The following is a 56,477-nucleotide window of genomic DNA, read 5'->3' on the forward strand; positions in this document are numbered from 1 at the left end:
CGCAAACTCGATTTCTTCATACCGGGAGGAGCCGATGTGGACGGAATACAGCTTTCCTTCCTCCTGCTTATAAAAAGAGGTGTGCCCCGCCGCGATCCACTCCTTCACCCAGGCCGGAACGGAAACGCCTTCCGCCTCCATCCGTTCCACCGACCGGACGAGTCCGATCGCATCCCAGGTTTCGAACGGTCCGAGCTCCCATGAAAATCCCCATTTCATCGCGTCGTCGATTTCCTGCACGGAGTCCGCGATTTCGCCGACCTTTTCCGCGGAATAAACCAGCACTTGCTTCAGAATGTTCCAGGCCAGATCGGAATAGCGGTCTTTGGCCGACAGCAGCGCTTTGGTCTTCTCCTTGGCGCCCTTCGCGAGCTTGGCGGCTTCCAGCGAGGCTCCTTTCGGTTTCGTCTGCGGAGCGTATTCCATCGTCTTCAGATCCAGGGCGAGAATTTCGCTGCCGCCGGCCCCTTTTTTCTTCAAATAAAAGCCCTGCCCGGATTTTTCGCCGAGCCAGCCCTTTTCGACCAGGCTCTTCATGACGGCGGGGACGCCAAAGATTTCTTTTTCCTTTTCGTCCGTCACGTTGTCATAGACGTTGTTCGCGACATGCACGAAAGTGTCCAGACCGACCAGATCCAGCGTGCGGAAGGTAGCGCTCTTCGGACGTCCCATCGCCGGGCCGGTGACGGCATCGACCTCTTCCACGGTAAAACCGTTGTCGGTCATTTCCCTCAGCGTCACGAGCAGTCCATAAGTTCCGATGCGGTTGGCGATAAAGTTCGGCGTATCTTTGGCGAGCACGACGCCTTTGCCGAGCGCCTTTTCGCAAAATCCCTTCATAAAGTCCACAAGCGCCGGATCCGTTTGCTCGCCGGGGATGATTTCCAGCAGCTTCATGTATCTTGGCGGGTTGAAGAAGTGCGTTCCCATAAAATGCTTTTTGAACGCTTCGTTCCGGTCCGCCGCCATTGCGTTGATCGAGATGCCGGAAGTATTGGAGCTGACGATGATGCCCGGCTTCCACACGCTTTCGATTTTTTCAAGCAATCCCTTTTTCACTTCCAGATTTTCGACCACGACCTCGATGATCCAATCGACCTCGGCAAGCCGGGACAGATGGTCGTCCAGGTTGCCAGGCGTGATGCGTTCGGCGAACGCAGGGTCGTAAAGGGGAGCCGGCTTCGTCTTGGCCAGCTTCGCGATCGCCGAAGCCGCCAGCCGGTTTCGTACCGACGGATGTTCCAGGGTCAATCCTCTGGCCGCCTCTTCTTCGGTCAACTGCCGCGGAACGATATCCAGCAATAAGCACGGGATGCCGACGTTGGCCAGATGTGCCGCGATGCCGGAACCCATGATTCCCGAGCCGATGACGGCTGCTTTGCGAATGGCTTTGTTCATTGTGCGCTTGCCTCCATTTCTAGTCCTTTATTGTGAGCGGGATGGCCGCCGAATACGGAAAGCTCCAATATTTCCGCGACATCCTTCGCTTTCACACGCTCTTCGACTTCCTTCGCTTTGGTCCCGTCCTCCATCATCGTCAGGCAGTAAGGGCACGCGCTGCTGATGATGCCCGGGTTCGTTTCGAGCGCCTGCTCCGTCCGCGCCAGGTTGACGCGTTTGCCGGAGGTCTCCTCCATCCACATCATCCCGCCGCCGGCGCCGCAGCACATCGCGTTTTCGCGGGTGCGCTTCATTTCGACGAGCTCGACGCCCGGAATCGCCCGGAGCACGTCGCGGGGCTGGTCGTAAACGTCGTTGTAGCGCCCGAGGTAACAGGAGTCGTGATACACGATGCGCTCCTTGACCTCATGTTTCGGCTTCAGCTTGCCTTGGCGGATCAATTGATCCAGAAGCTGCGTATGGTGAAGCACCTCCACGCCTTCCAGCCCGAATTCCGGGTATTCGTTTTTGAAGGTGTTGAAGGTGTGCGGGCACGCGGTCACGATTTTTTGGACGCCGTATTTTTCGAACGTCGCGATATTTTCCATGCAAAGCTGCTGAAAAAGCATTTCATTGCCCATGCGGCGCGGCGTGTCGCCCGAATTTTTCTCCTCGTTGCCGAGGATGGCGTAATTGACGCCCGCTTCATTCAGCAGCCGGACGAAAGCTCTGGACACTTTTCGGCTGCGGAGATCATAAGACCCCATGGAACCGACGAAAAACAAATATTCGAAACCGGGGTTATCCTTGACGGTCGGCACCTTTATGCCTTCCACTTCCCCGCTCCAGTTGGCGCGGTCGTTGCGATTGAGCCCCCACGGATTGCTTTGCCTCTCGATATTCTGCAGCGCGCGTTGGCCTTCGGTCGGCATGCTGCCTTCCATGAGCACCAGATGTCTGCGCAAATCGATGATTTTGTCCACATGCTCGTTGCCGACGGGGCATTGGTCTTCGCAGTTGCGGCACGTCGTGCACGACCAGATTTCTTCTTCCGTCATGACGTCGCCGATCAGGTTCAAGTCCTTCGGATCTTTGGCTTGATGCGTCCAAGTCGATTTTTGCCAGGCCAGGGTCGGACGGATATCCGTGATCTCGACGCCGTCAAACTCGGGTTCCCCGCAAGAGGCAGACAACGCGTGGGCACCGATGTTCGAAAAAGCGAATTCCGGCACGTAAGGCGATTTTCCGGTAACGGCGGTCCCTTTTTCCGTTAAATGGTCGCGCAGCTTGACGATCAGATGCATCGGGGACAGCGCTTTGCCGGTATTGGATGCCGGGCAGACGCTCGTGCAGCGGCCGCATTCAACGCAAGCGTAAAAGTCGATCATCTGCTTTTGCGTGAAATCTTCGATTTTGCCGACGCCGAAGCTTTCCGCTTCTTCGTCTTCCAGATCGAGCTTGCTGAGTTTGCCGACCGGCTCGGAGCGGCCGAGATAGATGTTGACCGGTGCGGACATCAAATGAAAATGTTTGGATTGCGGCACATAAACAAGGAATGCGAGCAAAATGAGCAGATGCGCCCACCAGCATGCGTAGAATAGGATTTGGGCAGCCGACGTGGATAGTCCGCCGAAAAGCGCTGCCAGCAGCGAAGAAATGGGCGCGTATCCCGAGGGCTCCTGTTCGAGCCATACTCTTTCGAAACCCAGGGAAAAAACGACCGACAACATGAGGAAGAAAATAAAGAAGATGACGATGCTCGGCTTCCAGCCTTTTTTCAGTCGCGGCAGCTTCTCGCCGTACCGGCGGTATGCCGCGTAACCGATGGCCGCCAAAATGAGGATGACGGTTATCTCCTGCAGCAGCCCGAATACGTCGTAAGCCGGCAGCGGCAGATGGCCTCCGCCTGTCAAACCTTTGACGATCAAATCCAGGGCGCCGAATTGAAGAATGATGAAGCCGTAAAAGACGACGACGTGCATGATGCCGCTTTTCATGTCTTTAAACAGCTTCTTCTGCCCGAATACCTGCGATAGGAATTCGCCCCATTTTCCTTCGCGCTGCTTGCGAAAGTCGGACGGCTTGCCGAGCTTCACGTACAGGATCCGGTGGTATACCGCTTTGTAAAAGAGGTAGATGCCGTAACCTGCCGCAGCGAGAAACAAGATCAAATTGACCATTTGCCACATCATTCGCGGTTCCTCCCTTTATTGATATAAAAGGCATTAAATAACTTATTTACTATAGATAGCGGTTACAAAATGCGACATTGCCGAAACATGGCAGCAACGGTTGCGCCGTAAATGAAGGCCTTCCCTTAACCAACCCGCCGCAAAACCTTTCCAACAAATCTTGTCTTAAACGATTGACAACTGGCATCCTTTACCATTAAGATTAAGAAAAATGAATGAGCATTCATTCAGTTAATTGAATTCTATCACTGGGGTGGCCTGATGACAAGTAGAAAATTGGAAAAATATGAGTTAATTTTGGATGCGGCTTTAAAGGTCATTGCGGAGAACGGTTTTCACGGCTCCCAAATTTCCAAGATCGCAAAGGAGGCTGGTGTCGCGGACGGTACGATATATCTATATTTTAAAAACAAGGAAGATATCCTTATTTCCCTGTTTCAGGAACGCCTCGGCAACCTGGTCGCGATGTTCCACAGCAGCATCAAGGAATCGACTACGGCGGAGGACGCGCTGCGCAAGGTGTGCGAAATCCATTTTAACGAACTCGAAAATAACGTGAACCTCGCCTATGTCACCCAAATCGAGCTGAGACAAAGCTCCCTTGAGCTGCGCAAGGCCATCGGACTTGTCGTCAAGCCCTATATTCAGCTCATCGAGCATATTGTGGAAAGAGGCATGGCGGAGGGGGCTTTCCGCAAGGACCTCGACGCGAAGCTGACCCGGCTGCTGATCTTCGGCGCCATGGACGAAGTCGTCACCTCCTGGCTGATCTCGGGACGGAAATACTCCCTCTCCGCCCAGGTCGACAAGACGGTTGAATTTTTTCTGAGAGGACTAAAATCATTCGGCGGCGTTTAGCGCCTGCCAATATAAAATGAGAGGAGTTTGCCGCATGAATATCTTTGTACTGCTGAAACAGACCTTCGATACGGAGGAACGGATCGTGATTCAAAATGGGGAAATTTCCGACGACGGCGTGAAGTACGTCATCAATCCTTACGACGAATATGCCGTTGAGGAAGCGCTGCTGCAAAGGGATCAACACGGCGGAACGGTAACCGTGGTCGGCGTCGGACCCGAACGGACGGCCGAGGCGCTGCGAACGGCGCTGGCGATGGGAGCGGACGAGGCGGTATTGATCGGAAACGACGGCTTGGAGTCGGATGAATATACGGTTTCCCGCCTCCTTGCGGCTTACCTGGAAAAGCAGTCTGTGGACCTGATACTTGGAGGCAACTTCTCGGTCGACAGCGGCGGCGGACAGGTCGCGGTCCGGCTGGCGGAGCTGCTTGGCCTTCCGCATACCTCCTCCGTCACCAAATTGGCCATCGACGGGCAGAAGGCGGCCGTGGAGCGCGATGCCGAAGGCGACACGGAAACGCTGGAAGTCGCTCTTCCCGCCGTGTTTACGGCCCAGCAAGGGCTCAATGATCCCCGTTACCCTTCCCTGCCGGGCATCATGAAAGCCAAAAAGAAGCCATTCCATCATATCGCGCCTGCCGAGCTGGGGATCACGGACGAGGCGGCGGCAAAAACGAAACGCGTCTCCCTTTCCCTGCCGCCGCAGCGCCAAGCCGGACGGATTCTCCAAGGCGATTACGCCCAGCAGGCGGCCGAACTGGTCAATCTGCTGCGCACCGAAGCCAAGCTGATCTAAGGCTGTTGGCTAGCAAAAAAACTGCCCAATTGGGGCAATAAGCAGTTGCAGTATGGTTTTAACCGTTAAAGGAGGAATCTGATATGGGTAAAACGTATATCGTGGTAGCCGAGGTTCGCGGGGGCAGCCTGCGCCAAGTTTCGCTGGAAGCGCTTCAAGCCGTATCCGCCGCCAAGCAGGAAGGGGACGACGTCGCGTCCGTCCTCATCGGATCGCAAATCACGACGCTTGCGTCGGAGCTGGCAAACTACGTGGAAGGTCATGTCTTTTCCGTCGATCATCCCGATCTTGAAATTTATAATCCGGAAAGTTATCTGGACGTGATGAAGACCGTTTTTGAACGCGCGAAGCCGGATGCGGTCGTTTTAGGGCATACCGCGCTCGGACGCGATCTGGCTCCCGCCATTGCGGCGCATCTGGGCGCAGGGCAAATCTCCGACGTGACCGCCATCGAAAAAAACGGCGACGACGTCTTGTTCACCCGGCCGATTTACGCAGGCAAAGCTTTCGAGCAGCGGCAATTTACGGGCGGTCCCCAGGTCGTTACGATCCGTCCGAACAATTTCAGCCCGGCCGCGCCCGCGTCCTCGCCCGCTGAAATCGTCGAATTGGATTATGCACCGTCCGGCTCCCTCCGCTCCATCGTCAAGGACATCGTCCGCAAAACCTCGGGCAAAGTCGATCTGACCGAAGCCAAAATCGTCGTTTCCGGCGGCCGCGGCGTCAAAAGCGCGGAAGGCTTCAAGCCGCTGGAAGAGCTGGCCGAGGTATTGCACGGCGCCGTCGGCGCCTCCCGTGCCGCGTGCGATGCCGGATACTGCGACTATTCGATGCAAATCGGCCAGACCGGCAAAGTGGTGACGCCCGAGATCTACATCGCCTGCGGCATCAGCGGCGCGATTCAGCATTTGGCCGGCATGAGCCAGTCCCGGATCATCATCGCGATCAACAAAGATCCGGAGGCGCCGATCTTCAAGATCGCGGATTACGGCATCGTCGGCGATCTGTTCGAGGTCGTGCCGCTGCTTACCCAAGAGTTCCGCAAGGTGCTGGTTTAATCCGAATGTTCGCGAAAAAGCATGGATACGGGTTCGTTGAAAGGCGGACCGTTCCCATGCTTTTTTACTGCCCGTCTATGACGATCCCGCAGCAACAAAATCAGCCTCCCCTACGTCTACGGATAGAGAGAAGCAGGCGTAAAGCGAGGTGAAAAAACCATGAAAAACGCGTCTCTGCTCCTTTTGTCAATCATCATCGCTTCGGCCGTGCTGGCAAGCTGCCATGAGATTTCAAAAGGAACCGCCCTCCCTACCGCCGCCTCGACGCCCAAACAGGAGATGCCGTCCTCCAATGGGTTACCGTCTTCCCATGGCATCGCCGCAGGCCGTTTGGAAGGAAAGATCAAGATCGAAGCGGCAGGATCAAGCGTCAAAGCGACGTACACCTTCCACAACCAAACGGAACGTCGCTTGCACATCGTAGGCGGCGCAAAATATACGCTTTGGAAAGACGACGCCCTCGTGGAAAAAGGCGCGGTTCCGATCAAGGACTACATCGATCTCGCGCAAGGAGAAGCTTATACGGACGCCAAAACGTTCAAAAATCTAAAATCCGGAACATATTCGCTTCGGGTCGAATGGAGTGACGCGGCCGCCGCCGCAACGTTCACTTTGAAAACCGCTTGAACCTAACGAAAAACAACCGGGTTAGCCGTTCGGCCAACACCGGTTGTTTGTTTTTAAACCTCTTGATAGGCAAATACGAATTTTTCGATCACCTTCGCCACGCCGTCGTCCATGTTGGAGTCCGTCACGTAATCGGCGGCTTCCTTGATCTCATCCCGGGCATTGCCCATGGCAACCCCAAGGCCGGCAAAACGGATCATCGGCAGATCGTTCGAGCTGTCGCCCATGGCGATCACTTCCTCCTGCTTGATTCCCAGGCGGCCGATCAGTTGATGCAGGCTCGTCCCCTTATCGACGCCCGCTTCGGTGAATTCCAGGAAAAACGGCTTCGAGCGCATGACGCTGAGTTCGCCGGCCAATTGCCGCTGCAATTTTTTCTCCGCTTCCGCCACCTTGTCGGGATCTCCGACCATCAACGTTTTGACGACCGGCTCCTGAACGGTTTCGACGAAGCTTGCCGATTCTTGAATGCGCATCCCGGTCAGGCCGGATTCGATCTCGACGTATTCGTTGCTTTGCTCCGTGATGATATGATCCTTGCCGTAAGTCAAGATGGACAGCCCTTCTTCTTGGCTGATCCGGTACAGTCTTTGTACCGTTTCTACGGACAATGTGCTGCTGAAGATCTCTTCTTCCGTCCGGCAATCGGTAATTTTTGCGCCGTTAAACGATAAAATGTAGCTCCCGAACTTCTCCAGCTCAAGCTCCTTGGCGATCGGCTTCATCCCGAAAGTCGGACGCCCGGATGCCAGCACCACTTTTACGCCTTCTTTCTGCGCGGCCATCAACGCCTCTTTCGTGCGGGGCGAAATGGTCAGGTCGTCGCGGAGCAGCGTATCGTCCAGGTCCAAAACGATCATTTTGTATTTCATGTTGGCAACATCCTTTTTATATGTGATAGATCGAAAGATTCAAAACCATTCCTCTACTATATCACGATTTATTCGTAAGCATAAGGCGTCGTTTTCGGGTCCTTTTGTGCAAGACCGTGCCGACCGCCCCTACAAAATTGAATATTCTTTGAACTTTTATGGTTCGCGTCTTCAAAAAATCATATTTTGGGGGTTGCAGAATTTTTGAAAGTTGCTTACAATTCAACTATATCAATTCGCTTGATATCAAAAATCACGAACACAAGATATTGTACTGAACCAAGCCCATCTTTGTGTCGACTTTAGGAGGAAGAAACAACATGAACGTATTAGTCGTAAAAGCCAACAACCGTCCGGCGTCCGATGCCGTTTCCAGTAAAATGTACGAAACATTCATGGAAGCCGTCAAAGGCGCAGAGAACCTGAATGTAACGACATACGACGTATATGAAGAAGATACGCCTTACTTTGGACAAGACCTGTTCAATGCCTTCGGCAAAATGCAAAACGGCGGAGCATTGACCGACCTCGAACAACGCCTCGTGGCTGCCAAACAAAAAGCGATGGACGCTTTGACGGCTGCTGACGTCGTCGTGTTCGCATTCCCTCTGTGGAACCTGACGATCCCTGCCAAATTGCAAACATTCATCGATTATGTCTACGCTGCAGGTTTCGCCTTTAAATATGACGCGGAAGGCAACATGATTTCGTTGATGCCGGACAAAAAAGCGATCTTCCTGAACGCTCGCGGCGGCGTTTATTCCACGCCGGAAACCGCGCCGATGGAAATGGCCGTCAACTACATGCGCAACGTTTTCGGCGGCGTATTCGGCATGACCATTCTCGACGAAGTCGTGATCGAAGGCCACAACGCGATGCCGGATAAAGCAAGCGAAATCATCGAAGCCGGCCTGAACAAAGTGAAGGAAGTTGCCAATAAATTGGTGCTTCAACACGCTTAATCGGGCATCCCGATCGAACCGGCTTTTCAGGAAACACCTTTACGGTCCTCCGTTCGCGGCGCACCTTAAAGGTGTTTCCTTTCTTTTGCCGAAGTCGTGCCGGCAGGCGAAAAATTCTATCGGCGGTTCATGCCGATCAATCAGGACTATCGATATGACGCGGACGTATCCACAAAGCCATAGATTGTGCTATAATACACTGGTGCGATTCAATCGCGCACAAAACAGAAGAAAATCCGGCTGCGGTAATACACCGCCCGGGAGAGGTTCGCGAACTCCCTCTATAAAAAACTAAGGTCGCCCGTCGGGTTTATTTCCGTCTGGGCTTGTTTTTTACGGTCAGTTCAAGAACCCTCTCTCTTCGAAGGTAGAAGCGTTTTATCCGCGCTTGTACGACAAATTTTGAAGATGGAGAGGTTTTTTTATGCTCAAAAACGAAAAAGCGGTCGTCGTCTTCAGCGGCGGCCAAGACAGCACCACTTGCCTGTTTTGGGCCATGAAGCAGTTTGCGGAGGTAGAAACGGTCACGTTCGACTACGGCCAGCGGCATCGCCTGGAGATCGAATGCGCGCAAGAGATCGCCAAAGAACTCGGCGTCAAAAACACCGTTCTGGATATGAGTCTGCTCAATCAGCTCGCCCCGAACGCCCTTACCCGCAGCGATATCGAAATTACCCAGGAGGACGGCGAGCTGCCGAGCACCTTCGTCGAAGGACGAAATCATCTGTTCCTCAGCTTTGCGGCCGTGCTGGCCAAGGTGTCCGGCGCCAGACATCTGGTGACCGGCGTTTGCGAAACGGATTTCAGCGGATATCCGGATTGCCGGGACTCTTTCGTCAAGTCGCTGAACGTGACCTTGAATTTGGCGATGGATTACAATTTCGTCATCCACACGCCGCTGATGTGGCTGGATAAAGCCGAAACGTGGGCCATGGCGGACGATCTCGGCGCATTCGATTTTGTTCGCGAGCGGACGCTGACCTGCTACAACGGCGTCATCGGCGACGGTTGCGGCGAATGCCCTTCATGCCAGCTGCGGCGCAAAGGCCTGGAACAATATCTGGAGCGCCGGACGTTGGAGGCATCCCGATGATGGGCCGAACGCCGGGCGAATTCCGGATCGTCGAGAATCTGCAGCAGCTGGGAACCGACATTCAGCCAAGCGAACTGAAATACCGCCATTACCGCGTCATGGTCAGCAAAGAATTCACTTTTGACGCCGCCCATCACCTGCACGCTTACGAAGGGAAATGCAAAAATCTGCATGGCCATACCTATAAAGCGGTGTTCGGGATCAGCGCCTACCCGAACGAGATCGGAATCGCTGCCGATTTTGGGCTGGTCAAAGAAATATGGAAGCAGCGGATCGAACCTTATCTCGACCATCGTTATCTCAATGAAACGCTGCCTCCGATGAACACGACCGCGGAAAACATGGCGATTTGGCTGTATGAGCAAATGGAAGCCGCGCTTGCCGATAAGCCGTATGCCGATCTGATCGAGCAAGGCCGCACGGAATTCGTGAGATTATACGAAACGCCGACCAGCTACGCCGAATTCCGGAGAGAGTGGGTGGAAGCATGAGCGAAACGCGCAGCACCGTGAAGTCCCCTCCCCCCATTCCGGTATTGGAGATATTCGGTCCAACGGTCCAAGGGGAAGGGATGGTCATCGGCCAAAAAACGATGTTCGTGCGCACCGCCGGCTGCGACTACTCCTGCGCTTGGTGCGACTCCGCATTTACTTGGGACGGAAGCGGCGTGAAGGACATCCGGAAGATGAACGCCGCGGAAATATGGGACGAGCTGAAACGCATCGGAGGAAACCGCTTCTCGCATGTGACGATTTCAGGCGGCAACCCGCTTCTCCTTCCCCAGCTCTCTTCCCTCGTGGAACTGCTTCGATCCGAAGGCATCCGGATCGCCGTAGAAACCCAAGGCTCGAGATGGCAGGATTGGCTGGCGGAGATCGATGAAGTCACGATATCGCCGAAGCCGCCAAGCTCCGGGATGACGACCGATTGGGAGCGCCTGGACGACATCGTGGAGCGGCTTCGCAAACGCCCTGCTCCCTATGCGTACAGCTTGAAGGTCGTCATTTTCGACGACCGCGACCTCGCGTACGCGCAAACCGTGCATGCCCGTTATCCCGGCGCCCCGATGTATTTGCAGGTCGGGAACGCGGACATATCGCGAATGGACAAGGAAAACCATGCCGCCGATCTGCTGCTGCAGTATGAAAGGCTTATCGACAAAGTGACGGCGTCGGAAACCCTGAACGACGTAAGGGTCCTTCCGCAGCTTCACACGCTGGTATGGGGCAACAAACGAGGCGTCTAGCGCGCTGACCGACTAAGGAGGAAACTGAAATGACCGGCAGACAACCTGAAGAAATGAAAGATTTGACGCTTCTTGGCAACCAAGGGACGAAATACGTTTTTAAGTACGCGCCCGAGGTGCTGGAGAGCTTTGACAATAAACATGCTTACCGCGATTATTTCGTGAAATTCAATTTTCCCGAGTTTACGAGTTTATGCCCGATTACGGGCCAGCCGGATTTTGCGACGCTGCATATCAGCTACATTCCGGATCAGAAAATGGTCGAGAGCAAATCGCTTAAGCTGTACCTGTTCAGCTTCCGCAACCATGGCGATTTCCATGAAGACTGCATGAACATCATCATGAACGATCTGATCAAGCTGATGGACCCGCGGTACATCGAAGTGTGGGGCAAATTTACGCCGCGCGGAGGCATTTCAATCGATCCTTATTGCAACTACGGCAAACCCGGCACCAAATATGAAAAAATGGCCGAACAGCGATTAATGAACCATGACCTGTACCCGGAAAAAATAGATAACCGCTAATTCCGCCGAGGAATGCAAAAAAAGCCGCAGAAATGCGGCTTTTTCCTTTGGTTACGGCTGTTTGTTGACATTGATTCTGACGGCCTCCGGCCCGGTTTGCACCCAGCTTCCCCCTTTCGGCTCCAGACTGATCACGATCCGGTCGGGGTTCATGATGCCGAATCCGTAATAATACCCTTTCCCCTGGAGATTGCGGGTCAGCATCATGCCCGCGCTGAAGGACTGCTGCTCATGCTGAAGCCATACCTGGTAATCCTTCTCTTCGGACGGAGTCAGGCCGTCCATGACGATCAGCAGCTCTCCGGAGTCCGGATTGAGCCACACGCCTCCCGGACCGTGAAGCGGCGGCAGCGGCGCAATGGAATATTTATCGTAATCGGCGGATTGCATGAACGCGATTTTGGTGGATACTTGCCGCTCGATCGATTCGGAGGACGGGTCTGCCTGGTGTTTGAACGTAAACAGTCCGACAAACAAGAATATGGCCAACGCGGCCGCGGCAGCGCCCGGAAAAATAAAGCGACGGTTGTGCCAAGCCTTGATTCGCAAAGAGCGCAGCGAAGCTCGGACTTTCAGCCTTCTGCCTAAACGTGCGGGAGGTTCCAAGGTTTCGCGGACCTGACGGGCAGACCGTTGTTCCTGCAAAACGGCGATCCCTTCGTCCATCACTGCCGCATCCTGCCGTGGAAGGCAGAGGGACTGCATTTCGGGCACCTGCATTAACAGCTCCCATTCGCGCAGCTTTTCTGCGCAGCGGGCGCATTGCGCAACATGTCCCGCAACCCGCAACCGGTCCGTTTCCCCCAAACGGTTCATGACGTAATCGACCAGCTTCTCCTCAGGCAGTTCAACGCAGGAACCGAGCCTTTCCTCACTCCCATTTTCCGGATTCCATGAACGCATGCGCCTCACCTCCGTTTGCTGCCTGCTTGGTCTGGTTTTCCTGCAATTGTCCGCGCAAATTCCGGATGCCGTACCGGATCAAGGATTTGACGGTCCCCACCGGCTTCTGCATCCTGTCGGCAAGTTCACGATGCGAGAGCTGCATGATATAGCTCCCGTAGAGGGCCATGCGCTGCAAAGGCGGTATGCCCCTCATGGCATGCCGGATCCGTTCGCGGTCCAGATGACGGAACGCTTCCAGTTCGGCGGATTCGAGATAAAGCGCACGCTCCGACTCGGCCAGATTTGCTTCGCTTTGTTCCATGGCGGCGATACGCTGTTTCTTGCGCAGCCGGTCCATGGCCCTGCTCCGAACCCGAACCGCCAGCCAAGCTTCGACGCTCCCCCGTTCCGGATCGTATTGATCGGCCCTTTGCATCACTTCGATAAAAATTTCCTGGCAGACATCCTCCGCTTCGGCCGCGTCCTTCAGCCAGTGTTCCGCTAGCCGGAAAACCATGGGAGCATACGCATCATAGAAACGGTTAAAGGCTGACGCCGAGCCTCGCGCAATTTCTTTGAGCCACTCGGCAGGATGTTCTTCCATTTTTATGATCCCCCCTTATGTCACTATCCCCTGGTCTCAAGCCTCTGGTCGTGGTGTTTATTCAGCAACATTTTAGCAGATGCGGACGGAAACGGAATTTTCTCTGCGAGAGTTTTATCTCATTTTCAGCAATTTTTTATCTTTTTTTAAGGTTCGGATAAATCCAATGCCGATTTTCGGTTCGTACTTAGGGTGAATAAAAAATATTTTCAATTAGGAGGGTTATGCTTCATGACACGATTCCTTAGGAACATCAAACTGACGGGCCTTATTTTTCTTGTTTTGGCGCTTGGAATCGGTCCACTTCTCGGCGGTATACCCGCTCATGCGGCTGGAGGGTTGACCTTGTATACGACGTATACGTCCATTTCGGTCCCGCCCGGCGAATCTCTCAATTACAACGTCGAGCTGAAAAACGACACCGGCAGCGTCGTCACGGTCCCGCTGTCCATTGAAGGACTGCCTCAAAACTGGACGGCCAAAATGACCGGCGGCGGCTGGGATCTGAACGAAATTTCGGTCATGCCGAATTCGTCGCAATCGATCAACCTTGCCGTTACGGTTCCGATGCAAATCGATAAAGGCACCTATCGCTTTACGCTCAAAGCGGGAACTTTGGCTTCCTTGCCCCTGACGGTGCAAATTACGGAAAAAGGCACTTACCAAACGGAGCTGACCACGGACCAGGCCAACATGGAAGGGCATTCGGACGCGACATTTACGTATTCGGTCAATTTGCAAAACCGGACGGCCGAAAAGCAGACCTATGCGCTGACTTCGCAGGCGGAGGCCGGATGGGACGTGACGTTTAGCGCGGACGGCAAGCAGGTATCTTCCGTCGAAGTCGATCCGGGCGCAAGCAAAGCGATCACCGTCAACGTCAAACCGGCCGAAAACGTAACGAAGGGAACGTTCAAAATCCCGATTCGGGCGCATAACCAATCGACGGACGCCCAGCTTGTGCTGGAAGCGGCCATTTCCGGCAAATACAGCATGGAGTTGACGACGCCGAGCGGATTGCTCAGCACGAGCGTAAAAGCAGGCGGAAGCAAAACGATCGAGCTCGTCGTCAAAAACACCGGAACTGCCGATTTGACCGATATTAACCTGACCTCCTCCACCCCGGCCAACTGGGAGGTGACATTTAATCCGAAAACGATCGACAAGCTGGCTGCGGGCAAATCCACGACGGTCGAAGCCAAGCTCACGTCCAGCGATAAAGCCATCGCGGGCGATTACGTCACGGATATGACGGCTCAGGCATCGGAGGCCTCCTCGACGGCAACCTTCCGGGTCGCGGTCAAAGGCTCCGTCCTGTGGGGATGGATCGGCGTATTGATCATTCTCATCATTCTTGGCGGCATCTATGTGCTCATTCGTAAATATGGGAGGAGATAATGGTGGCGGAAACAGTCATCGACATCGAGCAATTGTCCAAAAGCTACGGCAGCCATCGGGCCGTTGACAGCTTGTCCCTGCAAATCCGCCGCGGTGAAATTTTCGGGCTTCTCGGCCCCAACGGGGCCGGGAAATCCACGACGATATTGATGCTGCTCGGTCTCAGCGAGCCGGACGGCGGAAGGATCAACGTCCTCGGCATGAACCCGACCCGCCGGCCCATCGAAGTGAAGCGGCGGGTCGGCTACCTGCCCGATGATGTCGGCTTCTACGAGGATTGGACCGGCCTGGAGAATCTGCAGCTGACCGCAAGGCTGAACGGAATCGGCGAGAAAGAAGCCCGGGAGCGCGCGATGCGGCTCCTTGGCGAGGTAGGGCTGAAGGATGCCGCCCATAAAAAAGCGGGCACGTACTCGCGCGGGATGCGGCAGCGCCTCGGCCTCGCCGACGTCCTCATCAAGCAGCCGGAGATCATCATCCTGGACGAACCGACGCTGGGGATCGACCCGAAAGGGATCGACGAGCTGCTGGCGCTGATTTACGGGCTTAGCCGGGAGCAAGGGTTAACCGTCCTCCTATCCTCTCACCAGCTGCACCAAGTCCAGCAGATTTGCGACCGGGTCGGCCTTTTCGTTAAAGGCAAACTTCTGGCGGAAGGCAATCTGGAGGCGTTGACCCGGCAGCTGTTGACGGATACGCCGATCGTGATCACCGCGGAAGTGGACCGGGCCGATCAGCAGCTGCTTGATCGACTGGCCGAATTGGAGCAGGTTCGTGACGTACAATCCGGAGCGGAAGATCCGGATGCAGTCCTGCCCTCCAGCAGCCGCGTTTTGCTCCAGATCGGATGCAGCGAGGACTGCAGCGACGCGATTGCCCGCATGATCGTTTCGTCGGGCGTTTCGTTATACAACCTGCAGCGAAAACAATACGGCCTGGATGAAATTTATCGACGTTATTTTGCGGGAGGTGAGGAACATGGAAGCAAGCGTTCTAAAAAGGCGGCTAAATAAATGGCGGAATGCGGTGTCGGAGCGCCTGCCCGACGGGCTTCGCAAATTTGCGGGCTCCTTGTCGGACCGCGACCGCTTCGACAAGTCCAACTCCAATCCGGCGGCGTTTCGGGTGCTCGTTCGCAAGGAAATCGCCGACCATGTCCGAAGCTGGCGGTTCATTTTGCTGCTGGCGATCATTTTCCTGACCTGCGTCGCCTCCCTCTATACCGCTTTGAACAGCCTGCAGGACGCCATCAAATCGGAGGACGGTTACAGCGATTTCGTCATTTTGAAGCTGTTTACCATTTCGGACGGCACCCTGCCTTCCTTCATCGGATTCATCGGGTTTCTCGGTCCGCTGCTCGGCATCGGCCTCGGATTCGACGCCGTGAACAGCGAACGCAACAAAGGAACGTTAAGCAGGATCATGGCGCAGCCCATCCACCGCGACGATTTGCTAAACGCCAAATTCACCGCCTCCTTGTTTATCATCGGGTTTATGTTTTTGGCGCTGGGCTTGCTCGTTTTATCGCTTGGTCTCCTTATTGTGGGACTTCCCCCATCCTTCGAGGAGCTGCTGCGGATATTGGCGTTTTTGGTGGTAACGGTATTTTACATCGGTTTTTGGCTGAATTTATCCATCCTGTTTTCGGTGCGTTTTCGGCAGCCCGCAACGTCGGCCTTGGCCGGCATCGCGGTATGGCTGTTCTTCAGCTTCTTTTACGACATGATCCTCAACCTGTTGTCCTCCGCGCTTGTTCGGAACAATCAAGCTTCGACCGTTGACGATATGTTGAATCATGTCAACCTGATGCTGGGACTCAGCCGGATTTCCCCGTATACCTTGTTCAACGAAGCCACCTCGACGCTATTGATGCCTACCGTGCGAAATTTGGGGCCGCTGACGACCGAGCAGGCTTACGGGGCGATCGACAGCCCGCTTCCTTTCGGGCAAAGCCTGCTGCTCGTATGGCCGCAGGTCACAGGCCTGATCGCGCTGACGCTTGTCTGCTTCGCCATTTCTTACGTGATGTTTTTGCGCCAGGAAATCCGCGGACGCTCTTAATGCCGCGAACGTTGCAGGCATTCGGCCGCGAATCATAGCAGCCCCCCCGATGTATTTTTCGGGGGCTGCTTTTTTTACGGCCGCTTCCGTCGGTTTCCGTGTCACTTGGGCGGATGCTGCATAGACTGGAATGGTAATAGCCGTTTGCGAAAAATGGATTGCTGTACCGGAAAGGATAACGCGGAAATGATCGTTTTTATCGTTTCGAAAGGCAGTTATACGGAGATGATTCAAACCGAAATATCCGTTAAGGAGGCGCTCCCTGAAGCGCGGGTGGAGCGTTTGCCGGAAATGAATCCGGGTAAAGTGCTCAATGAGATCCTCGCGGTTTGCAGGGAGCCGTTTTTTCTTGCTTTATACGGCGGCGACACTTTCACCCCTGCAATCAAAGAGGAGCTTATGAGCCGGATTGCCGACATGCATCCGGAAACGGGTGCGGTCGTACTCCATCCCAAAGGCCGTTCCCGCCCCGGCTCAAAGCAAGGTTTCGACGCCCCCCACGGGATCTTATGGCGGACCGCAGCCGTCACGCCTTCTGCTTATGGCGGATTTTCCGAATCCAGCCATCTCCCCTTCAGTGTCTATCTATGGATCGAAAGATTGTTCCGGCTTCGCCCGGCTTGGACGTGGGAAGCTCTGGAAACCGACTCGTTTGTTCCTTCCAAAGCGGTTCGCCCCGGGCCGCCCTTGCACCAAGCCGCTTACGATGACGTCTTCGCCCTGCTGCGGCAGCCTTTGGAACCGCCCGGCCCGAAACATTCCGAAAACCTGTCCGACCCGGTCATTTCGGTTGTGATCTGCACCTATAACGATGCCGCTTATCTCCCGTGGGCCGTGCGCTCCGTCGTTGCCCAGTCCTATGCGGCCTGGGAGCTGATCATCGTCGATGACGGATCGACCGACGGAACGGACGAATATGTAAAAAAACTGAAAGGTCACGGAAAGATCCGCTGCTTGACCAACGCAAACAATCAAGGGAAGGCGGAATCGCTGAACCAAGCATTGACGATGGCAAAAGGCAAATGGCTCTTGGAACTCGACGCCGATGATTGGCTATCCTCGGACTGCCTGCTGCACCTTGCAAAAACGGCTTTAGCTTTGCGGCATGAAGCAGCCGTGTACGCGGACCATCATGAATGGATCCAGCGTATGCACGGCCAGCTGATGTACCGGGGAGTCAAACAGGCGCCTTCTGCCCTTTCGGCCGGCAAGCTTCTGGCGGAAGGATGGGTGATCGCCCCCCGGATGTACCGCACGAGCTTTTTGAAGAAACACCAAGGGTGGAACGCGTCCGCCCCGTGGGGCGGAAGATTGTTCGAAGACGTGGAATTGTTGGCAAGACTGTCCTTAAAGGAAACTTTGCATTACATCGCTCTCCCTCTCTATCACCGCCGGATTCGAAGCAGCAGCGTCTCCCGGATTCATGCGTCTTTATACGAGCGTTGGAGTTCATGGGTGGCGGATCGAACGTTAAGCAGCCCCGCCGATCTCGATCATTAAGGTAGGATGCGGACGTAAGTAACATTGTTGATAAATGCGGTAACCTGCTGGGATGACGGAATATAATTCGAACTCGACAGCTGAACGGTTATCAAACCTCCCGCGGCGGCGGACAGCTGACCTTGAAGAAACTGTCCGGGTTGAACGATTTCGGTCCTTCTTCCGATGAACGCGTTTAAGGCTTCAATAAAATTCATTCGTATTCCCCCTCTTCCCTGTCAAGCAAGCTTTTTCTCAAAGTACGGAGAGGACGCTGCGCAGCGGAAGCAGCACGATGCTGCCGTCGGCCTCCCTCAGCTGGATGAAATCTTCGCCGATCAATAACAGGGTGCCGAATAACGTGCCCGCCGGCGTCTCGATCGTCACCTTCGAGTTGAGTTTTGAAGCCAAAAATTGAACCGTGCCGGGCTGGTTTGAAGTCAGCGAACCCACCTGTTCCTGAAGGGAGGATACCTGGGCGGAAAGGCCGTTTACCCGGTTCCGGAGCCGTTTCAGTTGCCTGGACAGCCTGGCAAGGCTGACGACGACGAATCTTTTCAGACCATGCAGCTTATGTTTCAGCGCGCTTTTTTTACGGCTGCCGGCATCCGGCTTGTGCCGATGCGCATCCGCCGCGCAATCCGTGTGATGGAATTTTTTTCGATGCAGCTCCACAGCTTTTACCTCCTTCGTTTAGTCATGAGTACAATATGTTTTCATGATGCAGGCGGCTACCGTGGAGATTAAAGTTAATGAATATGCCTAAGGCGGTCAAAGCAGTGGCGCGAACGACGGAAATTGATCGAACATTTAAGGATTGCAATAGTTTTTTACCCAAGCGGATATCCGCCGCCGTACATATTTTGAAGATAGACAATCGTTTAGGGAGGAGAACACCGCTTTGAAGAGACGACATTCAAGGCCACGGAAGCCTAAAATCAAATCCGTATCCCCTACGGTTTCAAAACCTGCCAAACGCAAAACAAAGGCGCCGATCAGACGGATCGATCCGCACCCTCCCGTCATTCCGGCATTCCGGCACGATACGGGCGCATCCGCGGACCCGCTGGCGGCCCCATTGGCTGCAAGCAGCGATCATACGGCAAATCACGCGGCCGATTCGAGAACCACCGAGACTGCCGCAGGCCATGCGGGGATGTACGACGTGTTCCGTTTTCCGGTAATCGATTGGGATTTCAGATGGCAAAGGCCCCAGCAGATGTCGGTCCAGTTCGCGCGGCACGGTCATCGCGTCTTTTATGCGACCACGACGATGTCCGTTCTCCCAAAAGAAGATGCCGCATTCGATGAGGTTGCAAGATACGTCAAGGTGAAGCTCGTCGAACCGAACGTTTGGCTTGTCACGTTATGCGCGAACCGAAACTTGAACCTATATACCGATCAGATGAGCGCAACGGATATTCGGTATTTGAATTGGTCCATCGAGTATATCCGGGAACGGTTCCAAATCGGACATTTGGTATCCATCGTCGACCTCCCTTTCTGGACGCCGCTTGTCTCCTCCATGGAAGACAGCAAGCTGCTGTATGACTGCATGGACGAACATAACGGTTTTTCGACGAACGCCCCGTCGATGATCCGGCTGGAGGAACAGCTTGCCCGCAAAGCGGATCTTGTGTTGGCCTCATCCCAACGGCTGCATGACCGCATGAAATCATACCATTCCTCCCCGCTTTTGCTCCGCAACGCCGCAGATGCTGCCCATTTTGCAGCGCATGCTCCGGTTGCACCCGAGCTCGCTTCCATTCAAGGACCTGTGATCGGCTACTACGGAGCGATATCGGATTGGTTCGACGCCAAGCTCGTGGAACGGATGGCCGAACGAAGACCGGAGTGGACCTTTGCCCTGATCGGCCATACCTTTGGCTGCGATACGGCTGGGCTGGAGAAATTGCCGAACGTGCTTCTTTTGGGCGAAAAACGCTATCACGAGCTTCCGATGTATCTTCATCGGTTCGATGCGGCGATTATTCCGTTTTTGCAAAACGAGCTTACCAAGGCAACGAACCCTGTGAAGCTGTACGAGTATTTGGCGGCAGGAAAGCCCGTCGTGTCAACGGCTTTGCCGGAGCTGGAAACCGTCGCCGCCGGGCTTACCGTCATCGCGCGTACCCCGGAAGCCTTCGAACAAGCGGTGGAACGCTCCCTGCGGCAGAATAACCCTCAGCTTATGGAGGCCAGAAAAAATTTTGCATCAAGCCATACTTGGGAAACACGGTATGAAGAACTGCACCGGACCATTTTGAAACGGCTGTTTCCAAAGGTGAGCATCGTCATGCTGGCGCATAACAACTGGCCCTATACGCGTCAATGCCTCTTCAGCTTGCAGAAGCCCGGACGTTATCCCCATCTGGAAGTGATCGTCATCGACAACGGTTCGACGGACGAAACGTCCCAACGATTGGCGGAGCTGGATCCCGACTGCTTCAAAATCATCCGCTCCGACGTGAATCTCGGTTTCGCCGCGGGGAACTCCCTCGGGTGCCGCAAAGCTGCAGGGGAGTACATCATCCTGCTGAATAACGACACGATCGTGCCCGACGGAAGCTGGATTCGCAGGCTGATCCGCCCTTTGGAGAAACACCCGGGAATCGGCATGTCCGGGCCGATGTCCAATCATGTGGGCAACGACCAGGCGGTGGATTTGTTCGTAGGCAATCCCGTGGAAGGAGCCAATCCCCATTGGTTAAAAGAGTTTTACGGACTCTATAAAGGGCGGAGCCGGTATACCGACTTGTTGGGCTTTTTTTGCGTGGCCATGCGGCGGAGCGTGTTTGAAGAAGTTGGGGGGCTGGACAGCAAATACGGCATCGGGATGTTCGAGGATGATGATTATTGCGAACAGGTCCGGCGGGCCGGGTACAAACTTCTGATCGTCGAAGACGCATTTGTGTACCACCACGGAAGCGCCACGATCAAAAAACTGAAGCAGGAACAATACGATGATTTGTGGAGAAGCAACAAAGCCTATTATGAACGGAAATGGAACAAACCGTGGCGGCAGCCGAAACGGCCGGAAAATATTTTTTATGGAGCGGATACGCCCGAAGGGGTAGCGGGAAAACTCGGCGGTCGCCCCTGCCTGTTGGTTCTCGGCGGCCGCGAATGGTCAAGAACTCCGGCACGCTGGCAGCAGATGGTCCGAGAACTGTCGCAGCGGAATGACTGCATCATCGTCGTGTATTTGTCGGCGTATTTCGGCCATGAGGTCGTCGGCATCCGAAAAGCCGGACCTCGCTTGTATGTAACGAACAGGCCGGATTTGTTCAGCCATGCCGATCTCGAAAGCGTGGTCTACTGCGGCGGAACCGATGTTCTCCCTTATTTTTCTTCCGACCGCTGCGTGGTCGATACCTTCTCGTACCATGCCCATCAGCTGGACGATCTGAAAATAAAGCTGCAAACCCCAAGGGTGCTCGAAACGGAAGACGTGCCGCTCCTCATCTCCCAAATGCGGAGGGCTCCTCAACCGTAATCCCGGATGAAAGGAACTGTCCCTCGTAATAAAGCAAAGACTCCGCAAAAAAAAGCTTTCGTCTACCGAGCCATTTTGGCCCGGCATGGCGAAAGCTTTTCTTTTTAACGATGCTCCGGGTTTGCGGCGATGTACCGCCGGACGACTTCCGGATGGCTTCCCTCGAAAGGTACGGTGGCGATCCGGTATTCCGCATGGTCAAAATGCCAATCCGGTTCCCCTTTGTTGTCGGGGACGTTGACGTCTCCGCGGCGGTTATCGTTAAACTTGATTTTTTTCCCAAGCGCATAATGATAATGATAGATGTTCACGTCCACGCGATCCCGGGGAAGGCTCCAAATGCTCCGTCCGCCCTCGCCCTCGAGCGTGCAATGATGCTTTTCGTCCCGGTAACGGATCCCGATGTTCGCCCGCCACATCCGCGTGATGTCGTTGGACCATCGCTCGTCTCCGGGACTATTGACGCGGAGCGTCCACGGATTTCCCCAAAAATTGACGAACGGAAACTGATAGATGTCCACGTCCATCCGGTTCATGAGCTCGGGCAACACGTCGCGAAACCGGTCATCCATCAGTTCGTCGACGTCCAGGTTCATGATCCAATCTCCGGTCGCCTGGCCGATCAGGAAGTTTCGGACTTGGGACTCGTTCCAGTCGTCGGTGTACGGCATTCCGGTTTGCGGCATGGTGAATAAACGGATCGGCAAATGCGGAAGGTAGGATTCGATGAGAGGTACGGTCCGATCCGTGCTTCCGCCGTCCACGATCACGATTTCGTCCGCATAAGCGGCCGCGCTTTCCAAATATAGGGGAATAAACGTTTCTTCGTTCAACACCGGAACGATGAGGGAAAGTTTCATGCAGTCGTCCTCCCTTCTTGTTTGCCTTGAATCAACCGGCTCATTTCGGCTCGATGACCCAGCGCCTTTCGGTATTCCTGGAACAGCGCATAGTTTTGGCCGTAATGCGGATTGCCTGAAGGACCGACGAACGGATGCCAAAAATGCAGCAAATTGCCTTCGAGCCGGATATGTTTTCCGATGATCGTATCCATCGAATAGGCAAAAGCTTCATCCTCCCCGCCCCATCCGATAAACCGCTCGTCGTATCCGCCGATCGTCTCGAAAGCCGTTCGGGTCACGACGCTGACGCCTCCGACGAAATAACGGGCATCGTCCGGTTTGGTTTCGACGGGAATCTGCAGCGGCCAAACAGCTTCGGATCGATAAGCCGACTGGGAGTTGCTTAGCGTCAAACGCGTAATGCTTGTAAACGGAATGATCCAGTTGTCCTCCCTTAACTGGCGAAGCGCGCCCCTTATGAGCTCAGGATCGTAGATCAAGTCCCCGTCCGCTATGATCCATCGGGAGCCGGTTGCTGCCGAAGCAGCTTTGTTGATGGCTTTGGACCTGCTGAACGTTTCGCCCGTAAGCTCGCCGACGCAGATTTCCGCTTCGGGCAGCACCCGCTTATAAAACGACCTTACGAAACGCAGCGCTTCATCGCGCGGCCCTCCATCCGATTGATAGGGTATGAGTACGGAAATATCTCCTGCTTCCATGCTCCGCCTCCTTTTCCTCTTCGTTGCGGGAGTTACTTTAAAAACACCCCCAGCTCCCTGTGTTTTCCTGTTCCGAATGTATTCGCAAGCTTCTCGTAATAAGCGAAATCGGTATTTTCAAGAATCATCCTTTTTTCGGATTCCGGTTCGTCTCCCGACTCCCAAAACAGCAGGCGCGTAACGGAAGCATTCAATTTGGCTAAAAACGCGCTGCCGCGGTCCTCCTTTTTCATCACATGATAAAAAACGGTTAGCAGAACGCCCATATCAAAACGTCCCGGTTCGATGTCCTCAAAGGAAGCCTGAATCCAGTCGAAATGGGTCTGCTCCAGGTCGTTCAGCTTCTTCAGCAGCTCGCAATGCACGGGATCATGTTCGATGCCGGTCACGATCGCCCCTTCCCTCGCCAAACATCTGGCATGGTACCCGATGTTGCAGCCGATATCCAGCACCCGGGCTCCGCGCAGTTGGTCGGGTCCCAGGTAATGCAGCATATAATCCAGCCTCGTGGGATAGTTCTCGTCCCTTTCGCTTCGCCAGTCGTAAAATGCCGGATTCAGGATCGGGGTATAGATCAGCCGACGCTGCTGTGCCTTGACGATGCGTTTGACGGCAGCCGCTTGTTCGGCATTGACCCACGTTGCATGGTCCTCCGCGCTCATCCGCGCGAACACCCTTCGAACGCCGCAGCAGTACAAAAAAGACGCGCGATGATGACCGTCCTTCATGTTGAAATATCCTGACGGGTGATAGACGACTTCGATCGGATGATCATAAAAAAAGGAGCTGTTATCCGCCAACCCTTTCTTCATGTTCTCAAATTCCCTTTTGCGCTGCCGAAGCAGCTGGCCGGGGCTCATGGGCGGTTCCAGGCCGCGGGTAACATGTATCATTCGGTACCATTCCAAATAAGGCTTCGGGGAGGCGGATTGTCCCAAAAAGTATCGGAATAGCTCCCGGTGCGGCTCGAACCGCATGATCGAAAGGTTGCTGTGCCGAAGATGATGTTCATACCATGCATCCGTAAATGACGAAATGAGGTGCTCCGTGTTTGACGATTTTACATCGATGTCCGAAAAAAGCAGCTCGACAGGCACTTCGCAAACCACGTGCGTTCCGCCTTGAGCGACCGAACCTGCCATAACACGTCAACTCCTCCGTGGTCCGTATTCATATTCAAGAGAGGCATCTTTTTCCTTGCAGCAATACGGTCGCAAAATCGCGCCCGACATAATCCTTAAACATCCGCTTGGCGGCTACGGGATAGACATTGAATTCGTCCTCGCTCCACTCGCTTCGATGCGTTTCATAGACATTGCCGTATTCGCTGCCCTGCGGCCAATCGCTGCCGATCGGAACGTTCAGAAGCACGTACCTGCTGATATCCCAACATGCGCGCAGCAACTGGTTGGCCTCGGGTTTGGCGAAATGCTCCAGCACGTCGCCCAGGATCACCAGGTCGTAATCGTTTAAAGCCTCTTGCTGCACCAGCAGCTCGTAAGCGTCGGCACGATAGATATGATCGTAAAAACAGGCATGATAAACGTCAATGTTGCGTTCAAACACTTCAATGCCTTCAACTCTTGTCGTCCACTGCTCGCGGAACACTTTTCCCTGCCATACGTCGAGAAACTCCCGGCAGATCATTCCCCACCGTCCAAAGCCGACCCCAACGTCAAGAACCTTTGCTGGAGACACCAAGCGGATCAGTTCCACGCAATACGAAATATTTTGCCAATTCGAAGTTCCCATCGTTTCAACCCCCATCTGTTAACAGCAAGCTGATCCAGCGTTCTACGGCTTTGTCGGCGCCCCAATCGCTCACGATCTTTTCCCTGCAGCGCCGGCCGATCGCATCAAGCTCGCTTCTCTTGTGCATCCACTCGCGGATGCTGCGTATAAAATCCTGCGGATCGTCGCTGTCCAAAATGAACGGGTGCGCATCCGGGTGGGCAGCTTCCTTGATATAACCGACATTCGTAGACAACACCGGCTTGCCGCATGCATAAGCCTCCAATGCCGGCGCGCCGCCCCCTTCATTCGCCGAGGTGATCAACAAAAGGTCGATGGATCGGTAGAATAAGGGCATGTCGTCGTATGCGTATTCCCCGGAGGTTTCCGCGAAGCGCACTCTGGGGTGATGCTCAAACGATTTTCGAATGGGGAGATAAAGCGATTCGTAATTTTTCGATCTTTTGCGTTTGTCTCCGGCCCATCCGATGGTAAGCGGCAGCGATGGATCCAAATTGGCGGCCGCCGGCGCGAATTTGGCGGTATCGACGAAATGTCCGATATAATCCACGCGGGCATGGGGAGCCAAACCTTTTAACGTCTCGGCCAGTTTCCGGTTCATGGCTCCGATGACGGGAATCCGCGGAAGAACCAAACGGAGAAAATCGGGGTCGGGCACGATCGGATCCTTCCATTCGCGCAAAGTGTCGTAATTGCGGCTAAAGTAATAATACGATACGGCGGCGGAGGCATCGATCCGGATATTTTTGAAGATGGCCCAGGCAGCAATCCCCAAACATAAAGCGCAGATCCGGGAATACCGCCGGTTGACCTCTGCCGCGCCGACGTTCTGTATGAGTTCTTCCAGCTTCGCGCAGGAGATCACGTCAAGATCGGGACGGTTTTGCTGAATGATCTTGGCTGTTTTGCCCAATATCCACCAATCGACGTCATAAATGATGAGATGTTTTGACAGGTTGATCCCCCCTCCGCATGTAAAGTGTTTCTGATTGGAGTATATTCGTCGGTACAGCCCCCAGTTACGGGCCTCGCAAAAATGATGAATTGGTCTACCAATAGAAAAGAGCGCCCGGGCCCTTTCAGGCCAAAGCGCTCTGTCCGAAAATCCGCCTCTCGGCTTATTGGATCCTGTAGTAAAGCAAGGCGATATCGCCGCGACGTTCCATACGGCTTAGCTCGAACATGCCCGGCACGGTTCCTTCGGGAAACAGGGGAATGCCCCGGCCCAGCACTTTCGGAATGACGGCTATCACGGCTTCCTCCAGCAGCCCCTCATGCATGAATGCTTGGACCAGCTTGCCGCCTCCCGCCAGCCAGACCGATCCGGTCGATTGCTCTTTTGCCCGTCGTACGAGGTCGGACAGCGGTTCGCCGGTGAACTCGACATGAGGCGTGCTTTGATGCGCCGACGGCGTGCGGGTGACGACGAAGCAAGGTTTGCCTGCATACGGAAATTCTTCCGTAAGCGTCAGCACTTCGTCATACGTCTGTCTGCCCATGATAACGCTGCCCACCGTGTCGTAAAATTCGGCATACCCGTTATCTCCTCCGTCGCCTTTGACGTCATGCAGCCAGTCCACGGATCCGTCGGGAAGCGCGATATACCCGTCAAGGCTCATTGCAATATAGAGCACTACTTGATTTCCATTCGCATCGTTCATCCTTCATCGCTCCTTTCTAAATCTTATGTTACAATGGATTTATGACATAAAATGTCGCAGTTATGTTTATATGATGATGATGTTAGGAGCCCATGCGATTATGAACGAACGCAGAGTTGCCTTAATGAGACTGCTCGATTCCCGGAAAAAGTATACCGCTCGCGAGCTTGCCGAGCGATTTCACGTTTCGGTCCGGACGATCCAGCGAGATCTTGATTATTTGCAGCAAATCGGCCTTCCGTTGTATACCGAAACCGGTCCCCACGGAGGATACCGGGCGCTTCCGAACCGGCTGCTCCCTCCGCTCCATCTGTCCCGCGACGAGGCGATCGGGCTGTTCCTGATGCTGAAGCTGCTGGAAGACCTGCCGGACATCCCGTTCGGGTCGGTCCGCAAGCATTTATCCGAGCAGTATTACGCGGAGCTTCCGCAGGACGTGCAGGAGCAGGTCGACCGGTTAAAGGATTATGTTGCCTTTCGGATGACGCCCACCCAGGCGGCGTCGCCTTTTACTTCGCTTATTTTGGAGGCCGCGATGGAGAAACGGCGCGTCCGCATGGAATACGCCTCCGCTTCGGGCAGCAAACGCTTTGACGTCTGCCCCGTCGGTTTATATTTCGAGCACGGCTATTGGTACATGCCTGCATACGGCCGCGAAAAAATCCTCTTATACCGTGCGGACCGGGTCATCGCCATGACGCCTCTGGAGGAAGCCGTCCCCGGCCTTCCTACGCTCAAACAATGGCTGGATTCTTCCGATCCGCGGGAAGGAGTCCCGGCCAAAATCCAGTTTAGTTCCTTCGGCGCACGCATGGCGATGTCCGATCCCATGTTCCGGGGGATGTCCGGACAAGAATGGCTCGGTAACGTGCCCCGCGAAGAGTTTCCTTATGTTTCCCGGTTGTTATTGAGGTATGGGCCGGAGGCGGAAGTCCTTTATCCGGGCGAATTACGGGACATGGTTAAAACTCTCTTTCAAGAAAGCCTAAAAAACTATATGGCATGAAGCATGGCATGAAGCCGCGAGATTCCGGGCGATGTCCATGAGAAAGAGCCTTGTTCGAAAACGAACAAGGCTCTTATGCTTCATGTCATAAATGATTTTCGTCATGAATTCAAAGCATTCGACAGGTTCTCCAATTGTTCTGCGCCTCGAATTTCGAGCTTTTTAGCCCTTTCCAGCAAAGCGATCGCCTGCGGCGCCACTTTCGGATCATTCGGATTGCCGCCTTCGGGATATGGAAACAGGACGTGCAATTCCGCGAATGTTTGCGCAAGCTGACGATAGGTTTCTGCGGCTTCGTTTAATCTTAACGGGACATTTTCCCCGGCATCCTCCGTCTTTTCCAACAAGCGGGCAGCTTCCTCCAAAAAGCCGGCAGCATATTTCCGGCAATCTCCCACGACCGCGACGTTATAGCCGTTGCCGTTCGCTTCCACGACTTGGCTGCGGAACGCTTCGATCCACGCATCGTAAGCCTCCAACCCTTTGACGGCTTCCGCAGGCACGTTCGGCTCCTTGCCGGCATAATGCTCAAGGATCATCTCCAGCGCCCCGCGCAGCCCCTCTTTAAACGATAGGTTCGACGCCGAATCGACAGCCATTACGAATATCTCTTCCATCACGCCCCTGCCCAAATTTTCATAGGACAACGTATCCTTCCGGCAGCATTCATCCATATACAGCAATTTGTGTTCGTCGTCGTAACCGTACAACATGCCGAATTCCGGAATGCTCAGGTCCCATGCCAGCACCGGATATCCGCGGTCCACAGCATGATGGATCAAATCGAGCGCTTCGGGAAGCGCCTGGTGGATGTCCCTTTTCTGCATCGTTTTCAGGCTTGTCGCCGCTTCGCCGAGCAGATTGACGTTATCGCCGATCCCCGGCTTCATCCCGTCCACGATCCTGACCGTCAACCCCAGGTTCCGGAGCCCTCTCCGAAACACCTCGGCAAAATCGAAAGCCGTCGGTCCGGCAATATGCACGCCCGGCAGCACTTGAATCCGGAAGGCCAACCCTGTAAGCCCCATCACCGCCGCCAACGAGTGATCCCGCCCCGCCGCTTTGGCCAGCGCATGAAGCACATTGCCCGCCGTCGACCATGAATGCCCGCCCTCCTGCCATTTTTCCGTACCCAACACCGTTTTTCCCATCGTTCCCCAATCCTTTCGCGTTTGAATATAGGCGTCAACGGTTACGCGGATTCGTTCCTGAATCACTTTTTTGCGGGAGCGGGACAAGATTTGGTACACGTTGGCAGCAGTCAGGCTGAACTCGCGGGCGATTTCCTGAGGCGAAAGCTGGTCGAAAAAATGCGATTCGAAAATTTGCCTCTCCTTTGGTTTCAGGCAAGCGATGATATCCATCAACACCTGCTGGGTTTCCAGCCGCATCAGCCGCGCCTCGGGAACGCCATCCTGCTGCATCTCCCGTTCCATGGCATGGGCGACCCTCTTCAGGACGTAATCCAGACTCCCCCACATTTCCTGCTCTTCCTCGCCTCCGGACACCGCCGCCTCCAGGCCGGAAAACGTCGTTTCCTGCCCTCTTCCGGCTTTTTTCAACCGGGTCAGCGCCTGGTTGCGGACAATCCGATGAACCCAGGGCAAAAAACGCTCGGCATCCACCAGCTTGCCCAGATGCAAAAACGCGCGGATCAACGCGTCCTGTACGATATCTTCGGCCGCATGCGCTTCCTGAACCATGCTTCGGGCATACCCGTAAACCTTGGAACGGTGCCTGCGAACAAGCTCGCCGAAGGCTTCCCGGCTGCCTTCCTTCGCTTTTTTGACCAGCGACGCATCGTCCATTTCTTCCCATTCCACGCTTATTTCCCGCAATTGACTCAAGTGAAAATCCCCTCTCAAAACGTTGACATACGATATAGACTTCAAAAGCAAAGGATTTCTGACAACTTTTCTTAAAATCTTTCGAAAAAAATCCGGACGTATATCACCCTGATTCCATTATCCCTTATTCGCCTGCCCATTCCAATGATTCCTTGAGGAACAGGAGAACGCAAAAAACAAGGCCCGGGATGCCATCCCGAGCCTTGTTCGTTTGTCTATTCAGCGATCCATTCGAGCATTTTTGCCGCCGTGTCCTCCCCGTTTGCGATGCAGTCCGGAATCCCCACCCCGTAATAGGAGCAGCCGGCCAACGCCACGTTCGGGTACAGCTCCGTCATTTTCGCCTCCAGCGATTCGACGATCTGACGATGCGTGATATGATAATTCGGCATGACTTCATGCCATTTGGTTACGTTATAGGTCAGCGGTTTGCTTGCGATTCCCAGGCTGGCCTGAATATCCTCCATGCCGATTTGCAGCAATTCGTTTTCCGTCATGGCCGCAAGCGTATCGTAATGCGGATTCATGCTCTTATAAAAGAGTCGGACCAGCAAACGGCCGTCTCCCGACGTGTGCTCCCATTTTCGGCTCGTCCAAGTGCACGCATTGCATTTGACGTCCTCGCTGCCCGCCGTAATAAAGCCGGTGCCGTCAGCCGGGAGTTCCTCGTCGGGTACGTCAAAAGCCATATAGACGCTGATCAGCGAGCTATGCTTAAATTGGTTGAACTCCTCATCCAACCGTTCATTCCGCAGCAGCTTTTGGGCCGCGACGGATAATGTGGCGATCGATACGACGTCCGCCTCAAGCGCCCGTCCGTCCATCAGGGTTATTTCGTACCGGCCATCCGCGAGGGGGTTCACCGCTTCGGCTGCAACGCCTTTGATGATTTCGGCCTGACCCAGCTTCTGCTCCAACGCGTCGATCAACTGGGACACGCCCTGGCGGAATGAGAGAAACTTTTTCCCGCTTCCGCTTTGAAACTTGGCTTTATTGGCGTTTAAGCCTTTGATGATGCTTCCGTATTCGTTTTTATAATCGATTAAATACGGCAATGTGGAGGCGATGGTGAGTTCGCTCAGCTTGCCGGAATATACGCCGGACAGCACCGGGGCGATCTGCTTTTCCACCAGCTCTTTCCCGAGGAATGCTTCAAGGAAATCCCCTACCGAATCGTCCTTGGTAAAGGTTTCGTTCGGCGTATAAAAGTCTTTTAACGCCTCGACTTTCCCTTCGGCCGACACCAGGCCGGTCGTCGCAAGCGACTCGATGCTCAATGGAATGCCGAACACGGCGTCCTTCGGAATTTGTTTCAGCGTTCCGTCCGTATAGATGTACGAAATCCCCGTCGCGTTATAGACGACTTCGTCTTTCAAGCCTACTTCCTCTATGAGTTCGGCCGCATTGGATTTGCGCGTTACGATCGAATCGGCGCCCGTTTCCATCGTAAACGTCCCGTCATGAACGGTCCTGATTTTGCCGCCTAACCGTTCGCTGGCTTCTACGATCGTAATGCTAACGTCTTGTCCGCTTTCGCGGGCTTTTTTTTGCAAATAATACGCGGCCGACAATCCCGTGATGCCTCCGCCGATGATGACTGCCTTTTTCAAAATGAGGACACCTGCTTCCGTCAATGTTCGATGACTACATTATATCACAGCACGCCGGTCCCGTTTGCGTTCCCTTTTGTGACGTTCCTCTGACATTCGTCATCGGGAGAAGGGTCGTTAAACATTTTAGTTTACATAATATATTTTACGTAGATATGGTTTTGGCGATACGATACATGTGTATCCAACTGCCGGAAGATACTATGACCGTGTCGAAAATTCAGTGAATGAGGGATATGTATGGAACAACGGTATGTCAAAGAATCGAGATGCTATAAAATCGCGCGCGTGTTTCCTACGGACGTCAACAACCATGACACGCTTTTCGGCGGCAAGCTGATGGCTTACATCGACGACATCGCTTCCATTTCGGCCTCCAAACACAGCCGGAACCTGGTCGTGACCGCTTCGACCGATTCGGTCGACTTTTTGCTGCCCATCCACATGACGGATTCGGTCTGCTTGGAGTCGTACGTGACCTGGACTGGCCGCAGCTCGATGGAGGTGTTCGTCAAAGTCATCACGGAAAATCTGAGAACGGGAAAACGCCATATCGCGGCCACCTCGTTTTTGACGTTCGTCGCGATCGGCGAAGACAAAAAGCCCGTCCCCGTACCGAAAGTGATCCCCGAGACGGAAGAAGAAATCCGGCTGCACGAAACGGCGCCCCAAAGAGCGGCGATGCGCAAACACCGCCGAGAGGAAAGCAAAAAATTCGCGGATTATTTGACGATCGATTTTCCGTGGGAATAAGAAGCCGGGATGCCTTGGAAGAGATCGAGCAGATCTGCGCTGGAAGCAAGCCGGTTTCGAAGTCGGATGGGGACGGAACGCGCATCTTTTGCAGGAATCCAACAAAAGCATCCTAGCCCCGGTCAGGATCCGCCTCCGCATCGCTGCCGCCTTGACGTTTTCCGCGGCCGGTGGATTTTGTGCCGCCGTTTCGCTGTATCCTCTCTTCCTCATCTTCCCGCTGGCTGCTTTTTACGACGCCGTAGGCGATGTAACTCATAAGACCCATGAACAGGCCGGTGCCGACGACGATGTACAGCATCGTAAAAATTTTGCCGAACGGGGTTTGCGGAACGAAGGTTGGGTGTCCCGACGTGCTGAGGGTCGCAATGCAAAAATACAACGCGTCCAAAATCGGCAATCCTTCCTCGCGCGTGTAAAAAATCGTCCCCGACAACAGCATGAAGAGGGTCACCACGAACAGAACCCGGAACCTTTTATGGTGAAAAACATGAAACAGGCCGCTTAACAGCCGCTTTAACGTCAGGACAAACGAGATCATGATGTCAGACTCACACTCTTTTGCTGCAGGTTCATTCGGCACCCTTCCTCAGGTTCAATATCGAAAAGTCAGCTTCTCTTTCAAAATGACATTCCCGCTTTTTTTATCGGTCATCTCGATCCACCCATCCCGGCCTTCTCCGAGAATACGGATCTGCAGTTGCGTCCAAAGGACCAGTTTATAGTTGACCGGCACAAAAGTCGTCTCATATTCAACATGCCCAACTTTTACGCTGCTAGTCATATCGCCGAACGTCACGCCATGATTGTCGGGGCCGTGAAACGTGATGCCTACCTGGTCATGATGGACGGCGTGCAAATCGAGCACGATATGGACCGAATGATCGTCGGCGCCGTAGATCACGGAACCTAATTCGTTGCGGATGGTGCCTGCTTCCGCCGTTTGGATCACGTGGTTACGCTGTTCGCGGTCAGGGTCGGCGCTTGAAGCCGGAGCTTCCGCATGCTTTGGAGGCGGGGCTGCCAGGCTATAGGCAAGCAGCAGCAACGCAATGACGGCAGCGCTCCAAAATAAAGGTTTCGGCCTGGAATGGTTCATGTTGTACCTCCGGTTCGTAACAATAGGATGGTTTTGTCAAACGGATAATCCTGTCCGAAGTCAAGCCGCAACGTTTTTCGGATATGTTTTCCTTGTAAAGAGCCCTGCGATATTCCGTGTAAACGGTTCGATCATGGATAAATTCAGCGAAAACAGCATGGCGCAAGCCACGTTTACAAGCGGCGGCATCGCCATGAAAAGCAAATGGAACAGCGTGGCAAACAACAACGCGGGCATTGCGGAAAGGATCATCGTCATCCAGCTGCGCCGTAGAACTGCGGATGGATCCTGCATCCCTTGCAGAAACGCCAGCGCGATGCAGTGGACTAGAAGCGGAATTGCAAACAAATAACATGCGCCAGGCAGCAAAAACGTAACGATCCAAGTCAACATCAAAAATAAACATGCGGCGGCAAGGACCGCCTCCAATTCGCTGCGGCCGCGGCGCAGGATGGAACTCAGCAAAATATGGACCAGCAGCGTAATGGCAAGGAAGCTGAAATGATAGAACGGATTCGGAATTCGGGAGGTCATTGCCGACAGCAGCTCGTAGAAACCCCAGGACAGCAGCGCCGACAATAAGAAGCCGATGAACGCCGCCCCGACGGCTCCGGCTATTTTGCCGGCACGGGCTTTGCGTTTTTTGACGTATATACCGACAAGCATGAACCACGCGGCCGTCAAAACGATGGTTAGCGGCAAATTCACGGATTGCGGGTAATAAAACAGTTTGCCGAACAAATTGAAATATTCCGCATCCGGCTCCTTTAAATCGCCCAAATCCATTGCCCCAAAACGGCTCGCGACCGCAAGCGCGTTCTCTCCATGATGCTGCAGCGTAGCCATGGAGACGTTTTCGATCGTATCTTCCGCCGAGTGGTATTTATCCCAGCTGCCGACGTAAGCGAAATTGAGTCCGGGAATCCCTTCCCGAAGCGAAATCGTCAGGTCCGTGTCATTCGGCATCAGGCGGTAAATATCGGCCAGAAACGAATTGCTTACAGGAACTGGCGCAATAGCGGCAAACTCGCGAATCAACTTGCCGTTTCCGCTGCTCGTCTGGAACATGAGCGAAGGCCCGCTGGCCCCTCTAGCTTCAAAATTTGCGACCAATCCGACCTGGTCTTTAAATTTGGAGGCGCTCCAAAATGCTTTGGCTCCGAGCAGCCCGCCTTCTTCCCCGTCCGTGATGACAAACAAAATGTCGTGCAGCGGTTTTCCTTGGGCCTTTAATGCCCTTGCGGTTTCGATCAGGGAAGCCACGGCTACGCCGTCATCGTTGGCTCCGGGCCCGTGGGCAACCGAGTCGTAATGGGCCGAGAGCATTAACGCTTTCCCCGGCTCGGATCCCTTCAACGTCGCGATGATATTGTTCATGGCGACGGTTTCATAGCCGTTTCCGCGATTCATTTGCGCTTGAAAAGGCTCCACCTCGACTTCGAGACCCAGCTCCGCGAACTGCCCGACGATGTATTTCCTGACGTTCTCGATCTCGGGCATAAACGGCGTATGGGGCGCTTTTGCGATATGGGTCAAATGGTCGAAAGCGCGATCGGCGGAAAAGACGGTTTCCGGCGATGCTTTTCCTTTGCCCGCGGGCGGCTGTTCAAACCAAAGCGAGGAAATGACCGCCAACCCAATGAATAAAGCGGCAGCAAAAACGCCGGACAACCTCCGCAAAATGCTTTCAGCCCTGAAGGTAGCGTTCATGAACAAAGCTTCCATTATGATCATCTTTTAAAAAAATCCGGCTGCAGCAGGCCGCAGCCGGAACCAAAACGTTGCGTCAATATCCCGCCACAGGCGAATCCACCTTCCCTTGGATCTGTGCCAGCAGAACGAGCACTTGGGCAGCCTCGGCCTTGGTGACCGGTCGGGCAGGCTCGAATTTGCCGTCTTTAGCGGACATCAGACCCAGCTGGATCGCCTGTTTCACGGCACCTTTATGTTGGATGGCTTGGGCATCCGCCAACGCCAAAATTTGAGGGTCGGACTCGTAAAAGGCCGACAGTTTATCGTATCGAAGCACGTTCACGATCGTTTCGGCCAGCTTATCCCGGGTCAGCTTTTGCTCCGGATGGAGCTCGCCCGACGTATTGCGCAGCCAGCCCCGATCCGCGAACATCTGCACGGCTTCGGCATAGGGACTGTCGGCAGGAACATCTTTAAACTGTTTGCCGAGACGGCCCGGATCGTAGTAGCTTTGGGTCGGGCTCACTCCCTTCGCGATCATTGCCAGCAGATCGCCGTACGTAATCTCTTTGTCGGGATGCAGAAGCCCGTCGGATTCCGGGGCGATGACGCCGTATTCGAGCAGCGTCGCCAGTTCTTTGCCCGCACCGTGGCCCACCGCATCGGAAGGCAGGTTGGCTGCCGGATCAGCGCCGCCGTTCTGGGTTCCGAAATAACCGTAAAACTCGTTTTTGCCGGTAACGGCGTTAATGAACGGCAGGCGGCGGTCGCCGTTGAAGGTCGGCGCGTAAGCCAACAAAATCCGGGGCTCCGCGAATTTGCTTTCCACGTAATATCCTCCGGTCGAGGCATAGATGAGCTGAGCCCCCAAAGCCTCCCGGTACGTTTTCGCCGCGTCCTCCGGTTTGATCTTGGCCGTCAATGCATCAAGCTTTTGGCGGTCATCCCCCGTGAGCGGCAAATTAGCGTTATACGAAAGGAGTTTGCCGCTGCCGTCAAGAACGAGGCTTACCTGCTGGTTATAAACGGGAAGGTCTTTGTAAAATTGCTGGAATACGAATCTGTGAACCGTTTTTCCGTTTGCTTGATCCGTCGAGGAGTCGTTGGACAGCTTTAATGCCTTGGCCGCTTCGGGGTAGTAACGCCCGGCAAGGTCGAAGGCTTTTTTCTGGGCTTCGGATGCCGACATGCCCGGAGCATTGCTTTTCGCATCGGTAATCGGGCTCGGCTTGGCATTGTCCGCCTCTTTCGCATACGCCGGGAGTTCATTGATATTGTAGCTGATGAGTTGTCCCGTCCCTGCGTCGACCATCATATATACGCTATCCCCGGACATTCCCAACGCGCTTTTTTTGTACCAGTTCAAGGACCATACCTGTTTTCCCGAATCCATCCAATAGTTCGTCAGCGAAGAGGACAGGGAATAATCCTTGCTTGACGGGACAAGATCGGGATATAACTGAAGGACTTCCTTGGAGGTTAGCGTATTGCCCTGATGCGCTTTAAAGGATGCCGACCCGGAGGGCAGCGCCGTGTATTCGAGCGCTTTCGGAACCGTTTGTTCCGAGTTTTGCAACGGATTGAACCTTTTTCCGGTATTGGCGTCCGTCATGGTTATGGAAGGAGCGGGTATGTATGCCAGCCGCCAATCCTTTTTGGAACGGGCAGGGTTGTAATAATCGTTGAATTGAACGTAAGCCAGCCCAAGGGATAAATCCTTTTTGAATGATTCAAGCGCATCGGAAGACGATATTTTCGGATTGGCGGATGGATAGGATTTGGAGGTTGACATGCGATTATAGCTGAAGATCCGCCCCTTGCCGTCGACGCCGATCTGGATGTTTTCGCCATCGGACGGGATTCCGTTGACTTTCGCGCTGTAGCTGAAGTTGTACACCACCTGCCCGAACAGCGATTGGTTCCCGTTATTGACGCCTTCTTGTGGAACCAGGTCATCCGCTTTGATGGAGCTGGCGGCTTGCACGATAAACGCCTTGGCCGCTTTTTCGGCCTGCTCCTGACTGATTTCGGGAGGATAATAGGCCTTGCTTTCGTTGGAAACATACTCCGGCTGGTAGAAATTGAGCACATCGCCGGTCATGCCATCCACGCTCGCCGAGAACGAATACGTGCTGTTTCCTCTCGTTATGGTCCAAGTAAGCATCCAGACCGACTCGTTGAAGGAATTGTCCGTCCCTTCCGTATAGCTGGCATCTTCCAGCTTGGCTTCATTCAAGACGGGAAACAAGGCGACCATTTTTTTCGCAGCTTCTTCTTTGCTTATTTTCGCTTTTTCCCCTGGAGCAGGATTTGCGGCGGCCGAGTTAGCGGCCTTGGCCTCTTTGGCGATCCCCGTACCCGACTCCGAGACGGATGCCGGCGTAGCTCCCGCCCATATCGGAACTTGCAGCAAGCTGAGCCCGATCGTCCCCGCAATGACGGTTTTTGCTACCTTGTTAGCGGAAGCGGGAATCGGGGCTTGTCTCCCGTGATTTTTGCGCTTCATCCTTTCAACCTCCCAATTTCCATAATAAACCAAAATAATTATAGCATACCTTTTTATTTTACGCAGTTGGCTTGTGTTCATGTTTAAAATGTTCTATGCTGAAAACCGTAACCAGCTTTTCAAAGGAGAGATGCGTGATGAAACAACGGACGACGAAGTCCGCGAAATCCGGACAGACGAGACAGGCAGCGCCGGTTATGGGGGGACGGGTCACATGGAGCCGCAAACCGATGACGCAGGTGGTCATGAACAAAAAAGCGGAGCAGCGCCGAACGTGGTGCCGAAAAGGCACGGACGACGGCGCTTTTTTATTTGTGTCTTAAAAGGGAAAAAGGCCCGCTCTCCCGGGATGTCGGGGATTCGGACCTTGAACGCGGTTCATTTGCTTCGGATGACCTGCTCCCTCTTGTCTTAGGGCGATCGCTTAGTATGCCGTCCAGCCGGCATCGGCGGTAATCACCGTACCGTTGATAAAGCTGGAATCATCGGAAGCCAGGAATAATGCGATTTTGGCGATTTCCTCGGGTTTGCCGTTCCGGGGATTGAAGCCGGCTCCGGACATGGCTTTTCTTAACCCGCGCGATTCGGGGTTCATGTCTCCGGCATCCGCCATAATGTTCGTTTCCACGCCGCCCGGAGCGATCGCGTTGCAGCGGATGCCCGCATCGGCGTATTGGAAGCCCACGTTTTTCGTCAAGCCGACCACTGCATGCTTGGAAGCCGTATAAGCGACCCCGGCCCGGGAGCCGTACAACCCGCCGATGGAAGCGGTATTGATGATGACGCCTTTGCCTTGCCCGATCATGATCGGGAGGGCTTTGCGGATCGCACGCATTGGCCCCGTCGCATTGACGGCTATGACGCGTTCCCATAGTTCGTCCGTCAGCTCCGTCACCGGCGTCATTTTGTCCATGATTCCCGCGTTATTCACCAGGATATCCAGCGAACCGTACGTTTTGACAGCGGTTTCAATCATGTTCTGAACGTCCTCTTCCTTGGCAACGTTGGCGCTGACGCCGACCGCTTGACCGCCGTTTTGCTTCACTTCCGCCACGACCTGGTCCAGGGCTGCTTGGGAGATATCCGCAAGCACAAGCTTTGCGCCTTCAAGCCCGAACAGCAAAGCCATTTCCTTTCCCATGCCGGAGCCGGCACCCGTAATTACCGCAACCTTGTCTTGGAGCTTCATCGCATATTCCTCCTATGGCCATTAATTAGACAAACTGTCTATTATCTATTGTAACGCTTGTCCCGGAAAGCTTCAAACGTTTCACATGCGAAAGCATGAATTTTTTATAACTTATCGCGAATTTTTACACTGAATCAATACGGCGCATACGATATGCCTTTACACTCAAATCGAGCATGCCGAAAATATGCCGAAAACGAAACGCCGCAGATCGGCATGGCCGTCTTGGGCAGCGTTGGCTAACGGTCCCGGGCGCCGCTTGGAAACTTGATCCATCCGATTCTTCAGTCGGGGCTTTAATTTTTGCGCATTTGCCCCTTGAACATACATAAATTTACTCATAATCTATTATTAGTAGAATAACAACGGATTTTCACACCCGCTTTTCCTTCCCTTTCAAAAATTTTTCAGCCAACCTGCATGGTTATCTTTTCGCGCATCGTCTAACTACATAGAATAACCCGAACAGGCCTTGTTCCCCCGACCTTGGTCTAGCATGGAAACCAGTCCGCGGTCCGTTTTGGACCCTTTCAATCCGTCATAAACTTATTTCATAAGACGAAGCGATCGAGCATAGAACGGAACCCGCCTGATTTTCAGGGTTGCTTAACGTTAGAACATAAGCTGCCTTCCCGACGAAGGAGCGTCCAATATATTAAGATCGAAGGTGATCATATGCGCAAGAAAAGAGTACTGATATTATCCGAAGGTTTCGGCAGCGGCCATACCCAAGCCGGATACGCGCTGGCCGCAGGCATGAAAAAAATGAATCCCGATATTCAAGCCAAAGTGATTGAACTGGGATCGTTCCTGAATCCTACCGTCGCGCCCTGGATTATTTCGGCATATCGTCTGACCATAAACACCAATCCCGGTCTCGTCGGTTTGCTGTACCGCAAACAGCACGACAAACCGCTGAGCAAACTGGCCATCATGGCGCTTCATCGCATCTTTTATCATCATACGGCTGAGGTCATCGCGCATTTGCGACCGGATCTGATCGTCACCACGCATCCCATCCCGACCAACATCATTTCCAGGCTTAAAGCGGCCGGGCTTAACGTGCCTTTGTTTACCGTCATTACGGACTATGACGCCCATGCCTCCTGGATCAACAAAGAGGTCGACCGCTTCCTCGTCTCCACGGACAACGTCCGCCAGCTTTTGCTGGACCGGGGAGTGTATGCGGAAAACGTCAAAGTCACCGGCATACCGGTTCATCCCGACTTCTGGTCTTCCGAAGACAAAACCTGCGTCAGAAACACGCTCAACATCAAAAACATGCCAACCGTATTGATCATGGGAGGCGGCTGGGGACTGGTTTCGAATCATCAGCTCGTCCAGCAGCTTCAACGGTGGAAAGATCAGGTTCAGCTCGTATTTTGCTGCGGCAGCAATCAGAAGCTGCTCGACAAGCTGAAAAGCGACCCGGGATTCCAGCATGAAAACATCGTGCTTCTCGGGCATACGCGCGAAATCAGCAAATGGATGGACGCATCCGATCTGCTGATTACCAAACCGGGAGGAATGACCTGCACCGAAGCGCTTGCCAAAGGGCTGCCGATGCTGTTCTGCGAATCGCTGCCCGGCCAGGAAGAAATGAACCGGGAATATTTCGTCAAACGCGGTTACGGCGAAGCGCTGCAAAACGAAAACGTCCTCGAAGAATGGCTGCGGAAGCTGGCGCGCGGCGAACAAATCCGCATCGAACGCTTCTCCCGCCCTTCCCTCTTCGGTTCTCCCGCGAAGGATTACTACAGTCCGAGCAAATGTGCCGCAGAAGTAGCCAAAATGCTGGAATACCCGCCGCAGCAGGCTGACGTCGTGGTTACGCACGGAATTCCTGTCGGCATTTGATCCGTATAGCTTCGCATGAAAAAAAGAGAGCGCTCAGGCTCTCTTTTTTGTCAGTTCGTGCATCAGCCGCTCGCCGATGCTAAGCGCCCGGCTGTTCCTGCCGGTTCAAGCGATTCCGTGACGACAGCTTTCGAATGTGCTCTTCGACCAGCGGGACGGCCTGTTCCAGCGTATCGAAAGAAATCGGCTCCAGTTTTTGGAATTCCTCTCCGTAGGAAGATGCGGTGTGGGCGTATCTCGGATCATAATAATAGGCAAGCAATAACTCCACCGCGCGTTCGTAGTTCCCGGACAGCAGGCAAGTTTCGATTTCCTGGGCTACCGGCGTGTGGATGCGCGATTTGATCTGTCGAAATGCCTGCAAGCTTTGTTCGGCATGCTCGGTCGGACCGTAATCGTTAATGATGTTTCTTACGCGCAAATCCGTGGCGGCATCGAGCAGAATATGAGTGCCCTTTTCCTTTTTATCGATCAAAAACTCGGGCAAAATCACTTTGCCGATCCGTTTGCTTTCCGCTTCGATCAGGATAAACGGCTCGTGCCGGTATCGAAGCAGTTCCTCCAGAAGAAGCGCATCAAAGGTTTTTTGGTTATGGCTTCTCAGTCCGATTTCGCCAAAAATCGATCCCCGATGTCCGGCCAGACCTTCCAGGTCGACAACCGGATACCCTTTGTCCTTCAAAGCCCTCAAAATCTCCGTTTTGCCTGTTCCGGTATATCCGTGCAGCACGTAAACCTCCGGCGGAAATTCCATGGTCCCCAGCGTTTCGACCACCCATCTGCGATAAGCCCGGTAACCGCCGTCCAGCCGGTACACATGAATCCCCATCAACGAAAGCACGGTTGCCGTCGTCCGGCTCCGCATGCCGCCCCGCCAACAGAAAACCGCCTTGTTGCCCTGAATTTCGGCAAATTTCTTCACGAAAGCGGGCAGTTTGGCGGACATGATCTCGAGCCCGCGTTCTTTGGCGGTTTGGATGCTGACCTGCTTGTAAAGCGTTCCGATTTCGGCACGTTCCTCATCCGTAAAAAAGGGGATGTTGATGCTGCCCGGGATGGTCGATTCGGCATATTCGGAAGGCGATCGAACGTCGATCACCGTGATTTCGTTTTTCCCGCGAAGCTCATTCAGTTTCTCTATAGAAATGTCCTGGAACATAACAATCTCCTCATTCGATTACGATTTGTCCGCTGCCGCTTGCCGTAACCTCGCCGATGATTTTGGCTTCGACGCCGGCTTGCACGAGCTCCTCATGAAGTTTCTCTGCTTCGCTGCCGCTAACGGAAATCAACAGCCCGCCCGATGTGACGGCATCGCACAAAATCCAGCGGTCGATTTGGTCCATCTGCTCAGGGAACCGAACGCTGTCTTTGACATGCTCGTAGTTGTTTTTGGAACCGCCGGGAACCATTCCTTGTTCCGCCAACTCGCGGACTCGGGGAAGCACGGGCACGTCATCCTTGCGGATGCGGATCTCCACGCCGCTTCCTTTGGCCATCTCCAGCGAATGGCCCATCAGGCCGAAGCCCGTCACGTCGGTGCAGGCATGGACGTCGTAACCTTCCATGACCTCGGCGGCCGTTTTGTTCAAGGTCGACATCACTTGGGTCACCCGGGCGATTTCTTCGGCGGTGAGCTGGTCTTTTTTGATGGAAGTCGTCATGATGCCGACCCCGATCGGTTTGGTCAGGATGAGTTTATCCCCCGGCTTGGCTCCGGCGTTGCTGCGTACTTTATCAGGATGGACCAGACCCGTGACCGCTAAACCGAATTTCGGCTCTTTATCGTCGATGGAGTGGCCGCCTACCAACGTCGCTCCCGCTTCCTTGACTTTATCCCCCGCCCCGCGCAGGATTTCGGACAAAATCCGCTTGTCCAGCGTGGAGATCGGAAATGCGACGATGTTTAATACCGTTAAAGGTTTGGCCCCCATGGCATAGATATCGCTGATGGCGTTCGCTGCGGCAATTTGCCCGAAGGCGTACGGATCGTCCACGATCGGCGTGAAGAAATCCAGCGTTTGCACCAGCGCCAGTTCGTCGTTCAGTTTGTACACGCCGGCGTCATCGCTTGTATCCAGCCCTACGAGCAAATTCGGGTTCGGCTCGGCTGGAGGCAGATTACGGAGCACCTGGCTTAAATCCGCCGGGCCGATTTTGCAGCCGCAGCCGCCTTTGCTAGAGAGGGAAGTCAATTTAACGCTGATATCGGAATCCATTCGTTTACACGACCTTTCGTCATAAATAGAATTATCGGATGAGTTACTTCATGTTCCGTTCAGGATGAAGGCATGCCCCATTTAGATCGTACACATCCCCGGAAAAAAAGGCAAATGAAAGAACAGGACCCCGGGCGCACGCAGTGCATGCAGGAAGTCCTGTTTTTCGAATCCATCCGCGCCACGGGTGACGCGAATTATTTGGATACGGGCACCGCTTGGCCGAAATACTGCTCAAGCGTTATGTGGCGGCTCGTCACTTCATTGGCGATTTTGGCGCCGACGTAACGAAGATGCCAAGGCTCGTACTTATAGCCCGTAATCGAAGCTTTCCCTTCAGGATAACGGATGATAAATCCGTATTCATGCGCATGCTTAGCCAGCCACTTGGCCTCTTTCGTGCCGGCGAAACAGCTTTCCGCGGCACATTTGCCCGTAATACCGGATACGTCGATCGTCAGGCCGGTTTGGTGCTCGCTGTGCCCCGGCCGGGCGCTGTACGTATCGGCCGCTTTTACGCCGTCCCGTTTTACGTAGTTGTTATACAGCGTCTTTTGGCGCGATTCGGAGCGGTAACCGGATACGCCCGCCAGCTGAACCCCGTCATTTTTGGCGGCGTCAAACAGCTTTTCAAGTGCCGTTGCCGCCTCCTTGCGCATTTTGCGTTTGTCTGCCTTTTCCGAAAAGATGAACGGGACGTTCGGATAAACGAGATCCGGAGGAACGTAGCCGGCCGGGAGTCTGTACGTTTTGTTGACCAGCACAGCGATGCTTTCCGGATTGGAAACGACATGCTCCACGCTGTAAGAATTTATAAATCCTTTTCCTCCCGTTTTGCTCGTGCCGCTCCCCGCCTCGGAGGCCGCATTGCCGGTTGATGACGATTTGCCCGCAGAAGCGTTTTGCGCAGGTTTCGCGGCCTGCTGCGTTTTCGCGCCCGTATTCATCGCGCCTGAGCCGGCCTGATTCGGCGTTTCTCCTTGCTTGTCTGCGCTGCCGGACGTCAACGTGTCCCCGGTTTGCCGTTTGGCGGAATCCGCTGACGCCTTGTCCTCATCATCATCCTCGCCGACAACCGGCGACGGCGATGGTTGCGAATGTTGCTGCGCGAGCGCGGGCGGCTTTTCGACCACGGCGCCGTCGGCAGCCGGAGCATGGTTTTTCCCCAAAGCCCAATAACCGCCTGCTACAATGAGCACCGCGGCAGCAAAGGTAATCATATACTTACGCATGAATCTGCATCTCTCCCCGTGTTCAAGCTTGCCTCTCTTTACAGTTCTTGGGTCATGCCAATCTTCGAATCTATCAATCTACTATTTCATTATACGACAAAAAACGACCCGATCAAAGGATTGATCAGGTCGCTTCTACGAATTTCTGTCGATCTATGTAAATTTCCGGCTGTCTTTTAAGACTTCAGCCGTTTTTGCATAAATACCAGCTCTGCAGCAAGTCTTTCAATCCGCTCCAACACGTTGGGATCATGAATTTCCTTAAACTCGTTAAAATGATCGTCATGCACGTAAACATAACCGGGCGCCACATAGGATCTGAAATAGCCGGCGATCGGCTTCAGCTGATTTTCGATCACGAGATAATGCTGGTACGTTCCTCCCGTCGCCACGAATCCGATGACTTTTTGCTGCAGCGCGGACTGCGGAATCAAGTCGAACAGATTTTTGAGCACGCCCGACATGGAGGCTTGATAGATCGGGGTTCCGATCAGGCAAAAATCGCTGGAAATGACGGCGTCGATCACCTTTTTGGTGTCCCCCGTATACGCGGACGGATCCCTCCCGTCGCAAAATTGCACGTCGTAGTCTTTCATATCCAGCAATTCGGTTTCGATTTCAGGATCTATTTTTTTGACTTCTTCCAGTACTTTTTGTACGACAATGGCTGTTTTGCTGCCGATGATCGCACCTGATATTCCAACCAGCTTCATGAAGGCAGTCTCCTTTTCGTGCGAGGCCGCTGCAAAATGGACGGTTCGCATGGACCCGGTTTTTGCAAAGCCTCGGGTATGATGTTCGCTTTATTTTGCCGGTACCGGGAGTATCCTTCAGCCGTTGAATGCCGTTGCTATTGGATGCTTACGCTTCCATCGTATTCCCTTTCCGTCAAAAACGAAAGCTTGTCGATCGTTCCGTTACATGTCGTCTTCTTGTTCGTCCGTGTTGACGAAGAAATAGGCGGTCATGGCCAAACGTTCCATCATCTGCTCCCGGAGCGCGGAGTCCTCCACGACTTCATCCATGGCCTGCTGCATGCAGCTGAGCCAAGCCGTCGCCCGGTCGGGCGTAATCGGAAAACGAATATGCCTTGCCCTCATGCGGGGATGCCCTTCTTTCATCGTGTAGAGCTGCGGTCCCCCGAAATACTGCGTCAGGAACATTTCCTGCTTTTCCATGACGGGCGTGATGTCTTCCGGAAACAGCGGAGCAAGCAGCGGATGCTCTATCACTTTCGGATAAAACGCTTCGACGATCGCGCGTATGGTTGGCGCCCCGCCCATCAATTCGTAATAGGATACCGGCCGCCGTGCGGATTCCCCCGTTTGCGCCGCGTTTCCTTGATTATGGTCTGAGTTCATGAAGAAAATTAATCCTCCTTCCGGTAAATGCATGAATGTATCCATATTCCGGATCAGCAAAAAACTGCAATGCAAGCTTTTGGATCCGGCTATTTTTCATACAAGGAACGGTCCAACTTAACCGAGTAACTTCTTTTTACCGCATCCTAATTAGTATACATAAATGTATATTAATTATTATAATCCTTTAAACCCTTTGTCAAGTACGGATCATGAATATCCTTTTACTTTTTATACATATATGTTGACTATATGCGTTGCGTGTTCTACAATTACCGTGTCCTGACTTGTACGCGCGGACGTTTCCGATCCTTTTTCTTGGCCTCCCCATACACGGTGATGGCAATGTCAAGATAACCCGGTAAGGTTTGCGATATTATGGACATACTTTGTTTTAAAGATCGAAGTGGATTGAAGGTGAGAAAATTTTGACGAAGGATGATCTGGTTGCTGCGATCGCTCATATCAAAGACGAGGAGCGCCAGCTGCCGCTCACGGAGATCGGACTGATCCGGGACATTACAACGAACAAGGATCATGCCGCAATGACCGTGCTTCTCCCCCCGGATTCCGTATCGCGGGAGCAGGAGCTGAAGGAGCAAATTACCCGTGCGGTGCAAAAGACAGGAATTACCGATGTTCATATACGCTTCAAACCTATTTCAAATGAAGAAAAAAATGATATTATAGCTATTAAGCTTAATAAATCGGTGCGCCGCGCCCCGACGCTGATGAATTCCCCGCTGCTTTCCGCGGATTCCGGCGTGACTTTCATCGCCATAGCCAGCGGCAAAGGCGGCGTCGGAAAATCTACCGTCACGGTCAATCTTGCAAGAGCTTTGGCTAAGCAAGGCAAGCGGGTGGGTATCATTGACGCGGATATCTACGGACACAGCATTCCGGAAATGCTGGGGATCAAAGAGCTTCCGCAAAAGCAAGGAAACCGGATCGCCCCTGTGGAGAGCCATGGCATGAAGGTGATCTCGACGGGATTTTTCGTTCAAGGCAATAAGCCCGTCGTCTGGAGAGGCCCGATGCTCGGCAAAATGCTCGGCACGTTCCTGAACGAAGTGGATTGGGGTACCCTGGATTATATCATCTTGGATCTGCCGCCGGGAACCGGCGACGTTGCGCTTGACGTTCATAACCGGATTCCGCAGTGCGCAGAAATCGTGGTGACCACGCCTGATAAAACAGCCCACCATGTGGCGGCCCGTGCCGGCGAAATGGCGCTGCAGACGAACCACCCCATTCTTGGGGTCATCGAAAACTTGTCCTATTTCACCGATCCCGAGGGAAGACGGCATTACCTTTTCGGACGCGGCGGCGGGCAGAGGCTTGCCGATGAGCTGCAGACGAAGCTGCTCGCGGAGGTGCCGATTCAATCGGCCGATACGCCGGATGAAGCCGATGCGGCTTCCAACCTGTTTGATGAAAACAGCGAACAGTGGCATATTTTCATGGATTTGGCATCAAATATCATAAACAACAAACTAGCGAACTAATTTGAAAGGGTGAAAGAAATGGCATACGTTATTACCTCGGCTTGCATGGATGAAAAAGCTGCCGATTGCGTGGATGTTTGTCCTGTAGATTGCATCGAGGAAGGTCCTGACCAATATTACATCGACACCGACATTTGCATCGAATGCGGAGCATGCGAAGTGGCTTGCCCGGTGGGCGCGGTATATTATGACGCGGATTTGCCTGAAGAAGAAAAAGGGTTCCTCGAAAAAGCCGAAAACTTCTTCAAAAATAGATAAGCTGATACACCAACGATACATTTCGAGTGATTGCAGCCTGTTGATCTTTCGTGTCGGCAGGCTGTCTGCACTTCGCACCCGAGCTTCAGGAAAAAAGCAGAACAGGCGGTGATGAAAATGAACCAACAACTGGATATTTCAACCCGGGACAAAATCCTGCAGCTGCTGAAAACCAAAGGCGAGCTCAGTGCAAAAGAGATTACCGAGTTCATCGGAATCACGAGCATGGCCGTACGCAGGCATATCAATACGCTCGAAAAGGAAGGATTGATCGAATCGAAAACGATTCGGCAGCCGATGGGCCGCCCTACCGCGATTTATCATTTGACGGATCAGGCGGAATCCTTTTTCCCGAACAAATACCATACGTTAACGCTGGATTTGCTTGGCGAGCTTGAATTGGACGCCGGCTCCGGGATGGTCGACCGTTTATTCGAACGGCGCAGCGAATCGCTGCAAAGGAACCATGCGGCAAAAATGCAAGGCAAAACGTTCGGCGAAAAAGTCGCCATCTTGGCGGAAATCCAGAACGAAAACGGGTATATGGTCGAGCTGGAACAAAACGGCGAAGACGAATATGCACTGATGGAATACAATTGCCCGATTTCGCAAATCGCGAAGAAATACAACCACGCCTGCACCTGCGAAATGAAAATGTTCGAATCCCTGCTGGGGGCCGAAGTGGTTCGTACCGAATGCCTGGCCCAGGGCGACAAGAAGTGCGCATACACGCTTAAAAATAAAAAGAAAACCTCGCAATGAACCGGACCTTGCGTCCGGAGGCCGTTCGCCTGTCAAGGAATGCAGCCTGGTTCATGCGAGGTTTTTTTATGGAATCAGACAGGATCATCCGAGCGGTCCGCTTCCACGAAAAATTGCAAAGCAGCCATTTTGTTTTCCCAGAAGCGCTCGAAATAGGCGTACCACTCTTTGATCTCCTGCAGCGGCTGCGGGTCAAGGCTGTACCTGTTTTCTCTCCCGACCCTTCTCTCTTTTACGAGTCCCGCCTCCGACAAAACGCGGAGATGTTTGGACACGGCCGTCCGGCTCATCGGAAAATGGCTGCTGATGACCGTCACGGGCATTTCTTTCCCGGCTAGAAGCTTCAGCAGCTGTCTGCGCGTCGGGTCGGCAATCGCCTGAAAAACGTCGTGTTTGGCTTGCGCTTCCCCCATGGTTACCCCTCGACGTACGCGCCCAGTTTTTGATGCAGACCGGCCCAGCCTTTGTCCATCACGCCGCGAACGATCGGATGAGGTTGCCCGAACTCCGTCAACGTATGCTCGTTCCAGCCGGAATGAATGATCGTAATTTCGGTTTGATCTGCCAGATCCTTCAATTCAAACGTCAGCGTCCAGTCTTTCCCCCACCGAAACGCAATTTTGCGGGGTTCGTCCACTTCCGTCACTTTGCACGGAGACATTCCATAGGGGCCCGCATTCAGCTGAAATTCATGGCCAACGACCGGCTCGAGATCATTGGGCATAAACCATGCCGACAGCCCTTCCGCCGTAGCGACGGCCTTCCATACCTTCTGAATCGGCGCCTTAAACACGCCGGTATACCGTATATCGGGCAAAGCCCCTTGTTTTTCATGTTCCATTGTTGATCCCTCCCGTTTTTTATACCTAAATGCGAAACCTTCTGGTTTTATTTCTTGTTTATTATATACAACCGTTTGGTTTCATATCAAGTCCAATTTTTGCCTGGGATCCTGTTTATAAAAATAGATTCCCTCTCATTCGGTACCCTGTCGGCCTTTTTTATTGCATTTACAACAAATAATAAATTCTATATACTTGTCATTGACGTTGACGTCATCATGACTATCTGATCGAAACATAAATCCGGAGAGGGTTGAAAATGATGCATTCAAAAAGAATTACACAATCCGAGGAACTAGAGGCTGCTTTCTTAATAAGAAAGAAAGTATTCGTTGAAGAACAAGGTGTGCCACTCACAGACGAGTTTGATGAATTTGATACGCTGGATGGAGATTGCGAGCATCTGCTCGCCTACTACGATGGACAACCCGTTGGCACGGGCCGGATCCGCGCTCATGATGGAGTAGGCAAATTAGAACGTATTTGTATTTTAGAACCTTACCGCAAAATGGGGATTGGAAAGACAATCATTTCAGGATTGGAAGAAATCGCACTTGAAAAGGGGCATCAGCAAGTTAAATTGCACGGGCAAACCCAGGCAGAGGGATTCTATAACAAGCTTGGCTACCGGACTTCATCAGCTGAATTTATGGAAGATGGCATTCCCCACATATTAATGGTCAAAAATCTTGAACCTTCTCTCATTTAAAAACAATTCCAAGGGTCATCTACTGTCAAAACACAAAAAAGCCGCAACAATGCGGCTCAGAGTGTCGAGAAAGTCCAACGGACTTTTCGACACTCTATTTTTTATATGGGGAATCATATCTTTTAAAATAAAAATCGATTTAAAGCGCTCTGAGAACCCTACTTCAGTGACCGACGAGGCAATTTTAAACCCCCTGCAAAAAAACAGGGGGTTTCTCGACAGCCTGAGCCGCAACAATGCGGCTTTTAAAGTGTAATGTTCGCTTCGCCTTGCCGTTTTTCGAAGTACAACGCTTCGCATTAACCTCTGAACTGCTTCAAAAATTGCACGGCTTTGGAAATGTCGGCTTCCGGATCTTCGCCCACTTCGCGTTCGATCGTCAAATATCCGGCATAACCGATGTCTTCGAGCGCCTTCAAATATTCCGTCCAGTTGACGCTGCCTTCGCCAAGCGGAACTTCGCGGAAATATTGGCCTTCGCCTGGAACGAACGTGTTATGTTCGTTGACGGGCGCATCGTAGCCGAGGGACTCGTAAATGTAATGCGCCGGTACCTCGCGCAAACGGATGCCGTCCTTCGCATGGGTGTGCACAATGTAATCCTTCAGGTTGTATACGCCCTGCGCAGGATCGTCTCCCGTCACCATGACCATGTTGGCCGGGTCGAAGTTGACGGATACGCCTTTGGAGCCGAGACCGTCGAGGAATTCCTTCAATCTTGCCGAAGGCTCCGGACCGGTTTCGATCGCAAAGTAGGCGTTCATGCTGGTTGCGTACGATGCGAGCTCTTCGCAGGCATCATGCATGTTTTGATAAATCTCGCTGTTTCTATCTTCCGGCACGATTCCGATATGCGTCGTCACGACGGAAGTGCCCAGCTCGACGGCCAGATCGAGAATCCGTTTCGATTTTTCGATTTTTTCCGCGTTTACGCTTTTGTCCTGGAATCCGTAACCGCCCAAATCGCCGACAAGCGCGGAAATTTCCAGACCAAGCGACGCGATGTACTCCTTCAGTTCTTTACGCTGCGCAGCAGAGAGGTTTGCCGGGTCCATCTCGCCGCTTACGGCATAAATCTGAACGCCGTCCGCCCCGACCATTTTAGCCCGCTGCAGGCCTTCTCTAACGCCTACGCGAAAGCTGTCTACAATAACGCCGATTTTATTGTTCATCACCATTGACTCCTTCCGTATTCGTATGATTTACGCTTCGTTCCAGAAGCGCTTCACGTTTTCCAATCCGATGCGCGTTCCTTGGACCGCGTCTTCCATGCCCTCGAATTCGATGGACAAATATCCGTCATAACCCGAAGCCTTGATCAGGCGGATCGATTCGCGCAGGTTGATGTCGCCGTGTCCGGCGATCGCCCCTCTCAAGTAATTGCCGCCGGCCGTTTTGAACCAGCCTTCGCCCGGATCCTTGGATGCATGGCGCAGGTAAAAGTCCTTGATATGAACCATGGATGCAAACGGCAGATTGTTGCGGACGGCAATGACCGGGTCCTCGTCGACGCACATGAAGTTTCCGACGTCGAGCGTCGTTTTGAAATTCGGACGGTCCACGGCGTGAACCAGCGCCTGCACGCGGTCGCTTGCTTGAATGTAATACCCGTGGTTTTCGACGCTTGTCGTAATCCCGTACTGCGCCGCATAGTCCGCAACTTGGCGGCAGGCTTCGGCCAGGCGTGGAAGCTCGCTGTTGAACTGCTTGATGGAAGTGTCGCTGCGGCCTGCCACGTCATGGCGCATCAGCTTCACGCCCAAACAGGCGGCGACGTCCACTTCTTTCTTGACGCGTTCGACTTCCTTGGCGATCTCCTCGTCGCTGTCGACGCCGAAATTGGCGTAAATCGCATAGTTGGAAACTTCGATGCCCACTTCCTTCGCTTTAGCGACGATTTGGTCCGTCAATTCGGGATTGTCGGTCAGCGAATAGCCGATCGGCACGATTTCCACATGCTCCCCGCCGATTTCCGCGATTTTCTCGATGGCCTCGAGGATCGTCATTTTGCCTTCATGCACGGGACGGTACAAACTATAAGTGCTTATTCCCACTTTCATAGCTGGATTTCGACTCCTTTTTCGGCGGATTCGTAAATGCCCGTCAATATTTTCATCAATTCCAATCCGTCTTCGACCGGGCTCATCGGCTCCCTGTTGTGTTGGATATTGAGGATGAACTGATCGATTTCGTTTTGGAACGCGGCTGCGAAGTTAAAGCCTTTGTTGTCGATCTGCGGCTCGATGTTGACCATCACGTCGTTCTTTTCGGTTACGATCACTACCTCCGGATCGATTTCAAATCCGCCTTTGGTGCCATAAATGCGAACCCCTGCTTCATCCTTTTTCGCGTGCAGGGAGAAGCTGACGTCCACCATCAGCGATGCGCCGTTTTCAAAACGGATCAAAGCATTCGCCAAATCCTCCACCGTATTTTTGCTTGCGTCATAGTCGGCAGCCTTGTAGAAGGACAGATGCTTCACGTTCGAACGGTTGCCAAGCTTGTGATAAACGTTCCCTGAAACCGATTTCACTTTTGGTCTGCCCAGCATGTACCAGCACAGGTCGATGACGTGCACGCCGATGTCGATCAGCGGTCCGCCGCCGGAACGTTCTTTGTCCGCGAACCATCCGCCAGGGTTGCCGAGACGGCGCAAAATCGATGCTTTGGCATAATACAGCTCGCCGAATTCGTCTTTTTGGATGAATTCCTGCAGAAGGCCGATGTTCGGGTCATACCGGCGCACAAAGCCGACTTGCAGCAGCTTGTCGCTGGAACGGACCGCTTTTTGGACGTTCAGCGCCTCTTCCACGGTGCGGCACAGCGGCTTTTCGACCAGGACGTGTTTGCCTGCCTGGATCGCGGCGATGCTGATTTCCGCATGGGAGTTGTTCCATGTGCAGATGCTGACGGCGTCGATTTCAGGGTTCGCGAGAAGCTCGTTGTAGTCCGTATATGTGTGCGCTGCGCCGTATTTTTGCGCGGCCGCCTTCGCTCGTTCTTCGTTCAGGTCGCAGATGGCCACGATTTCGGCATCCGGGTTTTTTTGATACGAATTCATGTGCGACTCGGAAATGGAACCTGCACCGATGATGCCCACTTTGATTTTGCTCATTCGCATTCAACGCTCCTTTGGATTCATTCTCATCTTTTGGATTGATTGGGAAGTGCTTCGATAGATGTTTTATATATATTGAATTATAATGTTTCTAGTTAAGTCTGCCATGCAAAGCCTTGCTCTTTATTTGTATAATTGTGCGATTTTGAGGTGACCGATATGGAAAGACCCCTTTCTCTGCAAGAACCGATGGATATGCCGAACCGCTTTTTCCCGATCAAAGTCCATTACACGACGACCAAAGAATACGGAATGACGCTCTTTAACCATCATTGGCATAATCATCTCGAATTCCTGTATTTCACCAAAGGATCCGCCATGATCGAGCTGAATTCCGTTCCGTACGAGGTTCGCGAGGGGGACCTGGTCGTCATAAACAGCAACGATCTGCATTACGGCGTCAGCCAATGCGACGATTTGGTCTATTATGCGATGATCCTTGACATCAAGCTGCTCCATAGCCACTCGATCGATGCGATCGAAACCAAATTCATCACGCCGATTTCGCAGAACCGGATTTTGTTCGCCAGCAAAATTACCGGCGACGCCGAAATCATCAGCTGCATATCCTCCCTCATCGAGGAGCTGAACCAGCGCGAGCTGGGATACGAGTTATCGATCAAGTCGTATTTGTATCGAATCCTGACCATTTTGCTGCGCCGATACGGAACGAATAAACTGTCCACGGAAGAAGACCATCAGCGCCTGAAGAATCTGGAGCGGTTCACGCCCGTTTTTCAATATATCGAAGAGCATTACCCCGAGGATCTAAGCGTCGATCAGCTCGCCGGGCTTGCGGGCCTCAGCCGGTTTCATTTCAGCAGATTGTTCAAAGAGCTGACCGGGCGCACCATTACGGACTATATTAATACGCTGCGGATCAACAAATCAGAATACCTGCTGCGCAACTCGCGCATGAACATTTCCGAAATCGCGCTATCGACCGGTTTTAAGGATATTTATTATTTCAGCCGCTCGTTCAAGAAATATAAGCATGTTTCGCCAAGCGAAATGCGCAAAAACTTCCATATTTAATGTAAAAACGATAGGATTCCTGATCGAAAACAAAAATTTGTCGAATGAAATTTAGGATTTTGCATGGTCAATCTCCTTTTTTCTGGGTATAATAGTTCTGAATGTTTGATATTTTATACATAAAGTATCATTTTGAGGAGGAACATATCTTTGGATCCATATTCATCCGAACAATTTAACCAGTTTCAACAAATGCCGCCGATGCAGCCGCCGAAGACCAACGGCAAGGCGATCGCAGCCCTCGTGCTCGGCATTCTCAGCCTGATGATCCCGTACGTGGGCCTGATCCTCGGCATCATCGCGATCGTCCTGGCCTGCCTCTCCTTCAAGGAGATCAAGCAGAGACAAGAAGGCGGACGCGGCCTGGCCATCGGCGGACTCGTTTGCGGCATTATCGGCACAGCCTTATACGGAATCATTATCGTCATCCTCGTCATTGCCCTCATGGCCTTCGGCGCTACCGACAGCTATTATGATGTGCTTTCGTCGATTCCGCCTTTGACATCGGCTTAATAACGCAAAAAAGGATTGAAGCATGCGCTTCAATCCTTTTTTTGCATTCGCTACGATAAAACAGAGTTCGCCGTTAAACATCCAGGAGAGACAAAAAGAGCTGCCCCGGCCTTGAAGACCTTGGGCAGCTCTGCTGCATAAAGCGATCCTTATTATTCCGTCACCGTTCCGTAAATCAATACAGGGGCTTCGGCATGGTCGGCGATACGGATGTTGTCGTAAATTTTGTTTATGACGTCATCCACGTTTTCGCGGTTGGCATGAATCGTTACGAGCGATTCGCCTTTTTTCACGCGATCTCCGATTTTTTTGTTCAGCATCAGGCCGACGGCCAAATCGATTTCCGATTCTTTGGTCGCGCGTCCCGCTCCAAGCCACATGGCCGCCGTACCGATTTCGTCAGCGACGATTTCCGCGACGACGCCGTCTTCCTTCGCAGGAACCTCGATTTGATACTTCGCTTGCGGGAGCTGTTCGGGATGATCCACGACATCCGGATTGCCGCCTTGGTTGCGGATGAACTCCTTGAATTTCTCGAGCGCTTTGCCGTTTTTGATGACTTCCTTCAGCATTTCTTCCGCTTCCTCGAGGGAGCTTGCCTTTTTCGCCAGGTATACCATTTGGCGGCCGAGCGCCAGGCACAGTTCTTCAAGGTCTTTCGGCCCTTGGCCTTTCAGCGTATCGATCGCCTCTTTGACCTCAAGGGAGTTGCCGATGGCGAAGCCAAGCGGCTGGCTCATGTCGGAGATGACGGCCATCGTGTTCCGTCCGACGTTGTTGCCGATGCTGACCATCGCAAGCGCAAGCGCCTTCGCGTCGTCGACGGTTTTCATGAAAGCGCCGGCTCCCGTTTTGACGTCCAGCACGATCGCGTCGGAGCCTGCGGCGATTTTTTTGCTCATGATGGAGCTCGCAATAAGGGAAATCGAATCGACCGTCCCCGTGACGTCGCGAAGCGCATACAGCTTCTTGTCCGCAGGGGTCAGGTTGCCGGTTTGGCCGATGACCGCGATTTTATGTTTGTTGACCAGCTCCACGAATTCCTCGCGTTCGATTTCCACGTGGAAGCCTTCGATGGACTCCAGCTTGTCGATCGTTCCGCCGGTATGTCCCAGGCCGCGGCCGGACATTTTGGCTACCGGGATATCCAGCGCCGCGACAAGCGGTGCAAGCACCAATGTCGTCGTGTCGCCCACGCCGCCCGTGGAGTGCTTGTCGACCTTGATCCCTTCGATTTCGGACAAATCGATCGTATCGCCGGAATGAACCATGGCCATCGTCAAATCCGCCCGCTCCCGCTGGGTCATGTCTTTAAAGAAAATCGCCATCGCCAAGGCACTGACCTGGTAATCGGGAATTTCCCCTTTGGTATAGCCTTCTATGATGAAATTGATTTCTTCCGTTGTCAATTCTCCGCCGTCACGTTTCTTTTCAATCAAGTCGACCATTCTCATAGGTAGCAATGCCTCACTTTCAAAAAGTTAATGATATTATTCCGGCTTACAGCGTGATAGCCGTTTCGAGCGCGACTTCCATCATATCGTTGAACGTCGTCTGGCGTTCTTCCGCGGTCGTTTCTTCCCCTGTCAACAAATGGTCGCTGACCGTGAGCAGCGTAAGCGCGTTGACGCCGAATTTGGCGGCAAGCGTATAAAGTGCGGTCGTTTCCATTTCCACGCCGAGAATGCCGTGCTGCATCAGCTTTTCAACGACGGATTTATCGTCGCGGTAGAAGATGTCCGAGCTGAAGACGTTGCCGACATGCAGCTTGAGGCCTTTTTCCACGCCTTTCTCATAAGCCGTTTTCAGCAGCTGGAAGCTGGCGATCGGGGAGAAGTCATAGCCGCCGAAATAATGGCGGTTTGCGCCGGAATCCGTACAAGAAGCCTGGGCCAAAATGACGTCGCGTACATGCACGTCTTTCTGCATGCTGCCGCAAGTGCCGACGCGCATCAGGTTTTTAACGCCGTATTCATTGATCAGTTCGTTCACGTAAATGCTGATGGACGGAATACCCATGCCCGTGCCTTGAACGGAAACGCGTTTTCCTTTATAAGTCCCCGTAAATCCAAGCATGCCTCGAACTTCGTTGTAACAGGTCACATCCTGCAGGTACGTTTCCGCGATGAATTTTGCACGCAGCGGATCTCCAGGCAGCAGAATCGTTTCCGCGATATCTCCGGTTTTGGCTCCAATATGAGTACTCATGAATATGTCCTCCTGACAAGTGTTTATTATGGATAAAATAGGTTGCGAATTATTTCAAATCTTTAAGGAAGCTCGTGCCGTATTCCGGCATGGTCACGCCGAAGTTGTCCGCTACCGTTGCGCCGATGTCGGCGAACGTGTTGCGGAGCGCAAGCTCGCTGCCGCCGTTCTTGAAACGCGGGGAATACACGATCAAAGGCACGTACTCGCGGGTATGGTCCGTGCCGCGGTACGTCGGATCGTTGCCGTGGTCCGCGGTGATGATCAGCAGATCGTCGTCGGTCATTTTCGCGAAAACTTCCGGCAGGCGCGCATCGTAATCCTCAAGCGCTTGACCGTACCCTTGCGGATCGCGGCGGTGTCCGTACAGCGCGTCGAAATCGACCAGGTTCAGGAAGCTGAGACCGGTAAAGTTTTGGTCCATCGTTGCGATGAATTTGTCCATGCCGTCCATGTTCGAAGACGTGCGGATCGCTTCGGTTACGCCTTCCCCGTCATAAATATCGGAAATTTTCCCGAGGGCGATGACGTCGAAGCCACCGTCCTTCAGCTCGTTCATTACCGTGCGGTTAAACGGCTTCAGCGCATAATCGTGGCGGTTGGCCGTGCGCTTGAAGGAACCCGGCTGTCCGACGTAAGGACGCG

Annotated in this window: 56 protein-coding genes, 1 pseudogene and 1 riboswitch (2 of these 58 cut by a window edge); of the genes and pseudogenes, 24 read left to right on the top strand and 33 right to left on the bottom strand. The window is 53.4% G+C overall.

The annotated features are described in order from the left end of the window. Positions 1-1,398 carry the 5' portion of a 3-hydroxyacyl-CoA dehydrogenase/enoyl-CoA hydratase family protein gene (locus KI367_RS10975; RefSeq protein ID WP_212949606.1) on the bottom strand. Its footprint begins 1,005 nt before the window's first position, so the window shows 1,398 of its 2,403 coding nt (coding positions 1-1,398); the start codon lies at positions 1,396-1,398; its stop codon lies beyond the left edge, outside the window. Continuing rightward, positions 1,395-3,572, bottom strand: a complete 2,178-nt coding sequence (locus KI367_RS10980) for a heterodisulfide reductase-related iron-sulfur binding cluster (protein WP_212949608.1) — start codon at positions 3,570-3,572, stop codon at positions 1,395-1,397. The genes KI367_RS10975 and KI367_RS10980 overlap by 4 nt, the downstream gene beginning before the upstream one ends. A 261-nt stretch (positions 3,573-3,833) precedes the next feature. Here KI367_RS10980 and fadR point away from each other — a divergent pair, with 261 nt between their 5' ends. The 4 genes from fadR to KI367_RS11000 all read left to right on the top strand — a co-directional run bounded on the left by fadR (position 3,834) and on the right by KI367_RS11000 (position 6,914). Then, the gene (gene fadR / locus KI367_RS10985; protein WP_212949610.1) at positions 3,834-4,430 is read left to right on the top strand and encodes a fatty acid metabolism transcriptional regulator FadR; all 597 of its coding nucleotides are present in this window, start codon (positions 3,834-3,836) and stop codon (positions 4,428-4,430) included. Positions 4,431-4,464: 34 nt separating this feature from the next. Next, positions 4,465-5,229 (top strand): electron transfer flavoprotein subunit beta/FixA family protein, encoded by a 765-nt coding sequence (locus tag KI367_RS10990; protein WP_212949611.1) that lies wholly within the window; start codon positions 4,465-4,467, stop codon positions 5,227-5,229. 83 nt (positions 5,230-5,312) lie between these two features. Further along, the gene (locus tag KI367_RS10995) at positions 5,313-6,287 is read left to right on the top strand and encodes an electron transfer flavoprotein subunit alpha/FixB family protein (protein ID WP_212949613.1); all 975 of its coding nucleotides are present in this window, start codon (positions 5,313-5,315) and stop codon (positions 6,285-6,287) included. 159 nt (positions 6,288-6,446) lie between these two features. Continuing rightward, the gene (locus tag KI367_RS11000) at positions 6,447-6,914 is read left to right on the top strand and encodes a hypothetical protein (protein WP_212949614.1); all 468 of its coding nucleotides are present in this window, start codon (positions 6,447-6,449) and stop codon (positions 6,912-6,914) included. 53 nt (positions 6,915-6,967) lie between these two features. Here KI367_RS11000 and KI367_RS11005 read toward each other — a convergent pair whose 3' ends face one another. Next, positions 6,968-7,786, bottom strand: coding sequence for a Cof-type HAD-IIB family hydrolase (locus KI367_RS11005; protein ID WP_212949616.1), 819 nt, complete (start codon positions 7,784-7,786; stop codon positions 6,968-6,970). Between the two features lie 320 nt (positions 7,787-8,106). On the opposite strand from KI367_RS11005, the gene KI367_RS11010 reads away from it, so the two are divergent. The 5 genes from KI367_RS11010 to queF all read left to right on the top strand — a co-directional run bounded on the left by KI367_RS11010 (position 8,107) and on the right by queF (position 11,614). Beyond that, positions 8,107-8,748 carry an FMN-dependent NADH-azoreductase gene (locus tag KI367_RS11010; protein WP_036709738.1) on the top strand — a complete coding sequence of 214 codons (642 nt, stop codon included), beginning with the start codon at positions 8,107-8,109 and terminating at the stop codon, positions 8,746-8,748. A gap of 257 nt (positions 8,749-9,005) precedes the next feature. Next, a riboswitch (PreQ1 riboswitch) is annotated at positions 9,006-9,044 on the top strand. A 128-nt stretch (positions 9,045-9,172) separates the two neighbouring features. Continuing rightward, entirely contained in the window at positions 9,173-9,841 is a 669-nt protein-coding gene (gene queC, locus KI367_RS11015) for a 7-cyano-7-deazaguanine synthase QueC (protein ID WP_212949618.1), read from the top strand. Then, on the top strand, positions 9,841-10,332 hold the full coding sequence (queD, locus tag KI367_RS11020; protein WP_212949728.1) for a 6-carboxytetrahydropterin synthase QueD: 492 nt from the start codon (positions 9,841-9,843) through the stop codon (positions 10,330-10,332). The genes queC and queD overlap by 1 nt, the downstream gene beginning before the upstream one ends. After that, the gene (gene queE / locus KI367_RS11025; protein ID WP_036709741.1) at positions 10,329-11,087 is read left to right on the top strand and encodes a 7-carboxy-7-deazaguanine synthase QueE; all 759 of its coding nucleotides are present in this window, start codon (positions 10,329-10,331) and stop codon (positions 11,085-11,087) included. The genes queD and queE overlap by 4 nt, the downstream gene beginning before the upstream one ends. A 29-nt stretch (positions 11,088-11,116) precedes the next feature. Next, the gene (queF, locus tag KI367_RS11030) at positions 11,117-11,614 is read left to right on the top strand and encodes a preQ(1) synthase (RefSeq protein WP_212949620.1); all 498 of its coding nucleotides are present in this window, start codon (positions 11,117-11,119) and stop codon (positions 11,612-11,614) included. Between the two features lie 51 nt (positions 11,615-11,665). Here queF and KI367_RS11035 read toward each other — a convergent pair whose 3' ends face one another. Both KI367_RS11035 and KI367_RS11040 read right to left on the bottom strand, forming a co-directional pair. Next, a complete protein-coding gene (locus tag KI367_RS11035; RefSeq protein WP_212949622.1) occupies positions 11,666-12,517 on the bottom strand; it encodes an anti-sigma factor domain-containing protein in 852 nt (283 codons plus the stop codon). Beyond that, on the bottom strand, positions 12,486-13,103 hold the full coding sequence (locus KI367_RS11040) for an RNA polymerase sigma factor (protein WP_036709745.1): 618 nt from the start codon (positions 13,101-13,103) through the stop codon (positions 12,486-12,488). Before KI367_RS11040 ends, KI367_RS11035 begins: the two co-directional genes overlap by 32 nt. A gap of 231 nt (positions 13,104-13,334) precedes the next feature. Between KI367_RS11040 and KI367_RS11045 the strand changes: the two genes are divergently transcribed. The 4 genes and pseudogenes from KI367_RS11045 (at position 13,335) to KI367_RS11060 (ending at position 18,062) form a co-directional block, all read left to right on the top strand. Continuing rightward, positions 13,335-14,501, top strand: a complete 1,167-nt coding sequence (locus tag KI367_RS11045; protein WP_212949624.1) for a COG1470 family protein — start codon at positions 13,335-13,337, stop codon at positions 14,499-14,501. A 59-nt stretch (positions 14,502-14,560) separates the two neighbouring features. Then, positions 14,561-15,514, top strand: a pseudogene (locus tag KI367_RS11050) (ABC transporter ATP-binding protein); the annotation flags it as partial. Then, the gene (locus KI367_RS11055) at positions 15,480-16,562 is read left to right on the top strand and encodes an ABC transporter permease (protein ID WP_212949627.1); all 1,083 of its coding nucleotides are present in this window, start codon (positions 15,480-15,482) and stop codon (positions 16,560-16,562) included. The pseudogene KI367_RS11050 and the gene KI367_RS11055, both read left to right, overlap by 35 nt. Before the next feature lie 186 nt (positions 16,563-16,748). Continuing rightward, entirely contained in the window at positions 16,749-18,062 is a 1,314-nt protein-coding gene (locus KI367_RS11060; RefSeq protein ID WP_212949628.1) for a glycosyltransferase family 2 protein, read from the top strand. Here the strand turns inward: KI367_RS11060 and KI367_RS11065 are convergent. Both KI367_RS11065 and KI367_RS11070 read right to left on the bottom strand, forming a co-directional pair. After that, positions 18,059-18,259, bottom strand: a complete 201-nt coding sequence (locus tag KI367_RS11065) for a hypothetical protein (protein ID WP_036709754.1) — start codon at positions 18,257-18,259, stop codon at positions 18,059-18,061. The two genes, KI367_RS11060 and KI367_RS11065, sit on opposite strands and share 4 nt — an antisense overlap. A 37-nt stretch (positions 18,260-18,296) precedes the next feature. Then, on the bottom strand, positions 18,297-18,716 hold the full coding sequence (locus KI367_RS11070; protein WP_212949630.1) for a hypothetical protein: 420 nt from the start codon (positions 18,714-18,716) through the stop codon (positions 18,297-18,299). Positions 18,717-18,942: 226 nt separating this feature from the next. On the opposite strand from KI367_RS11070, the gene KI367_RS11075 reads away from it, so the two are divergent. Continuing rightward, positions 18,943-21,537 (top strand): glycosyltransferase, encoded by a 2,595-nt coding sequence (locus tag KI367_RS11075; RefSeq protein ID WP_212949631.1) that lies wholly within the window; start codon positions 18,943-18,945, stop codon positions 21,535-21,537. 104 nt (positions 21,538-21,641) lie between these two features. Here the strand turns inward: KI367_RS11075 and KI367_RS11080 are convergent, their stop codons facing one another. From KI367_RS11080 to KI367_RS11105, 6 genes are all read right to left on the bottom strand, one after another. Further along, on the bottom strand, positions 21,642-22,397 hold the full coding sequence (locus KI367_RS11080; protein ID WP_036709758.1) for a glycosyltransferase: 756 nt from the start codon (positions 22,395-22,397) through the stop codon (positions 21,642-21,644). Beyond that, a complete protein-coding gene (locus KI367_RS11085) occupies positions 22,394-23,098 on the bottom strand; it encodes a galactosyltransferase-related protein (RefSeq protein WP_212949633.1) in 705 nt (234 codons plus the stop codon). Before KI367_RS11085 ends, KI367_RS11080 begins: the two co-directional genes overlap by 4 nt. Before the next feature lie 32 nt (positions 23,099-23,130). Next, entirely contained in the window at positions 23,131-24,240 is a 1,110-nt protein-coding gene (locus tag KI367_RS11090) for a class I SAM-dependent methyltransferase (RefSeq protein WP_212949635.1), read from the bottom strand. Positions 24,241-24,274: 34 nt separating this feature from the next. Further along, on the bottom strand, positions 24,275-24,850 hold the full coding sequence (locus tag KI367_RS11095) for a class I SAM-dependent methyltransferase (protein WP_212949637.1): 576 nt from the start codon (positions 24,848-24,850) through the stop codon (positions 24,275-24,277). Positions 24,851-24,854: 4 nt separating this feature from the next. Continuing rightward, positions 24,855-25,763 (bottom strand): glycosyltransferase family 4 protein, encoded by a 909-nt coding sequence (locus tag KI367_RS11100; protein WP_246536842.1) that lies wholly within the window; start codon positions 25,761-25,763, stop codon positions 24,855-24,857. A 205-nt stretch (positions 25,764-25,968) separates the two neighbouring features. Then, positions 25,969-26,511, bottom strand: coding sequence for a dihydrofolate reductase family protein (locus KI367_RS11105; protein WP_212949639.1), 543 nt, complete (start codon positions 26,509-26,511; stop codon positions 25,969-25,971). A 100-nt stretch (positions 26,512-26,611) separates the two neighbouring features. Here KI367_RS11105 and KI367_RS11110 point away from each other — a divergent pair, with 100 nt between their 5' ends. Continuing rightward, complete coding sequence (locus tag KI367_RS11110; RefSeq protein WP_212949640.1) at positions 26,612-27,517, top strand: helix-turn-helix transcriptional regulator; 906 nt, start codon at positions 26,612-26,614, stop codon at positions 27,515-27,517. Between the two features lie 101 nt (positions 27,518-27,618). On the opposite strand, the gene KI367_RS11115 is transcribed toward KI367_RS11110, so the two are convergent. Then, on the bottom strand, positions 27,619-29,364 hold the full coding sequence (locus tag KI367_RS11115) for an RNA polymerase sigma factor (RefSeq protein ID WP_306433233.1): 1,746 nt from the start codon (positions 29,362-29,364) through the stop codon (positions 27,619-27,621). Between the two features lie 215 nt (positions 29,365-29,579). Beyond that, positions 29,580-30,974, bottom strand: coding sequence for a protoporphyrinogen oxidase (locus tag KI367_RS11120; protein ID WP_212949642.1), 1,395 nt, complete (start codon positions 30,972-30,974; stop codon positions 29,580-29,582). 240 nt (positions 30,975-31,214) lie between these two features. On the opposite strand from KI367_RS11120, the gene KI367_RS11125 reads away from it, so the two are divergent. Continuing rightward, positions 31,215-31,727, top strand: a complete 513-nt coding sequence (locus KI367_RS11125; RefSeq protein ID WP_036709771.1) for an acyl-CoA thioesterase — start codon at positions 31,215-31,217, stop codon at positions 31,725-31,727. Between the two features lie 112 nt (positions 31,728-31,839). On the opposite strand, the gene KI367_RS11130 is transcribed toward KI367_RS11125, so the two are convergent. From KI367_RS11130 to KI367_RS11145, 4 genes are all read right to left on the bottom strand, one after another. Then, the gene (locus KI367_RS11130) at positions 31,840-32,268 is read right to left on the bottom strand and encodes a potassium channel family protein (protein ID WP_212949644.1); all 429 of its coding nucleotides are present in this window, start codon (positions 32,266-32,268) and stop codon (positions 31,840-31,842) included. Between the two features lie 54 nt (positions 32,269-32,322). Next, the gene (locus KI367_RS11135; protein ID WP_212949646.1) at positions 32,323-32,826 is read right to left on the bottom strand and encodes a hypothetical protein; all 504 of its coding nucleotides are present in this window, start codon (positions 32,824-32,826) and stop codon (positions 32,323-32,325) included. Positions 32,827-32,886: 60 nt separating this feature from the next. Beyond that, on the bottom strand, positions 32,887-34,536 hold the full coding sequence (locus KI367_RS11140; RefSeq protein WP_212949647.1) for a M20/M25/M40 family metallo-hydrolase: 1,650 nt from the start codon (positions 34,534-34,536) through the stop codon (positions 32,887-32,889). Positions 34,537-34,612: 76 nt separating this feature from the next. Further along, positions 34,613-37,024, bottom strand: coding sequence for a YcdB/YcdC domain-containing protein (locus tag KI367_RS11145; RefSeq protein WP_212949649.1), 2,412 nt, complete (start codon positions 37,022-37,024; stop codon positions 34,613-34,615). A 137-nt stretch (positions 37,025-37,161) separates the two neighbouring features. Between KI367_RS11145 and KI367_RS11150 the strand changes: the two genes are divergently transcribed. Beyond that, entirely contained in the window at positions 37,162-37,347 is a 186-nt protein-coding gene (locus tag KI367_RS11150) for a hypothetical protein (protein WP_036709785.1), read from the top strand. 101 nt (positions 37,348-37,448) lie between these two features. Here the strand turns inward: KI367_RS11150 and KI367_RS11155 are convergent, their stop codons facing one another. After that, on the bottom strand, positions 37,449-38,213 hold the full coding sequence (locus tag KI367_RS11155) for an SDR family oxidoreductase (protein WP_212949650.1): 765 nt from the start codon (positions 38,211-38,213) through the stop codon (positions 37,449-37,451). A 675-nt stretch (positions 38,214-38,888) separates the two neighbouring features. On the opposite strand from KI367_RS11155, the gene KI367_RS11160 reads away from it, so the two are divergent. Beyond that, positions 38,889-40,070, top strand: a complete 1,182-nt coding sequence (locus KI367_RS11160) for an MGDG synthase family glycosyltransferase (protein WP_052146976.1) — start codon at positions 38,889-38,891, stop codon at positions 40,068-40,070. Positions 40,071-40,149: 79 nt separating this feature from the next. Here KI367_RS11160 and mnmH read toward each other — a convergent pair whose 3' ends face one another. The 5 genes from mnmH to KI367_RS11185 all read right to left on the bottom strand — a co-directional run bounded on the left by mnmH (position 40,150) and on the right by KI367_RS11185 (position 44,804). Next, positions 40,150-41,229 (bottom strand): tRNA 2-selenouridine(34) synthase MnmH, encoded by a 1,080-nt coding sequence (gene mnmH, locus KI367_RS11165; RefSeq protein ID WP_212949651.1) that lies wholly within the window; start codon positions 41,227-41,229, stop codon positions 40,150-40,152. A 10-nt stretch (positions 41,230-41,239) separates the two neighbouring features. Continuing rightward, positions 41,240-42,289 carry a selenide, water dikinase SelD gene (selD, locus tag KI367_RS11170; protein ID WP_212949653.1) on the bottom strand — a complete coding sequence of 350 codons (1,050 nt, stop codon included), beginning with the start codon at positions 42,287-42,289 and terminating at the stop codon, positions 41,240-41,242. 197 nt (positions 42,290-42,486) lie between these two features. Beyond that, positions 42,487-43,521: a M15 family metallopeptidase gene (locus tag KI367_RS11175; protein ID WP_246536843.1), complete on the bottom strand. Its 1,035-nt coding sequence runs from the start codon at positions 43,519-43,521 to the stop codon at positions 42,487-42,489. A 176-nt stretch (positions 43,522-43,697) separates the two neighbouring features. Beyond that, on the bottom strand, positions 43,698-44,234 hold the full coding sequence (locus tag KI367_RS11180) for an NADPH-dependent FMN reductase (RefSeq protein ID WP_036709793.1): 537 nt from the start codon (positions 44,232-44,234) through the stop codon (positions 43,698-43,700). 204 nt (positions 44,235-44,438) lie between these two features. Beyond that, entirely contained in the window at positions 44,439-44,804 is a 366-nt protein-coding gene (locus tag KI367_RS11185) for a globin domain-containing protein (protein WP_052146987.1), read from the bottom strand. Positions 44,805-45,310: 506 nt separating this feature from the next. On the opposite strand from KI367_RS11185, the gene KI367_RS11190 reads away from it, so the two are divergent. From KI367_RS11190 to KI367_RS11200, 3 genes are all read left to right on the top strand, one after another. Further along, complete coding sequence (locus KI367_RS11190) at positions 45,311-46,387, top strand: P-loop NTPase (RefSeq protein WP_246536846.1); 1,077 nt, start codon at positions 45,311-45,313, stop codon at positions 46,385-46,387. Between the two features lie 18 nt (positions 46,388-46,405). Then, a complete protein-coding gene (locus KI367_RS11195) occupies positions 46,406-46,645 on the top strand; it encodes a DUF362 domain-containing protein (protein ID WP_036709799.1) in 240 nt (79 codons plus the stop codon). A 117-nt stretch (positions 46,646-46,762) separates the two neighbouring features. Beyond that, positions 46,763-47,407 carry a helix-turn-helix transcriptional regulator gene (locus tag KI367_RS11200; RefSeq protein ID WP_036709801.1) on the top strand — a complete coding sequence of 215 codons (645 nt, stop codon included), beginning with the start codon at positions 46,763-46,765 and terminating at the stop codon, positions 47,405-47,407. A gap of 74 nt (positions 47,408-47,481) precedes the next feature. Here KI367_RS11200 and KI367_RS11205 read toward each other — a convergent pair whose 3' ends face one another. Both KI367_RS11205 and KI367_RS11210 read right to left on the bottom strand, forming a co-directional pair. Further along, positions 47,482-47,820 carry an ArsR/SmtB family transcription factor gene (locus tag KI367_RS11205; RefSeq protein WP_212949655.1) on the bottom strand — a complete coding sequence of 113 codons (339 nt, stop codon included), beginning with the start codon at positions 47,818-47,820 and terminating at the stop codon, positions 47,482-47,484. A 2-nt stretch (positions 47,821-47,822) separates the two neighbouring features. Further along, positions 47,823-48,248, bottom strand: a complete 426-nt coding sequence (locus KI367_RS11210) for an SRPBCC family protein (RefSeq protein WP_212949657.1) — start codon at positions 48,246-48,248, stop codon at positions 47,823-47,825. A gap of 263 nt (positions 48,249-48,511) precedes the next feature. Here KI367_RS11210 and KI367_RS11215 point away from each other — a divergent pair, with 263 nt between their 5' ends. Continuing rightward, a complete protein-coding gene (locus tag KI367_RS11215) occupies positions 48,512-48,958 on the top strand; it encodes a GNAT family N-acetyltransferase (protein ID WP_212949737.1) in 447 nt (148 codons plus the stop codon). 299 nt (positions 48,959-49,257) lie between these two features. Here the strand turns inward: KI367_RS11215 and KI367_RS11220 are convergent, their stop codons facing one another. Genes KI367_RS11220 through KI367_RS11230 form a run of 3 tightly spaced genes read right to left on the bottom strand, consistent with a single transcriptional unit; the run spans position 49,258 to position 52,073 of the window. Then, positions 49,258-50,136 (bottom strand): sugar phosphate isomerase/epimerase family protein, encoded by an 879-nt coding sequence (locus tag KI367_RS11220; protein ID WP_212949659.1) that lies wholly within the window; start codon positions 50,134-50,136, stop codon positions 49,258-49,260. Between the two features lie 24 nt (positions 50,137-50,160). Next, the gene (locus KI367_RS11225; RefSeq protein WP_212949661.1) at positions 50,161-51,018 is read right to left on the bottom strand and encodes a sugar phosphate isomerase/epimerase family protein; all 858 of its coding nucleotides are present in this window, start codon (positions 51,016-51,018) and stop codon (positions 50,161-50,163) included. Beyond that, on the bottom strand, positions 51,015-52,073 hold the full coding sequence (locus KI367_RS11230; RefSeq protein ID WP_036709815.1) for a Gfo/Idh/MocA family protein: 1,059 nt from the start codon (positions 52,071-52,073) through the stop codon (positions 51,015-51,017). The genes KI367_RS11225 and KI367_RS11230 overlap by 4 nt, the downstream gene beginning before the upstream one ends. A gap of 162 nt (positions 52,074-52,235) precedes the next feature. Between KI367_RS11230 and KI367_RS11235 the strand changes: the two genes are divergently transcribed. After that, positions 52,236-53,111, top strand: a complete 876-nt coding sequence (locus KI367_RS11235; RefSeq protein ID WP_036709818.1) for an AraC family transcriptional regulator — start codon at positions 52,236-52,238, stop codon at positions 53,109-53,111. Between the two features lie 192 nt (positions 53,112-53,303). Beyond that, complete coding sequence (locus tag KI367_RS11240; RefSeq protein ID WP_212949739.1) at positions 53,304-53,624, top strand: DUF4190 domain-containing protein; 321 nt, start codon at positions 53,304-53,306, stop codon at positions 53,622-53,624. A gap of 152 nt (positions 53,625-53,776) precedes the next feature. Here the strand turns inward: KI367_RS11240 and KI367_RS11245 are convergent, their stop codons facing one another. The 3 genes in view from KI367_RS11245 to deoB are tightly spaced (at most 49 nt apart) and all read right to left on the bottom strand, a layout consistent with a single transcriptional unit that may run on beyond the window. After that, a complete protein-coding gene (locus tag KI367_RS11245) occupies positions 53,777-55,078 on the bottom strand; it encodes a pyrimidine-nucleoside phosphorylase (protein WP_212949663.1) in 1,302 nt (433 codons plus the stop codon). 46 nt (positions 55,079-55,124) lie between these two features. Then, entirely contained in the window at positions 55,125-55,832 is a 708-nt protein-coding gene (gene deoD, locus KI367_RS11250) for a purine-nucleoside phosphorylase (RefSeq protein WP_036709826.1), read from the bottom strand. A gap of 49 nt (positions 55,833-55,881) precedes the next feature. Further along, on the bottom strand, positions 55,882-56,477 hold the 3' portion of the coding sequence (deoB, locus tag KI367_RS11255; protein ID WP_212949664.1) for a phosphopentomutase. 586 nt of this gene lie beyond the right edge of the window; 596 of the gene's 1,182 nt are visible here — the last part of the coding sequence; its start codon lies beyond the right edge, outside the window — the gene reads right to left on this strand; it ends in the stop codon at positions 55,882-55,884.

This window comes from Paenibacillus cookii (genome assembly GCF_018333375.1).
GTDB lineage: Bacteria > Bacillota > Bacilli > Paenibacillales > Paenibacillaceae > Paenibacillus_AQ > Paenibacillus_AQ cookii.

What these genes read in the sequence shown, in the direction of transcription:
- KI367_RS11205 (WP_212949655.1), bottom strand. Translation starts at nt 47,820, where the DNA reads ATGGGGGAAGCGCAAGCCAAACACGACGTTTTTCAGGCGATTGCCGAC.
- KI367_RS11060 (WP_212949628.1), top strand. Translation starts at nt 16,749, where the DNA reads ATGATCGTTTTTATCGTTTCGAAAGGCAGTTATACGGAGATGATTCAA.
- KI367_RS11180 (WP_036709793.1), bottom strand. Translation starts at nt 44,234, where the DNA reads ATGAAGCTGGTTGGAATATCAGGTGCGATCATCGGCAGCAAAACAGCC.
- KI367_RS11155 (WP_212949650.1), bottom strand. Translation starts at nt 38,213, where the DNA reads ATGAAGCTCCAAGACAAGGTTGCGGTAATTACGGGTGCCGGCTCCGGC.
- KI367_RS11175 (WP_246536843.1), bottom strand. Translation starts at nt 43,521, where the DNA reads ATGCGTAAGTATATGATTACCTTTGCTGCCGCGGTGCTCATTGTAGCA.
- KI367_RS11150 (WP_036709785.1), top strand. Translation starts at nt 37,162, where the DNA reads ATGAAACAACGGACGACGAAGTCCGCGAAATCCGGACAGACGAGACAG.
- KI367_RS11215 (WP_212949737.1), top strand. Translation starts at nt 48,512, where the DNA reads ATGCATTCAAAAAGAATTACACAATCCGAGGAACTAGAGGCTGCTTTC.
- KI367_RS11125 (WP_036709771.1), top strand. Translation starts at nt 31,215, where the DNA reads ATGGAACAACGGTATGTCAAAGAATCGAGATGCTATAAAATCGCGCGC.
- KI367_RS11105 (WP_212949639.1), bottom strand. Translation starts at nt 26,511, where the DNA reads ATGAACGATGCGAATGGAAATCAAGTAGTGCTCTATATTGCAATGAGC.
- queD (WP_212949728.1), top strand. Translation starts at nt 9,841, where the DNA reads ATGGGCCGAACGCCGGGCGAATTCCGGATCGTCGAGAATCTGCAGCAG.
- queC (WP_212949618.1), top strand. Translation starts at nt 9,173, where the DNA reads ATGCTCAAAAACGAAAAAGCGGTCGTCGTCTTCAGCGGCGGCCAAGAC.
- KI367_RS11110 (WP_212949640.1), top strand. Translation starts at nt 26,612, where the DNA reads ATGAACGAACGCAGAGTTGCCTTAATGAGACTGCTCGATTCCCGGAAA.
- KI367_RS11145 (WP_212949649.1), bottom strand. Translation starts at nt 37,024, where the DNA reads ATGAAGCGCAAAAATCACGGGAGACAAGCCCCGATTCCCGCTTCCGCT.
- queE (WP_036709741.1), top strand. Translation starts at nt 10,329, where the DNA reads ATGAGCGAAACGCGCAGCACCGTGAAGTCCCCTCCCCCCATTCCGGTA.
- KI367_RS11130 (WP_212949644.1), bottom strand. Translation starts at nt 32,268, where the DNA reads ATGATCTCGTTTGTCCTGACGTTAAAGCGGCTGTTAAGCGGCCTGTTT.
- KI367_RS10995 (WP_212949613.1), top strand. Translation starts at nt 5,313, where the DNA reads ATGGGTAAAACGTATATCGTGGTAGCCGAGGTTCGCGGGGGCAGCCTG.
- KI367_RS11005 (WP_212949616.1), bottom strand. Translation starts at nt 7,786, where the DNA reads ATGAAATACAAAATGATCGTTTTGGACCTGGACGATACGCTGCTCCGC.
- KI367_RS11200 (WP_036709801.1), top strand. Translation starts at nt 46,763, where the DNA reads ATGAACCAACAACTGGATATTTCAACCCGGGACAAAATCCTGCAGCTG.
- queF (WP_212949620.1), top strand. Translation starts at nt 11,117, where the DNA reads ATGACCGGCAGACAACCTGAAGAAATGAAAGATTTGACGCTTCTTGGC.
- KI367_RS11245 (WP_212949663.1), bottom strand. Translation starts at nt 55,078, where the DNA reads ATGAGAATGGTCGACTTGATTGAAAAGAAACGTGACGGCGGAGAATTG.
- KI367_RS11220 (WP_212949659.1), bottom strand. Translation starts at nt 50,136, where the DNA reads ATGGTGATGAACAATAAAATCGGCGTTATTGTAGACAGCTTTCGCGTA.
- KI367_RS11230 (WP_036709815.1), bottom strand. Translation starts at nt 52,073, where the DNA reads ATGAGCAAAATCAAAGTGGGCATCATCGGTGCAGGTTCCATTTCCGAG.
- KI367_RS11045 (WP_212949624.1), top strand. Translation starts at nt 13,335, where the DNA reads ATGACACGATTCCTTAGGAACATCAAACTGACGGGCCTTATTTTTCTT.
- KI367_RS11240 (WP_212949739.1), top strand. Translation starts at nt 53,304, where the DNA reads ATGCCGCCGATGCAGCCGCCGAAGACCAACGGCAAGGCGATCGCAGCC.
- KI367_RS11055 (WP_212949627.1), top strand. Translation starts at nt 15,480, where the DNA reads ATGGAAGCAAGCGTTCTAAAAAGGCGGCTAAATAAATGGCGGAATGCG.
- mnmH (WP_212949651.1), bottom strand. Translation starts at nt 41,229, where the DNA reads ATGTTCCAGGACATTTCTATAGAGAAACTGAATGAGCTTCGCGGGAAA.
- KI367_RS11135 (WP_212949646.1), bottom strand. Translation starts at nt 32,826, where the DNA reads ATGAACCATTCCAGGCCGAAACCTTTATTTTGGAGCGCTGCCGTCATT.
- KI367_RS11185 (WP_052146987.1), bottom strand. Translation starts at nt 44,804, where the DNA reads ATGGGCGGGGCGCCAACCATACGCGCGATCGTCGAAGCGTTTTATCCG.
- KI367_RS11210 (WP_212949657.1), bottom strand. Translation starts at nt 48,248, where the DNA reads ATGGAACATGAAAAACAAGGGGCTTTGCCCGATATACGGTATACCGGC.
- KI367_RS11000 (WP_212949614.1), top strand. Translation starts at nt 6,447, where the DNA reads ATGAAAAACGCGTCTCTGCTCCTTTTGTCAATCATCATCGCTTCGGCC.
- KI367_RS11095 (WP_212949637.1), bottom strand. Translation starts at nt 24,850, where the DNA reads ATGGGAACTTCGAATTGGCAAAATATTTCGTATTGCGTGGAACTGATC.
- deoD (WP_036709826.1), bottom strand. Translation starts at nt 55,832, where the DNA reads ATGAGTACTCATATTGGAGCCAAAACCGGAGATATCGCGGAAACGATT.
- KI367_RS11140 (WP_212949647.1), bottom strand. Translation starts at nt 34,536, where the DNA reads ATGAACGCTACCTTCAGGGCTGAAAGCATTTTGCGGAGGTTGTCCGGC.
- KI367_RS11160 (WP_052146976.1), top strand. Translation starts at nt 38,889, where the DNA reads ATGCGCAAGAAAAGAGTACTGATATTATCCGAAGGTTTCGGCAGCGGC.
- KI367_RS11225 (WP_212949661.1), bottom strand. Translation starts at nt 51,018, where the DNA reads ATGAAAGTGGGAATAAGCACTTATAGTTTGTACCGTCCCGTGCATGAA.
- KI367_RS11235 (WP_036709818.1), top strand. Translation starts at nt 52,236, where the DNA reads ATGGAAAGACCCCTTTCTCTGCAAGAACCGATGGATATGCCGAACCGC.
- KI367_RS11010 (WP_036709738.1), top strand. Translation starts at nt 8,107, where the DNA reads ATGAACGTATTAGTCGTAAAAGCCAACAACCGTCCGGCGTCCGATGCC.
- KI367_RS11085 (WP_212949633.1), bottom strand. Translation starts at nt 23,098, where the DNA reads ATGGAAGCAGGAGATATTTCCGTACTCATACCCTATCAATCGGATGGA.
- KI367_RS10990 (WP_212949611.1), top strand. Translation starts at nt 4,465, where the DNA reads ATGAATATCTTTGTACTGCTGAAACAGACCTTCGATACGGAGGAACGG.
- fadR (WP_212949610.1), top strand. Translation starts at nt 3,834, where the DNA reads ATGACAAGTAGAAAATTGGAAAAATATGAGTTAATTTTGGATGCGGCT.
- KI367_RS11040 (WP_036709745.1), bottom strand. Translation starts at nt 13,103, where the DNA reads ATGGAAGAACATCCTGCCGAGTGGCTCAAAGAAATTGCGCGAGGCTCG.
- KI367_RS10980 (WP_212949608.1), bottom strand. Translation starts at nt 3,572, where the DNA reads ATGATGTGGCAAATGGTCAATTTGATCTTGTTTCTCGCTGCGGCAGGT.
- KI367_RS11080 (WP_036709758.1), bottom strand. Translation starts at nt 22,397, where the DNA reads ATGAAACTTTCCCTCATCGTTCCGGTGTTGAACGAAGAAACGTTTATT.
- KI367_RS11065 (WP_036709754.1), bottom strand. Translation starts at nt 18,259, where the DNA reads ATGAATTTTATTGAAGCCTTAAACGCGTTCATCGGAAGAAGGACCGAA.
- KI367_RS11195 (WP_036709799.1), top strand. Translation starts at nt 46,406, where the DNA reads ATGGCATACGTTATTACCTCGGCTTGCATGGATGAAAAAGCTGCCGAT.
- KI367_RS11090 (WP_212949635.1), bottom strand. Translation starts at nt 24,240, where the DNA reads ATGGCAGGTTCGGTCGCTCAAGGCGGAACGCACGTGGTTTGCGAAGTG.
- KI367_RS11035 (WP_212949622.1), bottom strand. Translation starts at nt 12,517, where the DNA reads ATGCGTTCATGGAATCCGGAAAATGGGAGTGAGGAAAGGCTCGGTTCC.
- selD (WP_212949653.1), bottom strand. Translation starts at nt 42,289, where the DNA reads ATGGATTCCGATATCAGCGTTAAATTGACTTCCCTCTCTAGCAAAGGC.